This is a genomic window from Acidovorax sp. 99 (genome assembly GCF_003096455.1).
Lineage (GTDB): Bacteria > Pseudomonadota > Gammaproteobacteria > Burkholderiales > Burkholderiaceae_C > Acidovorax > Acidovorax delafieldii.
In genome coordinates this window covers 4,714,380-4,770,309 of sequence record NZ_QEKU01000001.1, presented here as the reverse complement: position 1 = coordinate 4,770,309, position 55,930 = coordinate 4,714,380, and the positions used below count along the sequence as shown (strand labels likewise).

General features: G+C 66.2%; 53 protein-coding genes and 1 pseudogene (2 of these 54 only partly in view). 20 read left to right on the top strand and 34 right to left on the bottom strand.

Translation table 11 applies throughout. The features are described 5' to 3' along the window. The 8 genes from C8C95_RS21940 to gabT form a co-directional block, all read right to left on the bottom strand. Window positions 1-1,000, bottom strand: the 5' portion of a protein-coding gene (locus C8C95_RS21940) for an NAD-dependent succinate-semialdehyde dehydrogenase (protein WP_116749985.1). It extends 491 nt beyond the left edge of the window; the window shows 1,000 of its 1,491 coding nt (coding positions 1-1,000); the start codon lies at window positions 998-1,000; its stop codon lies beyond the left edge, outside the window. A 46-nt stretch (window positions 1,001-1,046) separates the two neighbouring features. Further along, window positions 1,047-2,735, bottom strand: a complete 1,689-nt coding sequence (locus C8C95_RS21935) for a methyl-accepting chemotaxis protein (protein ID WP_116749984.1) — start codon at window positions 2,733-2,735, stop codon at window positions 1,047-1,049. Continuing rightward, complete coding sequence (locus C8C95_RS21930; protein WP_243415751.1) at window positions 2,732-3,856, bottom strand: ABC transporter substrate-binding protein; 1,125 nt, start codon at window positions 3,854-3,856, stop codon at window positions 2,732-2,734. Before C8C95_RS21930 ends, C8C95_RS21935 begins: the two co-directional genes overlap by 4 nt. A 2-nt stretch (window positions 3,857-3,858) precedes the next feature. Continuing rightward, on the bottom strand, window positions 3,859-4,677 hold the full coding sequence (locus tag C8C95_RS21925; RefSeq protein ID WP_116749982.1) for an ABC transporter permease: 819 nt from the start codon (window positions 4,675-4,677) through the stop codon (window positions 3,859-3,861). 31 nt (window positions 4,678-4,708) lie between these two features. Next, entirely contained in the window at window positions 4,709-5,953 is a 1,245-nt protein-coding gene (locus C8C95_RS21920; protein WP_116750417.1) for an ABC transporter permease, read from the bottom strand. Between the two features lie 101 nt (window positions 5,954-6,054). Continuing rightward, window positions 6,055-7,089, bottom strand: a complete 1,035-nt coding sequence (locus C8C95_RS21915) for an ABC transporter substrate-binding protein (RefSeq protein WP_056063211.1) — start codon at window positions 7,087-7,089, stop codon at window positions 6,055-6,057. Between the two features lie 52 nt (window positions 7,090-7,141). Next, entirely contained in the window at window positions 7,142-8,251 is a 1,110-nt protein-coding gene (locus C8C95_RS21910) for an ABC transporter ATP-binding protein (protein WP_116750416.1), read from the bottom strand. A 30-nt stretch (window positions 8,252-8,281) separates the two neighbouring features. Beyond that, complete coding sequence (gene gabT, locus C8C95_RS21905) at window positions 8,282-9,574, bottom strand: 4-aminobutyrate--2-oxoglutarate transaminase (RefSeq protein ID WP_116750415.1); 1,293 nt, start codon at window positions 9,572-9,574, stop codon at window positions 8,282-8,284. 202 nt (window positions 9,575-9,776) lie between these two features. On the opposite strand from gabT, the gene C8C95_RS21900 reads away from it, so the two are divergent. Further along, the gene (locus tag C8C95_RS21900; protein ID WP_056065047.1) at window positions 9,777-11,213 is read left to right on the top strand and encodes a PLP-dependent aminotransferase family protein; all 1,437 of its coding nucleotides are present in this window, start codon (window positions 9,777-9,779) and stop codon (window positions 11,211-11,213) included. 230 nt (window positions 11,214-11,443) lie between these two features. On the opposite strand, the gene C8C95_RS21895 is transcribed toward C8C95_RS21900, so the two are convergent. From C8C95_RS21895 to C8C95_RS21850, 9 genes are all read right to left on the bottom strand, one after another. Continuing rightward, window positions 11,444-12,118: a GntR family transcriptional regulator gene (locus tag C8C95_RS21895; protein ID WP_056744569.1), complete on the bottom strand. Its 675-nt coding sequence runs from the start codon at window positions 12,116-12,118 to the stop codon at window positions 11,444-11,446. A 67-nt stretch (window positions 12,119-12,185) separates the two neighbouring features. After that, window positions 12,186-13,211 carry a TRAP transporter substrate-binding protein gene (locus tag C8C95_RS21890; protein ID WP_116749981.1) on the bottom strand — a complete coding sequence of 342 codons (1,026 nt, stop codon included), beginning with the start codon at window positions 13,209-13,211 and terminating at the stop codon, window positions 12,186-12,188. A 57-nt stretch (window positions 13,212-13,268) separates the two neighbouring features. After that, entirely contained in the window at window positions 13,269-14,534 is a 1,266-nt protein-coding gene (locus C8C95_RS21885; RefSeq protein WP_116749980.1) for a TRAP transporter large permease, read from the bottom strand. A gap of 37 nt (window positions 14,535-14,571) precedes the next feature. Beyond that, window positions 14,572-15,207 (bottom strand): TRAP transporter small permease, encoded by a 636-nt coding sequence (locus C8C95_RS21880; protein ID WP_116749979.1) that lies wholly within the window; start codon window positions 15,205-15,207, stop codon window positions 14,572-14,574. A 146-nt stretch (window positions 15,208-15,353) separates the two neighbouring features. Continuing rightward, window positions 15,354-16,721: an FAD/NAD(P)-binding oxidoreductase gene (locus tag C8C95_RS21870; protein WP_243415750.1), complete on the bottom strand. Its 1,368-nt coding sequence runs from the start codon at window positions 16,719-16,721 to the stop codon at window positions 15,354-15,356. Further along, window positions 16,718-16,978 (bottom strand): 2Fe-2S iron-sulfur cluster-binding protein, encoded by a 261-nt coding sequence (locus C8C95_RS21865; protein WP_207780658.1) that lies wholly within the window; start codon window positions 16,976-16,978, stop codon window positions 16,718-16,720. Before C8C95_RS21865 ends, C8C95_RS21870 begins: the two co-directional genes overlap by 4 nt. Before the next feature lie 23 nt (window positions 16,979-17,001). Next, window positions 17,002-18,117, bottom strand: a complete 1,116-nt coding sequence (locus C8C95_RS21860) for an FAD-dependent oxidoreductase (protein ID WP_116750411.1) — start codon at window positions 18,115-18,117, stop codon at window positions 17,002-17,004. A 25-nt stretch (window positions 18,118-18,142) separates the two neighbouring features. Beyond that, entirely contained in the window at window positions 18,143-19,078 is a 936-nt protein-coding gene (locus C8C95_RS21855) for a 4-hydroxyproline epimerase (protein WP_116749978.1), read from the bottom strand. A 37-nt stretch (window positions 19,079-19,115) separates the two neighbouring features. Beyond that, window positions 19,116-20,033, bottom strand: coding sequence for a dihydrodipicolinate synthase family protein (locus tag C8C95_RS21850; RefSeq protein ID WP_055398099.1), 918 nt, complete (start codon window positions 20,031-20,033; stop codon window positions 19,116-19,118). 255 nt (window positions 20,034-20,288) lie between these two features. Between C8C95_RS21850 and alaS the strand changes: the two genes are divergently transcribed. Both alaS and C8C95_RS21840 read left to right on the top strand, forming a co-directional pair. After that, a complete protein-coding gene (gene alaS / locus C8C95_RS21845) occupies window positions 20,289-22,916 on the top strand; it encodes an alanine--tRNA ligase (protein WP_116749977.1) in 2,628 nt (875 codons plus the stop codon). A gap of 100 nt (window positions 22,917-23,016) precedes the next feature. After that, window positions 23,017-25,998, top strand: coding sequence for an HD domain-containing phosphohydrolase (locus C8C95_RS21840; RefSeq protein WP_116749976.1), 2,982 nt, complete (start codon window positions 23,017-23,019; stop codon window positions 25,996-25,998). A 112-nt stretch (window positions 25,999-26,110) separates the two neighbouring features. Here the strand turns inward: C8C95_RS21840 and C8C95_RS21835 are convergent, their stop codons facing one another. The 5 genes from C8C95_RS21835 to C8C95_RS21815 form a co-directional block, all read right to left on the bottom strand. Continuing rightward, window positions 26,111-27,166: a GGDEF domain-containing protein gene (locus C8C95_RS21835; protein ID WP_116749975.1), complete on the bottom strand. Its 1,056-nt coding sequence runs from the start codon at window positions 27,164-27,166 to the stop codon at window positions 26,111-26,113. A 39-nt stretch (window positions 27,167-27,205) separates the two neighbouring features. Next, window positions 27,206-27,979, bottom strand: a complete 774-nt coding sequence (gene trmB / locus C8C95_RS21830) for a tRNA (guanosine(46)-N7)-methyltransferase TrmB (protein WP_110958553.1) — start codon at window positions 27,977-27,979, stop codon at window positions 27,206-27,208. Then, window positions 27,976-28,932 (bottom strand): tRNA glutamyl-Q(34) synthetase GluQRS, encoded by a 957-nt coding sequence (gene gluQRS, locus C8C95_RS21825; protein ID WP_116750410.1) that lies wholly within the window; start codon window positions 28,930-28,932, stop codon window positions 27,976-27,978. The genes trmB and gluQRS overlap by 4 nt, the downstream gene beginning before the upstream one ends. A 65-nt stretch (window positions 28,933-28,997) precedes the next feature. Further along, entirely contained in the window at window positions 28,998-30,140 is a 1,143-nt protein-coding gene (locus C8C95_RS21820; RefSeq protein WP_116749974.1) for an FAD-dependent oxidoreductase, read from the bottom strand. Between the two features lie 97 nt (window positions 30,141-30,237). Further along, on the bottom strand, window positions 30,238-31,176 hold the full coding sequence (locus C8C95_RS21815; protein ID WP_056744595.1) for a LysR family transcriptional regulator: 939 nt from the start codon (window positions 31,174-31,176) through the stop codon (window positions 30,238-30,240). 104 nt (window positions 31,177-31,280) lie between these two features. Here C8C95_RS21815 and C8C95_RS21810 point away from each other — a divergent pair, with 104 nt between their 5' ends. The 5 genes from C8C95_RS21810 (at window position 31,281) to C8C95_RS21790 (ending at window position 34,498) form a co-directional block, all read left to right on the top strand. Continuing rightward, window positions 31,281-31,982: a pirin family protein gene (locus tag C8C95_RS21810; protein WP_056063164.1), complete on the top strand. Its 702-nt coding sequence runs from the start codon at window positions 31,281-31,283 to the stop codon at window positions 31,980-31,982. A gap of 40 nt (window positions 31,983-32,022) precedes the next feature. Beyond that, window positions 32,023-32,436, top strand: coding sequence for a DoxX family protein (locus C8C95_RS21805; RefSeq protein ID WP_116750409.1), 414 nt, complete (start codon window positions 32,023-32,025; stop codon window positions 32,434-32,436). Between the two features lie 143 nt (window positions 32,437-32,579). Continuing rightward, a complete protein-coding gene (locus tag C8C95_RS21800) occupies window positions 32,580-33,134 on the top strand; it encodes a flavodoxin family protein (RefSeq protein WP_108497527.1) in 555 nt (184 codons plus the stop codon). Window positions 33,135-33,194: 60 nt separating this feature from the next. Then, entirely contained in the window at window positions 33,195-33,602 is a 408-nt protein-coding gene (locus C8C95_RS21795) for an OsmC family protein (RefSeq protein WP_015013939.1), read from the top strand. Further along, window positions 33,599-34,498, top strand: a complete 900-nt coding sequence (locus C8C95_RS21790) for a pirin family protein (RefSeq protein ID WP_116749973.1) — start codon at window positions 33,599-33,601, stop codon at window positions 34,496-34,498. The genes C8C95_RS21795 and C8C95_RS21790 overlap by 4 nt, the downstream gene beginning before the upstream one ends. A 63-nt stretch (window positions 34,499-34,561) precedes the next feature. On the opposite strand, the gene C8C95_RS21785 is transcribed toward C8C95_RS21790, so the two are convergent. The 4 genes from C8C95_RS21785 to C8C95_RS21770 all read right to left on the bottom strand — a co-directional run bounded on the left by C8C95_RS21785 (window position 34,562) and on the right by C8C95_RS21770 (window position 38,850). After that, complete coding sequence (locus C8C95_RS21785; RefSeq protein ID WP_116750408.1) at window positions 34,562-35,344, bottom strand: sulfurtransferase; 783 nt, start codon at window positions 35,342-35,344, stop codon at window positions 34,562-34,564. Window positions 35,345-35,431: 87 nt separating this feature from the next. Continuing rightward, on the bottom strand, window positions 35,432-36,286 hold the full coding sequence (locus C8C95_RS21780) for a MinD/ParA family protein (RefSeq protein ID WP_015013942.1): 855 nt from the start codon (window positions 36,284-36,286) through the stop codon (window positions 35,432-35,434). A 10-nt stretch (window positions 36,287-36,296) separates the two neighbouring features. Continuing rightward, window positions 36,297-37,070, bottom strand: a complete 774-nt coding sequence (locus C8C95_RS21775; RefSeq protein WP_116750407.1) for a GGDEF domain-containing protein — start codon at window positions 37,068-37,070, stop codon at window positions 36,297-36,299. 91 nt (window positions 37,071-37,161) lie between these two features. Beyond that, window positions 37,162-38,850 (bottom strand): SulP family inorganic anion transporter, encoded by a 1,689-nt coding sequence (locus C8C95_RS21770; RefSeq protein ID WP_116749972.1) that lies wholly within the window; start codon window positions 38,848-38,850, stop codon window positions 37,162-37,164. 145 nt (window positions 38,851-38,995) lie between these two features. Here C8C95_RS21770 and C8C95_RS21765 point away from each other — a divergent pair, with 145 nt between their 5' ends. The 4 genes from C8C95_RS21765 to C8C95_RS21750 all read left to right on the top strand — a co-directional run bounded on the left by C8C95_RS21765 (window position 38,996) and on the right by C8C95_RS21750 (window position 42,027). Next, a complete protein-coding gene (locus C8C95_RS21765; protein WP_056063145.1) occupies window positions 38,996-39,487 on the top strand; it encodes a BON domain-containing protein in 492 nt (163 codons plus the stop codon). A 100-nt stretch (window positions 39,488-39,587) separates the two neighbouring features. After that, window positions 39,588-40,826: a PLP-dependent transferase gene (locus C8C95_RS21760; RefSeq protein WP_116749971.1), complete on the top strand. Its 1,239-nt coding sequence runs from the start codon at window positions 39,588-39,590 to the stop codon at window positions 40,824-40,826. Window positions 40,827-40,930: 104 nt separating this feature from the next. Continuing rightward, window positions 40,931-41,800: a DUF2189 domain-containing protein gene (locus tag C8C95_RS21755; RefSeq protein ID WP_243415749.1), complete on the top strand. Its 870-nt coding sequence runs from the start codon at window positions 40,931-40,933 to the stop codon at window positions 41,798-41,800. Window positions 41,801-41,847: 47 nt separating this feature from the next. Next, window positions 41,848-42,027: a hypothetical protein gene (locus C8C95_RS21750; RefSeq protein WP_116749970.1), complete on the top strand. Its 180-nt coding sequence runs from the start codon at window positions 41,848-41,850 to the stop codon at window positions 42,025-42,027. A gap of 181 nt (window positions 42,028-42,208) precedes the next feature. Here C8C95_RS21750 and C8C95_RS21745 read toward each other — a convergent pair whose 3' ends face one another. Next, window positions 42,209-42,889 (bottom strand): arylesterase, encoded by a 681-nt coding sequence (locus C8C95_RS21745; protein WP_116749969.1) that lies wholly within the window; start codon window positions 42,887-42,889, stop codon window positions 42,209-42,211. 15 nt (window positions 42,890-42,904) lie between these two features. On the opposite strand from C8C95_RS21745, the gene C8C95_RS21740 reads away from it, so the two are divergent. From C8C95_RS21740 to C8C95_RS21725, 4 genes are all read left to right on the top strand, one after another. Continuing rightward, window positions 42,905-43,606, top strand: coding sequence for an ABC transporter ATP-binding protein (locus C8C95_RS21740; protein ID WP_116749968.1), 702 nt, complete (start codon window positions 42,905-42,907; stop codon window positions 43,604-43,606). A 117-nt stretch (window positions 43,607-43,723) separates the two neighbouring features. After that, window positions 43,724-44,470 carry a 23S rRNA (guanosine(2251)-2'-O)-methyltransferase RlmB gene (gene rlmB, locus C8C95_RS21735; protein ID WP_056063133.1) on the top strand — a complete coding sequence of 249 codons (747 nt, stop codon included), beginning with the start codon at window positions 43,724-43,726 and terminating at the stop codon, window positions 44,468-44,470. A 34-nt stretch (window positions 44,471-44,504) separates the two neighbouring features. Beyond that, window positions 44,505-45,230 carry an NAD-dependent deacylase gene (locus tag C8C95_RS21730; RefSeq protein WP_116749967.1) on the top strand — a complete coding sequence of 242 codons (726 nt, stop codon included), beginning with the start codon at window positions 44,505-44,507 and terminating at the stop codon, window positions 45,228-45,230. 186 nt (window positions 45,231-45,416) lie between these two features. Next, complete coding sequence (locus tag C8C95_RS21725) at window positions 45,417-46,583, top strand: ABC transporter substrate-binding protein (protein WP_116749966.1); 1,167 nt, start codon at window positions 45,417-45,419, stop codon at window positions 46,581-46,583. A gap of 104 nt (window positions 46,584-46,687) precedes the next feature. Here the strand turns inward: C8C95_RS21725 and C8C95_RS21720 are convergent, their stop codons facing one another. The 3 genes from C8C95_RS21720 to C8C95_RS21710 form a co-directional block, all read right to left on the bottom strand. Continuing rightward, window positions 46,688-47,644 carry an aldo/keto reductase gene (locus C8C95_RS21720; protein WP_116749965.1) on the bottom strand — a complete coding sequence of 319 codons (957 nt, stop codon included), beginning with the start codon at window positions 47,642-47,644 and terminating at the stop codon, window positions 46,688-46,690. A gap of 77 nt (window positions 47,645-47,721) precedes the next feature. Then, the gene (locus C8C95_RS21715) at window positions 47,722-48,336 is read right to left on the bottom strand and encodes a chromate transporter (protein WP_116749964.1); all 615 of its coding nucleotides are present in this window, start codon (window positions 48,334-48,336) and stop codon (window positions 47,722-47,724) included. Further along, a complete protein-coding gene (locus tag C8C95_RS21710) occupies window positions 48,333-48,929 on the bottom strand; it encodes a chromate transporter (RefSeq protein ID WP_015013955.1) in 597 nt (198 codons plus the stop codon). The genes C8C95_RS21715 and C8C95_RS21710 overlap by 4 nt, the downstream gene beginning before the upstream one ends. Window positions 48,930-49,178: 249 nt before the next feature. On the opposite strand from C8C95_RS21710, the gene C8C95_RS21705 reads away from it, so the two are divergent. Further along, window positions 49,179-50,024, top strand: a complete 846-nt coding sequence (locus C8C95_RS21705; RefSeq protein WP_116749963.1) for a fumarylacetoacetate hydrolase family protein — start codon at window positions 49,179-49,181, stop codon at window positions 50,022-50,024. 118 nt (window positions 50,025-50,142) lie between these two features. On the opposite strand, the gene C8C95_RS21700 is transcribed toward C8C95_RS21705, so the two are convergent. Further along, complete coding sequence (locus C8C95_RS21700; RefSeq protein WP_060987522.1) at window positions 50,143-50,427, bottom strand: DUF6150 family protein; 285 nt, start codon at window positions 50,425-50,427, stop codon at window positions 50,143-50,145. A 237-nt stretch (window positions 50,428-50,664) separates the two neighbouring features. Here C8C95_RS21700 and C8C95_RS21695 point away from each other — a divergent pair, with 237 nt between their 5' ends. Continuing rightward, the gene (locus tag C8C95_RS21695) at window positions 50,665-51,372 is read left to right on the top strand and encodes a VIT family protein (protein WP_116749962.1); all 708 of its coding nucleotides are present in this window, start codon (window positions 50,665-50,667) and stop codon (window positions 51,370-51,372) included. Window positions 51,373-51,517: 145 nt separating this feature from the next. On the opposite strand, the gene C8C95_RS21690 is transcribed toward C8C95_RS21695, so the two are convergent. From C8C95_RS21690 to C8C95_RS21680, 3 genes are all read right to left on the bottom strand, one after another. Next, the gene (locus tag C8C95_RS21690) at window positions 51,518-52,900 is read right to left on the bottom strand and encodes a HipA domain-containing protein (RefSeq protein ID WP_116749961.1); all 1,383 of its coding nucleotides are present in this window, start codon (window positions 52,898-52,900) and stop codon (window positions 51,518-51,520) included. A gap of 39 nt (window positions 52,901-52,939) precedes the next feature. Beyond that, window positions 52,940-53,242: a helix-turn-helix transcriptional regulator gene (locus C8C95_RS21685; RefSeq protein ID WP_116749960.1), complete on the bottom strand. Its 303-nt coding sequence runs from the start codon at window positions 53,240-53,242 to the stop codon at window positions 52,940-52,942. Window positions 53,243-53,310: 68 nt separating this feature from the next. Continuing rightward, window positions 53,311-54,270 carry a LysR substrate-binding domain-containing protein gene (locus C8C95_RS21680; RefSeq protein WP_116749959.1) on the bottom strand — a complete coding sequence of 320 codons (960 nt, stop codon included), beginning with the start codon at window positions 54,268-54,270 and terminating at the stop codon, window positions 53,311-53,313. A 93-nt stretch (window positions 54,271-54,363) separates the two neighbouring features. On the opposite strand from C8C95_RS21680, the gene C8C95_RS21675 reads away from it, so the two are divergent. After that, window positions 54,364-55,728: a D-serine ammonia-lyase gene (locus C8C95_RS21675; RefSeq protein ID WP_116749958.1), complete on the top strand. Its 1,365-nt coding sequence runs from the start codon at window positions 54,364-54,366 to the stop codon at window positions 55,726-55,728. A 56-nt stretch (window positions 55,729-55,784) separates the two neighbouring features. Beyond that, a pseudogene (locus tag C8C95_RS21670) lies at window positions 55,785-55,930 on the top strand (tripartite tricarboxylate transporter substrate binding protein); it runs 842 nt beyond the window's last position.

The window sequence follows — 55,930 nt, the reverse complement described above, 5'->3', positions numbered from 1 at the left end:
CGGCTTCAAAGCCATTGCCCACCTTGGCCGTCTTGACCTTGGCGGCGAACTTGGCCACGAACTCGTCGTACACGCCTTCCTGCACATAAAAGCGGTTGGTGCAGACGCAGGTCTGGCCCGCGTTGCGGTATTTGCTGGCGAATGCGCCTTCCACAGCGCTGTCGATGTCGGCGTCGTCAAACACCAGGAAGGGCGCATTGCCACCCAGCTCCAGCGACATCTTCTTGACCGTGGGGGCCGACTGCGCCATCAGGATGCGGCCCACTTCGGTGCTGCCCGTGAAGCTGATGTGGCGCACCACGTCGCTTGCGCACAGCACCTTGCCGATGGCAATGGAGTTGTCGCTGTCGGCGGGCAGGATGTTGAACACGCCGGCAGGGATGCCCGCACGCAGGGCCAGCTCTGCGGCGGCCAGGGCGGTGAGCGGTGTCAACTCGGCCGGCTTGATGACCACGGGGCAGCCCGCAGCCAGCGCAGGCGCGACCTTGCGGGTGATCATGGCCAGCGGGAAGTTCCATGGCGTGATGGCCGCGCACACGCCGATGGGTTGCTTGAGCACCAGCAGGCGGCGGTTGTTGTCAAACTGGGGCAGGGTCTCGCCGTTGATGCGCTTGGCCTCTTCGGCAAACCATTCCACAAAGCTCGCGCCGTAGGCGACCTCGCCCTTGGCTTCTGGCAGGGGCTTGCCCTGTTCGGCGGTCATGATGCGGCCCAGGTCGTCCTGGTTGGCCATGAGCAGGTCAAACCACTTGCGCAGGATGATGCTGCGCTCCTTGGCGGTCTTGGTCTTCCAAGGGCCCCAGGCGGCGTTGGCGGCGGCAATGGCGGCCTCGGCATCCTGCGGGCCCAGATTGGCCACGTCGGCCAGCTTCAGGCCCGTGGCTGGGTCGTTCACGTCAAAGCGGCTGCTGCCCGCCACCCATTGGCCGTTGATGAGGCCGTCAGTCTTGAGCAGCGTGGGGTCGTTGAGCAAAGCGAGGGGGGAAGTCTTCATGTCCATGGGGGTCTCCGGATGCAGGTGAAATAAGGGCAGAAAGAGGGCGAATTCAGTGCCAAAGTGCGGGCAGTGCGGCGCGTGGATGCGGGGCGACGAACAGGCTATCACGGGCAGTACGGGCGAGTGTCGCCTGCGTTGCAGGGGCCTTGGGCAACTGAAAAATGCTAACCAGCTCGGCCAGACGCGCTGCCTGGCCTTGCAGGCTCTGGGTGGCGGCTGTGCCTTGTTCCGCCAGGGCCGCGTTTTGCAGGGTGGTTTCGTCCAACCGTGCCATGGTGCCGCTGATCTCGCGGATGCCTTCGTACTGGCGCGTCATCGCGTGGTGCATGTCGCCGATCATGGCGCTGATGTCGTGCACCTGCGAGACGATGGCGTGCACCGAAGCCCCTGCCTGCTGCACATGCTGGTGGCCTTGTGCCACCTTGTCCACGTTCTGGTGGATGAGCCGCTTGATCTCCCGGGCTGCCTCGGCGCTGCGCTGGGCCAGAGAGCGCACTTCGGTGGCCACCACCGCAAAGCCCCGGCCTTGCTCGCCAGCACGCGCCGCTTCCACGGCAGCGTTCAGCGCGAGGATGTTGGTCTGGAACGCAATACCGTCAATCACTGCCGTGATGTCGCTGATGGTCTTGGACGAAGTGGAGATGTCCTCCATGGTGGCCACCATCTGCTGCACGGCATGTCCGCTGTCTGCCGCTGCGCCAGAGGCCCCGTCTGCGAGGCGGTGGGCTTGCTCTGCCTTGACTGTGCTGTCTCGCACCGAATCGGTCAAGACCGCTACGGCCGCGGCGGTCTGCTGCAGATGGCTGGCCTGCTCTTCCGTGCGCTGGCTCAGGTGGAGGTTGCCGGTGGCCAACTCTGCTGAGCCGGTGGCAATGCTCTCGCTGCTGTTGCGCACATCGCCGACCAGGGCCGCCAGGTGGCCGCGCATGGTGTCCATGGCCGCCATGACACTGCCCGGCAGGGGGGGCGCCGACCCGGCCGAAGTTGCCGCGCTCAGGTCGCCCTGGGCGATGACCAGCGCCATGTGCGCCACATCAACCGGCTCACCCCCCAATTGCCGCGTGATGGAGCGGATGACCATCGCGGCCAGGCCCGTGCCCAGCAGCAGCGCCAAGGTGCAACTGCCCGCGAGCAGGGCCATGGAGAACACATAGGTGGCCCGACCTTTGGCCGCCAACGCATTCGCTGCGTCGGTGGTGAACTGCCATTGCTGTTCCACCGCCGCTGCACTGGCCGCAAACAACCGCTGCGACCGGCCGGTGAACAGACGCCGCGCTTCTTCTGCCCGGGCGGGGTCGGAGAGCGACTCCCGCGATACGGCACGCAGCTTGTCCCAGTAGCCCATGGCCGTTTGCGTCACGTCGGTCACCGCCATCCACAAGGCACGGTCTTCCTCACCCGTCAGGCGCTTCTCGTGTTCAGCGAGACTGCTGCGCAGCTGGGCATGGGCTTCGTCAATGCCCTTTTCCAGAAGATCCATCTCGGCGGCGGAGACGGTCATGAGGTGTTGTGCCTGCAATATCCGGATGGCGGCCAGCTTTTCCTGCCAGGACTTGACGGCCTGCAGCGATGGCGTGGTATTGCGTGTGTAGTGGTCCAGCGTTTCATGGAGCACCAGGATGCGCTGCGCTGCCACCAGGCCCACACCCGCCAGCAGGGCCAGCAGCAAGCCCAGCGTGCACATCAGGCGCACCCAGACCTTCATGGCGGCGATCGATTGCAATGTTTTGCGGATCATGGTGCGCCTGCTGCCCAGCGGCGCTCTACCGACGCACCGTGCGTGCGCCAGAAACTGGCGTCAAAAGCCAGCGATCTGCGCAGGTTGGAGGGGGCGGAGGGCAGGTCGCTGGGGGCCATCGACAAGTCGACCAACGGTGTGTGCGATGAGCCACCTCCTACCGGTTCTGCAGACCGGGGGCGATTTTCTTCATAGCGCAGGATGGCCCCCATGTGGGTGGGGCCGTAGGGAATCGCCTGCGAGAAAGCGAGCTGCGCAGCCTCCGAGGTGGCAAAGCGAATGAAGTCCAGCGCCATCGCCTGCCGTGGCGTGCCCCGCACAATGGCCCAATAGTCCATCTCGTAGATCGCATCCATCCAGACGATGGACAGGCGCGAGGACTGGGTGGCTGCATTGGCGGCAGCCACGCGGCCATTGAAGGCCGTTGTCATACCGACCGTGCCGTCGAGCAGGTTCTGCGGCCCTTGTGCACCCGACTCCCACCACACGATGTGGGGCTTGAGTTGTTCAAGCTTCTTGAGCGCGCGTGCCACGCCGGCTTCACTGTTCAGTTGGGCGTACACATCGCGGCGGTGCACGCCGTCGGCCAGCAGTGCGATCTCCAGGTTGTAGCGCAGGCCTTTGCGCATGCCGCGCTTGCCGGGAAAGCGTTTGGTGTCCCAGAAGTCGGCCCAGCTCCTGGGTGCTTCCTTGCCAAACCGCTGGCTGTCGAAGGCCAGCACCGTAGACCACACGAAGGCCCCGAGTCCGCAGTCTTGCACCGTGCCGGGCAGCAGCATGCTGGCGTGGGGCACGCTCGTGCGGTCAATGCGCTCGAAGTGTCCTGCGGCGCAGCCATTTGCCAGGTCGGCGGATTCCACCTCCACCACATCCCATTCAGGCTTGCCGCGCTGGACCATGGCGCCCACCTGGGCCAGGTCGCCCGTGTATTCAACGCCTTGCACCTTGGCGCCCTTGGCGTTGGGGGTGGCTTCAAAAGGCCCATAGAAGGCCAGTTGCTGGGCTTTGGCATTGGCGCCGCCAAAATTGGCCACCGTCAGCGTCTGACCGAGCGCGGGGCTTGCGGCCAAGGCCAGGCCACACGACACCCCAAGGGCGTACTTCACAAAAGCGTGGCGCATGCTCAGCCCCTGCGCGTGCGCAGCCACTCCAGCGCCAGCAAGAGGCTGGTGGTGAAGAGGATGAGCAGTGTGGCCACGGCGGCAATGGTGGGCGAAATGTTCTCGCGGATGCCATTGAACATCTGGCGCGGCAGCGTGGACTGGTCGGCCCCGGCCAGGAAGAGGGTGACCACCACTTCGTCAAAGGAGGTGGCAAACGCAAACAGCGCGCCGGAGATCACGCCCGGCGCAATCACCGGCAGCGTGACGCGGAAGAAAGTGTTGAGCGGTGTCTCACCCAAGCTCAGCGAGGCGCGCACCAGGTTGTGGTTGAAGCCCGCCAGCGTGGCCAGCACGGTGGTCAGCACAAAAGGTGCGCCCAGGGCTGCGTGCACGATGATGAGGCCGAAGTAGCTGTCGGCCAGGCCCAGCGGCGCGAAGTACAGGTAGGTGGCCACGCCCACCACGATGATGGGCACCACCATGGGGGCAATCAGGATGGCCATGAGCAGTCCCTTGAACCGGAAGTCCGCCCGCGACAGGCCCACGGCGGCCAGGGTGCCCAGCACAGTGGCAATCAGCGTGGCTGCGGGCGCCACGATGAAGCTGTTGCGCGTGGCACGGGCCCATTCGGCCGACTCGAAGAGGTTGCGGTACCACTTGAGCGACCAGCCGTGGATGGGGTAGGCGAGGAACGAGCTTTCGGAGAACGACAGCGGCACCATCACCAGGATGGGGGCCAGCAGGAACACCAGCACGGACACGCACAGCGCGCGCACGGCCCACCAGCCGAGCTTGTCGGCCAACGTGGCGTACAGGGGGAATTGGGGCAGGCGAAACATGGTCAGCGACTTTCAGCTTTGGAGGGAGTGATCAGCCCAGACTCAATTCGGCTTTGCCAATGCGCCGGTACACGCCATACAGCAGCAGCGTGGCAGCCAGCAGCAGGGCACCCAGTGCGCAGGCCATGCCCCAGTTCACTTCCACATTGGTGTAGCGGGCGATGTAGTAGCTCAGCATCTGGTCATCGGCCCCGCCCAGCAGTGCGGGCGTGACGTAGTAGCCAATGGCCAGGATGAACACCAGCAGGGCACCCGCGCCAATGCCGGGGTAGGTTTGCGGCACATACACCCGAAAGAACGCGGCAATGGGCGAGCTGCCCAGCGACACCGCCGCACGCAGGTAGGTGGGCGGCACGCTCTTCATCACGCTGTACAGCGGCAGGATCATGAACGGCAGCAGGATGTGCACCATGGCAATCACCACGCCCGTGCGGTTGAACAGCAGCGCCAGCGGCTGTTCGATCAGGCCCAGGCCCATCAGGCCCCGGTTGACCAGGCCTTCGGATTGCAGCAGCACGATCCAAGCGGCCACACGCACCAGGATCGAGGTCCAGAAAGGCACCAGCACCAGGATCATCAGCACGTTGGCCGAACGCGCAGGCAATGAGGCCAGCCACCAGGCCAGCGGGTAGCCCACCAGCAGGCACACCAGTGTGACCACCAGGCTGATGTGGAACGTGCGCAGCAGGATGCCGCCGAAGGCGCGCTGCTCCTCGGGCATGCGCTCGACCTGGCCCAGGGCGTCGCGCTGCAGGTCCACCGATGCAAGCAGGTAGTCGGGCGTCCAGCGGGCGCCGTTCTTGGCTATGGCACGCCAGAAGGGTGCCTCGCCCCAGCGGGGGTCGGCGCCCAGCAGGCGTTCCCTGATGGCGTCGGCAGAACCTTCAAAAGGCAGGTCGCGGTAGGCCCCCATCACCATGGAGCGTGCGCCCGGCACCTCGGAGTTGAGCCGGCGCGCCAGGGCGCCAGCGTCCGAACGGTCGGGCAGGCGGGCGAGATCGCCCACCAGCGCGGCATAGGCCGCCGCCGGTGGTGCGTCGCGCCGGTCCCAGCCGTCCAGGGCACGCATGGTGCCCGGCAGCGCGTTGGCCACTTCGGGGTTCTCCACCGCGCGCTGCAGCAGCGCGGCAATGGGCACCAGCAGCGTGAGCAGCAGAAACACCAGCAAGGGCAGCGTGAGGCTGAACGCCCGCCATTTGCGCCGCACTTCGGCGCGGGCCAGGGCTTTGCGCAGCGCGCCGGGGGCGTGGCTGTCCTGTGCGCGGTGCGGGGCCATATCAGGGGCGTTCATGGCGATCACGCCGGAGTGGGCTTGCATGGTGGTGTGCTCTGTCTGCTGCTGGTGTGGGCTCATGGCTCAGGCGGTCGGGCGCAGGCTTACTGCGTGGCCCAGGCGGCAAAGCGCTTTTCCAGCGCCTCGCCCTGGTCGGCCCAGAAGCCCACGCTGAACTGCAGGGCCTCCTTGGCGTTGGTGGCCGAGGTGGGCAGGTCGTCCAGCACCTTCTTGTCCAGCGACGCCAGGGCCTTGGTGTTGGCCGGGCCATAGGCAATGTTCTGTGCATAGGCGGCTTGCTGTGGGGTCTGCATCGTGAAGGCGATGAACTTCACAGCAGCATCCTTGTTGGGTGTGCCCTTGGGGATGGCCCAGTAGTCCAGGTCGTAGATGCCGCCGGGCCAGTAGATCTTGAGGTTGCGGCCTTCGCGGTTGGCGGCGTCGATGCGGCCGTTGAACACCGTGGTCAGGGTCACATCGCCTGCGACCAGGAACTGCGGCGCCTGGGCACCGGCCTCCCACCACTGGATGTTGGGCTTGAGTTCGGTCAGCTTCTTGAACGCGCGGTCGGCGCCGTCCTTGGTGGCCAGCACCTTGTACACGTCGGCGGGCTTCACGCCATCGGCCAGCAGCGCAAATTCGAGGTTGTAGCGCGCGCCTTTGCGCATGCCGCGCTTGCCAGGGATCTTCTTGGTGTCCCAAAAGTCAGCCCAGCTGGTGGGTGGGGTCTTGAGCTTGTCGCCGTTGTAGGCCATGACGGTGGACCACACGAAGATGCCCACGGCGCACTCGTTCACCGCAGCGGGCAGCAGGTCGGCCTTGGGCACGATCTTGCTGTAGTCCAGCTTTTCGTACAGGCCTTCATCGCAGCCGCGCGCGGCGTCGGGCGATTCGACCTCGACCACGTCCCAGGTCACCTTCTTGGCCTCGACCATGGCCTTGACCTTGGCCTGCTCGCCGTTGTACTCCACGGCCACGATCTTGTTGCCGGCCTTTTCGTAGGGCTCGTAGAAGGCCTTCTTTTGTGCATTGGCGTTGGCACCGCCGAAGTTGACGACGGTGAGTTGCTGCTGCGCCAGGCTGGGCAGGGCCAGGCAGGCAGACAGGGCAGCGCAGGCGATCAGGCTCTTGTTTTTCATGGTGCGGTTTCCTAGGGGTTGAGGGAAGGGGACGGGGAACAAAAAAAACGGTTCAGTGAACGGTGGGCGCGGCGTAGATGCGCACGGACTCCGTGGGGAACTCCAGCAGCACCGCATCGCCAGGTTCGGGGTGCGGGTTGGCGTCGGCGCGGGTCAGCGGCAGCTTGACGGTGGCTTGCGCCTGGCCGGCGCCGATGTCGCACATCAGGCGCAGGTGGTCGCCGTAATAGATGGCACGGGCCACCGTGGCGCGCAGGGCGGGGGCCTGGGGCGTGGCGCTGGCGGCATGCAGCGCAATGCGCTCGGGGCGGATGCAGGCTTCGGCCGGGGCGCCGGGTGCCAGGTGGTTCACATTGAGGCCGGGCAGGCGCTGGCCGTCAGGCAATTGCAGAGCCCACGCCGTACCACTGCCTTGCAGCGTACCGGTGATGACCGTGCTGTCGCCCACAAAACCCGCCACAAAGCGGTTGGACGGGGTCTCGTACAGTGACTCCACATCGGCCAACTGCTGAATGACACCTTCGTTGAACACCGCCACGCGGTCGCTCATGGTCAGGGCTTCGCCCTGGTCATGGGTCACGTACACAAAGGTCACACCCAGCTGGCGGTGCAGCTCTTTCAGCTCGATCTGCATGTGCTCGCGCAGCTGTTTGTCCAGCGCGCCCAGGGGCTCGTCCATCAGCACCAGCTGGGGGTTGAACACCAGGGCGCGGGCCAGCGCCACGCGCTGCTGCTGGCCGCCCGACAGGCGTGCGGGCAGGCGGTCGGCCATGCCCGACAGGCGCACCATGTCCAGCGCCTTCTTCACGCGTTCGGCCTGCTCGGCCTTGGGCACCTTGCGCACGGTGAGCGGGTAAGCCACGTTCTGCCCGACGGTGAGGTGGGGGAACAGCGCGTAGTTCTGGAACACCATGCCAAAGTTGCGCTTGTGCGGCGGCGTGCGCGTGATCTGCTTGCCATCGAGCAGGATGTCGCCCGCGGTGGGCGACTCGAAGCCGGCCAGCATCATCAGCGTGGTGGTCTTGCCAGAGCCCGAAGGCCCCAGCAGGCTCAGGAACTCGCCGCGCTGGATGTCCAGGTCCAGCGCACGCACCACAAGCTGTTCGCCGTCGTAGGTTTTTTGCACGCCGCTGAAGCGGACCAGGGGTTCTGCGTGGTTCATGGTGGTGGGGGCAATCAAGGGAGAAGGGATTCAGCCCACAGCTGCGAAGCTGTCGGCCAGGATGGCCAGGCCTTCGTGCAGCAGTTCGTCCGATGCAGTCAGGGGCACCAGGATGCGGATCACGTTGCCGTAGGTGCCGCAGGACAGCAGGATGAGCCCGCGCCGCGCGGCTTCGGCCACGACCTTTTTGGTCAGTGCGGCGTCGGGGCGGTGTACATCGCCGTTTTCAAACAGCTCGATCGCCACCATGGCACCCAGGCCGCGCACGTCGCCGATGGCGGGTACTTTGGCGGCCATTGCTTTCAGGGCACTGACCAGCAGCGCGCCCATGTCCTGGCTGCGGGCCAGCAGGTTTTCCTGCTCGAACGCATCGATCACCGCCAGGGCTGCCGCGCAGGCCACCGGGCTGCCCGCATAGGTGCCGCCCAGGCCGCCAGCAGCAGGCGCGTCGATGACGTCAGCGCGGCCCACCACGCCCGACAGGGGGAAGCCGCCCGCCAGCGACTTGGCGGTAGTGATGAGGTCGGGGGCCACCGGCCATTGTTCGCAGGCGAACCACGTGCCCGTGCGGCCCGCGCCGGTCTGCACTTCGTCGGCAATCAGCAGGATGCCGTACCGGTCTGCGAGGGCCTTGAGGCCGGTGATGAACTCGGGCGGGGCCACATAGAAGCCGCCTTCGCCCTGCACGGGCTCGACGATGAAGGCGGCCACGCGCTCGGGCTCGATGTCGTTCTTGAAGATCAGCTCCACCGAATGCAGGGCCTGCTCCACGCTCACGCCATGCAGTGCGTTGGGGAACAGCGCGTGGTAGGTCTCACCCGGGAACGGACCAAAACCCACCTTGTACGGAACGACCTTGCCGGTGAGGCCCAGCGTGAGGTTGGTACGGCCGTGGTAGCCGCCCGTGAAGGCGATCACGCCAGGGCGCTTGGTGTAGGCGCGGGCGATCTTGATGGCGTTTTCCACGGCCTCGGCGCCGGTGGTGAGCAGCAGGCTCTTTTTGGCAAACGCACCGGGGGCCAGCGTGTTCAGGCGCTCGCACACTTCCACGTAGGGTTCGTACGCCACCACCTGAAAGCAGGTGTGGGTGTACAGGTCCAGCTGGGCCTTGACGGCGGCGATCACGCCAGCGTGCAGGTGGCCGGTGTTGAGCACCGCGATGCCACCGGCAAAGTCGATGAAGCGGCGGCCCTCCACATCCCACAGCTCGGCGTTGCGTGCCTTGTGGATGAAGAGTTCATGGGCCTGGCCCACGCCCCGGGCCACGGCGGCCTGGCGGCGGGTGAGGAGGGCGGCGTTGGTGAAATGGCGGTCTTGCTGCATGGTGTGGGCGGTGGCTGTGAAGGACAAAAAGGGGAATGAAAACCAGGAATGGGGCGAATTCTGGAATCCACGCCACGGCCCGTCCATGTACAGCGCAGCGCTGTTTGGCGCGCACTGTGCAGGTCTAGAATCCTGTACAGGCAATCCCTGATTTGGTGTGCGCCAACCCAGTGCACAATTCGCCCCCTTTTTTGCTCCCCTGATGCTCACTCTCAGCCCCGACCTCCAGACACCTCTGGTCAGCCAGATCGTCGATGGTCTGCGGGGGCTCATCGCCGGGCAGGTGCTCAAACCCGGCAGCAAACTCCCGTCCATCCGCGCTTTTGCCGCTGCGCACGGCGTGAGCGTGTTCACCGTGGTCGAGGCCTACGACCGCCTGGTGGCGCAGGGCTGGCTGGTGTCGCGGGCCAATGCAGGCTTTTTTGTGAAGCGGCGGGGCGACGAGGGCGCTGCGCCCGGCACTGGTGCGCCCGAGCGGGCCGTGCCCCGTTTTGATGCGCGCTGGTACCTCAAACAAATTTTTGAAAACCGCAACCTGCCCATGAAACCGGGCTGCGGCTGGCTGCCGCACGACTGGCTGTTTGGCGATGCGGTCAAACGCAGCATGCGCCAGCTGTCGTCCGATGGGCCCGAGCTGGACGGCTATGGCCTGCCGCACGGCCACATGGCGCTGCGCATGGTGGTGGCCGAGTCGCTGGCCGAACACCATCTGGCGGTGGACGCCGACCAGGTGCTGCTCACGCAGGGCTCCAGCCAGGCGCTGGACCTGGTGGCGCGTCGCCTCGTCAAGCCTGGCGATGTGGTGCTGGTGGACGACCCCGGCTACCCCAACCTCCTGTTCATGTTGCGCTTTGCGGGAGCGCAAGTGGTGGGTGTGCCGCGCACCGCCACCGGCTACGACCTGCCCGCACTGGAGGCTCTGCTGGCCGAGCGCCAGCCCACGGTGTTCTTCACGCAGCCGCGCCTGCAAAGCCCCACCTGCTCGGTGGCATCGGTGGCGCACCTGCACCGGCTGCTGCAATTGGCCGAGCAGCACAACTTCATGCTGGTGGAGAACGACATCTACGCCGACATGGACCCCGGTGTGCGTCCGTCGCTGGCCAGCCTGGACCAGCTCAACCGCGTGATCTACCTGGGCAGCTTCTCCAAGACGATTTCGCCCAACCTGCGCACCGGCTTTCTGGCGGCGCGGCGTGACCTGCTCGACGAGCTGGTGCAGCTCAAGATGATCTCGGGCCTGACCTCGTCAGAGATCACCGAGCGCATCACGTTTGGTGTGGTGACGGATGGGCGTTGGCGCAAGCACCTCAAGTCGCTGCGCGAACGCCTGGCCGAGGCGCACCGCACGGTGGGGCGGCGCTTGCTGAACCTGGGGTTCGAGCTGTTCCACGAGCCCGAGGCGGGCATGTACCTGTGGGCCCGGCACCCCGACCTGCCCGACAGTGCCGAGCTGTCGAAAGAGGCCACCGGTGCGGGCATCATGCTCGGGCCGGGTCAGCTGTTTCTGGTGGAGCCCCGGCCTACGGGCTGGCTGCGGTTTAACGTGGCGTTCAGCCAGGACGAGCGGATGTGGCGCTTTCTGGAGCAGCGCATCGAGATGGGCCAGCAGGTGGCGGAACAGGGCAGTTCCCTGGCCTGAGTACGCGGTTTGAAGCGTTTTGGGGCGGATGCGCTAGTGCAATATGCCTGGATTGCTATCAAATAGATAGTGATTGACGCAGCTGCCCGTGGCCCGGGGGGCTGCTCCATAGGGACCCTCTGCACGAATCACCGCGTCGTGTGCATCAGCGGGCTCGGGCGGTCTGCTGCGTTGCAACCCCTCCCGATCCGCTGCGCTCACTTGGCCAGCGAGATTCGTGCAGAGGGTCCCTAGCGGTCGATGATGCGCCGCGCAAAGCGCTCCAGGTACTCCATCAGCTGCTCCGCGCCCGCCACGGCCTGGGCCTCGTCGCCACTGGCAATGCCCTGCGCCAGTTGCATGTGCGCGCGGGCACCCTCTGACACCTCGCCTTCGTGCTGGTAGGCGTACCAGAAGCGGCGGCACTGCACGATGAGCGGTTGCACGCATTTGACGGCCGAGTGGTTCTGGCTGGCCTGGTGGGTGACGAGGTCCAGCTCATGGTCGGCCAGCATGTAGTCGTCGAGGTGGCCGCGCGCTGCGGCCTGCACCATGTTTTCCGCACAGCGCACGATGGCCTGGCGCTGCGGCGCGGTGGCGCGGCGTGCGGCGTTGGAGGCCAGCAGGCGCTCCAGCACGCGGCGGGTCTGGATCACGTCCAGGTGGTCGGCCAGGTCGATGTGCGACACCAGCAGCCCGCGCCGGGGCTGCTGCACGATGAGCCCGATGGACACCATGCGCAGCAGCGCCTCGCGCACCGGTGTGCGGCCCAGGCCGGTGCTCTCGGCGATCTCGGCCTCCACCACGGGGCTGCCGGGCTGCAGCTGCAGCGTGGAGATCATGGTTTCGATGGCGTCGTAGGCCACGTCCGCCGCGCGCCGCTTGGGCGCGGGGTCTTGCTGGGGGGAGGGGCGGCGGAGTGTCATCGGGCGTGAAGGACGTTGCGGGAGGCCGCATCTTATGGGATGCGGCCCCGGTGACCCTTGCGGACTGTCAGAGGCTTGCGCCCGCCTTGCGCAGCTCGGCAATCTGCGGCGCCTTGGGCAGCCACAGCTTGTCGAACTCCTGGATGATGCCGTCAGGGTTGAACGACGATGCCGTCTTGAAGGCGATGGATGTGCCCTTGAACTTCTCGATCAGCCCGGCCTCGGTGGTCACGATGTCATTGATCTGCGCATCCAGCGACTGGGCCACCAGCTTGCGGATGATGTCCTTGTCCTTGGCATCCAGCCCTTGCCAGATGCGGCCGGAGACCAGCGGCGCGAACGGCATGAACAGGGCGTTCATCTGCAGCAGGGCCTTGGCCACCTTGTCGAAGCGCTGGTTCCAGGAGAACTCGATGTCCGCCTCCAGCCCATCCACCTGGCCGTTGCTCATCGCGTCAAACACCTGGGGCGTGGGGATGGGCGTGGGGGCGGCGCCGAGCATTTGATAAAAGTCGCGGTACACGGGCGTGGGGTTGATGCGCAGCTTCATGCCCTTGATGTCGGTGGGCACGGTGATGTCCTTGGTGGAAAACACCGCGCGCATGCCGGTGATGCCCCAGCCCAGGCCAATGGTGCCCGTCTCGCGCGGCAGCGCCTCCAGCAGCTTGGTGGCGGCGGGGTGCTTGACCAGTTTGGCCACTGCGGGGGTAGATCGCACGAGGTACGGTGCGTTGATGGCCGCGATGCTGGCCACGCGCGAGCCCAGCTCGGCGGCCTGGATCCAGCCCATGTCGAGCGCGCCGGACTGCAGCTGCTGCATCATCGCCGCCTCGTTGCCCAGCTGGCCCGAGTGGAAGACCGTGACGCTCAGGCGGCCATCGGTTTCCTTCTGCAGCGCCTCGCCAAATTGCACGGCAGCACGGTTCCACGAGTGGCCTGCGGGCGTGATCAGGCCCAGGCGAAACTCCTTGGCGTCGGCGGCACGCACCAGGGCCGGAAAGCCCAGCCCCGTGACGGTGGCAGCGGCCACGGCGTGGCGCTGGATGAAATGGCGGCGGGTGACAGCGGGGGTGTGGGCGGGCTGGGTCGTCATGGTGAACTCCGTGTGAAAGAACTTTGGGAGGGGACGGGGGATTTGCTGGGCGGCGGTCTACTTGAGCAAACCGAGCGACAGGCTGGGGAACAGCGACAACATCACCAGCGCCACGCAGCTGATGATGAAAAACGGCAGCGTGACGATGAACATCTTTCCGGGCTTGGCCCCGGTGACGGCCGACGCGACAAAGAAGCTCAGGCCCACGGGCGGAGTCATCAGCCCCAGCACCAGGTTGACGACGATCACCACACCAAAGTGGCGCGGGTCGATGTGATAGACCTCGGTGGCAATCGGCAGCAGGATGGGGGCGGTCATGATGAGACCGGGGATGCCGTCGATCACCGTGCCGATGACCAGTAGGATCACGTTGGTGAGCAGCAAAAAGGTGACCGGATCGTGTGCCACGGTCTGCACCCAGGCGGCCACCATCTGCGGCACCTTGCCGTAGATCAGCAGCCACGAGAACACGGCCGCTGCCGCCACCAGAAACAACACGATGGCGGAGTAAATGGCCGAGCGCAACAGGATGGCGGGCATGGCGCTGAACCGGAACTCCTTGGTCACATAGCGACCCACCAGCGCCGATACCAGCGCGCCCACGGCGGCCGATTCGGTGGGGTTGGCCAGGCCACTCAGGATGGAGCCCACGATGATGATGGGGATCAGCAGTGTGGGGCTGGCCTGCACCACGGTGCGCGCGCGCTGGGCCAGCGTGCGCTTTTCGCTGCGCGGGTAGTTGTAGACAAAGCCCATGAGCGCGATCACGACAAAGAACAGCACGGTGAGCAGCACGCCGGGCAGGATGCCTGCAATCAGCATGTCGCCCACGGCCACCTGGGCCAGCACGCTGTAGACCACAAACATCACCGAGGGCGGAATGATGGGCCCCAGCATGCCGCCGTACACCGTGAGGCCGGCCGCAAAGGTCTTGTCGTAGCCCTGCTTTTCCATCTCGGGCACCATGACCTGCGACATGATGGCCACCTGCGCGGTGGCCGAGCCAATGATGGATGACACCAGCATGTTGGCCAGGATGTTCACGTAGGCCAGCCCCCCTTTGACGGAGCCGATGAAGGCCATGGACAGGTCCACCAGCCGCCGCGTGATGCCGCCGCTGTTCATGATCTCGCCGATCAGGATGAACAGCGGGATGGCGATGAGGCCATAACTGTCCACCCCGTCGAACATCTGCATGGGGAAGGACTGGAACAGCACCGGGCTGCCGATGCTGAGGATGTACACCGCGCCCGACAGGCACAGGCATACGCCGATGGGCACACCCACCATCAAGGCGGCGAGGAAGAACAGGGTGGTGATCATGGTCGGGCTCTGGTGGGTTTTGCGGGCGCAGGAGCGTTCAGTTCACGGCGTCGGCGTTGACTACGTCGAAGCCCGCGTGCTGCACACGCTCTGCGGCGCCCATGTCTTCGAGCAGGTTGGCCAGTGCATGCACGCTGAAGGTGGCCGAGAAGATCGGCAGGATGAGTTGCAGCACCCAGGTGGGCCAGTTCAGCGTCTGGGTGCGCTCGGTGTAGATGAAGTTGAAGCTCTCGGCCGCAAACTCCTTGGCGTCAAAGCCGTAGCGCGCAATGCCGAGGGGGTCCATCCACACCCAGCACATCACCAGCATGGCCAGGCCAAACAGCAGCACGCCGGACGTGGCCACCACCTTGAATGCCTTGGCGCCCCGCGCGCCGAGGTGGTCGGTCAGCATGGTCACGGCAAAGTCCATGCGCAGCCGCGTCATGACCGAGGCGCCCACAAAGGTCAGCCAGACCACCGTGTAGACCGCCGCCTCGTCCACCCAGTAGATGGGCATGCCGGTGTAGCGCGTGACCACGTTGAGCAGGATCAGCAGCACCAGCAACGTCATGAGGGCGGTGAGCAGATGCCGCTCCATGCGCAGAACCTGCGTGGACAGCGCCAGCACCCAGCGGACGGGAGCGTGCGGCGCCGGAGAGTACGGGGCGGGTGGACTGTTGGGTGTGGGCATGATGGGGTTCCTGGGGAGGAGGGCGCGGCGATGAAAGAAAAGCTTTGTGCTTTTAATATCTAACAAATATATTTAAAAGCAAGATGGATGCCTGCTAGGTGGGGTAAGCCCTGAAAGGAGAGACGGGGAAAACGGCTGCGCGCCTGTCAGCCCGAGGGAGTTGCGGGCTCGCGCTGAGCGCTGGTGGTGGGCGCGGGCGTGCAGGCGGCCAGCGTGCCAATGCGTGTGGGCGCCAGCAGATGCCGTGGGGGCGCAGGCGTCCAGCCAAACAGGTGCTGTGCGGCAGCGCCGCAAATGCGGCCCTGGCACGCGCCCATGCCGCAGCGGGTGTGGAGCTTGGCATCGATCCAGCCGTTGCGATCGGCCAGTGCAGCGTAGGGCACGTCTTCGCAGCGGCACACCAGGGTGCCGGGCTGCGCCAGGGTTTTGAGTGCTTCGTTCAGTGGAAAAGAAGCCTGCAACGCCTGCGCAAAGCCCTCCCAGCGCGCCAGCTGGGGGCGCAGCGCCTGGGCCTGTTGCACCTGTCCCGCTGCCACATGTCCTGCCATGGCGCCCTGAACCAGTGCACGTTCGCTGCCGCCAAAGCCGGTAGCTTCACCCGCGGCGAATACACCGGGCGCGCTGGTGCGCATGTGGGCATCGACAGCCAGGCCCTGGCCACCGCTCAACGGCCCGCCCAATGCGCAGCCCAGCATCTGCCCCAGGTGGGTGTTGGGCACCAGCCCGAACCCGCAGGCCACGCGGTCGCAGGCCATGGTTTCTTCGGCGTGTTGGCCTTTGCGCAGCCTCACTGTTTGCACCTGCGTGGTGCCTTGGACTTCCAGCACATGGCTGCTGGCGCGCAACTGCGGGTGAAGCAGCGTGAGGGCTTGCAACGCCTTGGCAGGCCAGCGCGGCAGCTGCGCTGCAAAGCCAGCGAGCGCGCTCCACGGCGCCTGCTCCGCCACGCGCACCACGGTGGCACCCGCTTTGTTGGCGGTGGCGGCAGCGGCCAGCAGCAGAGGGCCTGTGCCTGCAATGACGATGCGCTGGCCGCGCACGTCAAGCCCTGCCTTGATGAGAGCCTGCAAGGCGCCTGCACCCGTCACACCGGGCAACGTCCAGCCCGGAAAGGGCAGCAACAGCTCGCGGGCTCCGGTGCACAGCACGATGCGGTGGCTGTGCTGCGTCCAGCCCCGGTCTGCGTCTTCCAGCAGCAGGGCCGGGGCCTTGTCGCCGGGTTGCGGGTCACCCAGGCCCACCACGCGGGTGCCAGGCAGCAGGCGGATGTTGGTGTGCCGGGCCAGCGCCGCGCGGTGCTGTTGCGCCAGGGCGGGCAAGACCACCTGGGGGCCATCGCGCCAGATTTGCCCACCGGGCTGTGGGTTGTCGTCCACGAGGGTGATCGCTGCCCCGCTGGGTGCGGCAGCGAGGGCGGCCGCCAGACCTGCAGGGCCAGCGCCGATGATGAGGATGTCGCAGCGCTCGTGCGCCGAGTGTTGCTCGGTCATGGGTGGGGTCACGGGCTGGTTCATGGCGTGGCGCTCCCGGGTGCTGTGCCGACATCGGTATGAATCGACATGCCCTCGGTGCAGACCGTCTGGCACGCCAGGCGTGTGCGGCCGTGGATGCGGACCCTGCATTCGTGGCACACCCCCATGCCACACAGCGGTGCCCGCGCCGCGCCGGTGACCGAGGTGCGTGTGGTGCCGGGTGTTTGCTGCGCCAGCGCGGCGGCGACGCTGGTCCCTGCGGGCACCTGGAGGGGCGTGCCATTCACCACGATGTGCACCAGGGCGGGTGTTCTGGATGGGGTCATGGTGTGCTCAGGCCCGCAAAGCGGGCAGGTGCATAGGGCGTGGGGTCGATCGCCGGGGTGCCCCCTGCGATCTGGGCCGCCAGCAACTGCGCGGTGGCCGGGGCGGTGGTCACCCCCAGTCCTTCATGTCCCACGGCCAGCCACAGGTGCGGGTGTTCGGGGTGCGCGCCAATCAGCGGCAGGCTGTCTGGCGTGGCGGCGCGAAAGCCGGTCCAGGTGCGGATGGCGTTGAGGTTGGCCAGGCCTGGCAGGTAGTCGAGTGCCCGTTGCAGCATGCGCGCCATCACGGCGTTGTTGACGGCGGGGTCGGTGGTGTCGAACTCGCGTGACGAGCCGATCAGCAACTGCCCTGTGGGCCGGGGCTGCACGTTGAAGGCTACCGAGGTACCGTCGCTGTGGTGCGCGCTGGTGATGTAGCCCAGCTCCACCAACTGGTGGTGCACGGTGCCCGGGTAGCGGTCGGTGATGACGAGGTGGCCCTTTTTGGGGCGCAGCGGCAGGCCGGGGCACAGCTGCGGGGCGTGGATGCCGCTGGCCAGCACGATGGCGCCTGCGCTGCGCTGGCTTCCGTCGCGCAGGGTGACGGTGTGGCCTTCGATCTGCATCGCTTCAGCCTGCTCCAACACAAGGCGTCCGTGGGCTGCGGCCTGGTCCAGCAGCCACTGGGCTGCGCGCGGGGCGTAGACCACGCTGTCCCCCTGCACCTTGAGCGCGCCCGCCAGACCGGGGCGCAGTGCGGGTTCTGCGCGGGACAGGGCGGCCGCGTCGAGCATGTCGCAGGCGATTCCGTGTGCTTGCAGGGTGCTGCGTTTGTCATGGGCCGCCTGCAGCTCTGCATCGTTGGCGGCCAGCCAGAGCGTGCCGCAGGGCGTGAACGCACAGCCCGCATCCATGTGGGGTGCCCAGGTGTGCCAGAGGTCCAGCGATGTCTGGCTCAGCGCCAGCTCGGCAGGGTTGTCATCCATCACCACCAGATGGCCCATGCCCGCCGCCGTGGCGCCGCCGAGGCGCGCATCGATGACACGTACCGACAGCCCGGCCAACACCAGCGCATGGGCGCAGGCGGCACCCACGATGCCAGCGCCAATCACAAGGACATCGGTGTGTTGCATGGGGCGCACGTGCAGCAGGGCCGGGTTATAGCCGGATGCCCCAGCCAAAGGGGTCCTTGTCTTCAATCAGCAAAGTAGCGTCGGCGCTCATGTGCGCGCGGCCCCGCAAGGTGGGGATGACCTTGCCATCGTCCTGCAGTGTGTAGCTGGCCTCGAACTGGCTTCCGATGATGCTGGCCTGGCGCCAGAGGGCGCCCGGTGCCAGCTTGCCGTCGGCCGCCAGGCAGGCCACCTTGGCGCTGGTGCCCGTGCCACAGGGCGAGCGGTCATAGGCCTTGCCGGGACACAGAACATAGTTACGGCTGTCGGCTTGGTCGTCGTCGGCAAACAGCTCGATGTGGTCAATCTCGCCGCCGTTGTCGCCCCGAATGCCCTGGTCTTTGAGGGCCTGTTGAACGGCGCAGCTGTAGGCCATCAACGCCTCCAGGTTGTCGCTGGCTACACGCTGGCCGTGGTCAGAGATCAGGAAGAACCAGTTGCCGCCCCAGGCCACATCGCCCACCACGCGGCCATAGCCGGGCACGTCTACCGCCAGCTGATGATGCAGCCGGTAGGCCGGCACGTTGCGCACGCTGACAGAGCCATCGGTGTGCAGGGTGGTGGTGACGGTGCCCACCGGGGTTTCGATGCGGTGCTCGCCAGGGGTGATGCGGCCCAGGTAGGCGAGCGATGCGATCAGCCCGATGGTGCCGTGGCCACACATGCCCAGGTAGCCGCTGTTGTTGAAGAAGATCACGCCCGCTGCGTTGGCCGGGTCTTGCGGCGCGCAGAGCAGCGCCCCCACCACCACATCGCTGCCACGCGGTTCCAGCACGGTGGCGGCCCGCCAGGCATCGTGGCGCTCGGCCAGCAGCGCACGCCGTTCGGCCATGGTGCCAGTGCCCAGGTCCGGAAAGCCGTCGATGACAAGCCGGGTCGGCTCGCCGCCCGTGTGGGAGTCGATCACGTGGATGCGTTGCATGGTGCTGTGGTGGTGGTGGAGTAGGGCGCTCAGTGTCTCAGGCGACAGACTGGTATTTTGTAGGGCGCGTGGCCAGGGCCTTGCGCACCACACTCTCGACAAATGCGCGTTCGTCGCCCACCAGGGGCAGGCGGGGGCGGCGCATGTGTTCGGTGCCCACACCCACCAGCGCATCGATGAGCTTGAGGTTCTGCACGAGCTTGTTGGACACATCCAGGTGCAGCATGGGCGTCATCCACTGGTAGAGCGGCAGCGCCTCGGCAAATTTGCCCGCTTTCATCAGGTCGTACAGCGCCACGGTTTCGCGCGGGAAGGCGCAGCCCACGCCGGCCAGCAGGCCGTCGCATCCCAGGGCCAGGCCTTCGTAAGCCAGGTCGTCCACGCCCAGGAAGAGCTGGTAGCGGTCGCCCACAGTGTTGCGCAGGTCGGTGATGCGGCGGATGTCGCCGGTGCTTTCCTTGATGGCGGCGATCCACTCGCAGTCGGCCAGCTCCACCATATGCTCGGGCTTCAGGTCCACGCGGTAGGCCACAGGGTTGTTGTAGACCATCAAGGGGCGCTGGGCGGCGCCCGCCATGGCGCGCACATTGGCCATGGCCTCGCGGGCATCGGCCACGTAGATCACCGAGGGCATGACCATGTAGCCGGCGACGCCGAGCTTGTTGCCGCCGTCGATGTAGCGCAGGGCCTCGCGGGTGCTGGTTTCGGACACGTTGGCGAGTACGGGTACGCGGCCGTCAGCGGCTTCGAGGGCGATCTTGGCAACCTGGAGCTTTTCTTCCAGCGTGAGGGTGCTGGCTTCGCCGAGAGAACCGCAGGTGACCAGCCCGTGGATGCCGTTGCGGATCTGGAAGTCGATGTGGCGGGCTGTGCCCTCGGCGTCGATGGACTCGTCGGCGTGGAACTTGGTGGTGATGGCAGGGAAGATGCCTTGCCAGCGGGGTTGTGGGTTCACGAGGGACTCCTTGGATCGGTGGTCGGGTTGAAGTTATTAATATATTAACAAGATATTTAAAGCGCGCAAGCGGATTTTTCCGCATTCGTTGGCGCATGGAGTGGAGGCGTCTGTCCCCGCCCTGTCGCCCTCCCGCCACGGACCGCCAGACTGCAAACCTATAATGAAAGGTTGGTCCCCATAGGGGCAGCGACAGGCAGCGCGCAGGCGCGGGTCCTGCGGCCTGCCTGCTGCGTGCAACCACTCCACAACACCATGAGCACTCCCACTTTTTCTGTCGCTGACATCCGCAAGTCCTTCCTGGACTTCTTCGTCTCCAAGGGCCACACCGTGGTGCCGTCGAGCCCTCTGGTGCCTGGCAACGACCCCACGCTGATGTTCACCAACTCGGGCATGGTGCAGTTCAAGGACGTGTTCCTGGGCACCGACAAGCGCTCATACAACCGGGCGGTGTCGGTTCAGGCCTGCCTGCGTGCGGGTGGCAAGCACAACGACCTGGAAAACGTGGGCTACACCGCGCGCCACCACACCTTCTTTGAAATGCTGGGCAACTGGTCGTTTGGCGACTACTTCAAGCGCGAATCGCTCAAGTGGGCCTGGGAGCTGCTGACCGAGGTCTACAAGCTGCCGCCAGAGCGCCTGCTGGCCACGGTCTACCAGGAAGACGACGAGGCCTACGACATCTGGACCAAGGAAATCGGCCTGCCACCCGAGCGCGTGATCCGCATCGGCGACAACAAGGGCGGCCGCTACAAGTCCGACAACTTCTGGATGATGGCCGACACCGGCCCCTGCGGCCCCTGCAGCGAAATCTTCTATGACCACGGCCCGCACATTGCGGGTGGCCCTCCCGGCAGCCCCGATGAAGACGGCGACCGCTTCATCGAGATCTGGAACAACGTGTTCATGCAGTTCAACATGGACGAGACGGGTGCCGTGACCCCGCTGCCCGCACCCTGCGTAGACACCGGCATGGGCCTGGAGCGCCTTGCGGCCATCCTGCAGCACGTGCACAGCAACTACGAGATCGACCTGTTCGACGCGCTCATCAAGGCCGCCGGCCGCGAGACCGGCGTGACGGACCTCAACAACAAAAGCCTGCGCGTGATCGCCGACCACATTCGCGCCACCGCGTTTTTGGTGAGCGACGGTGTGATCCCCAGCAACGAAGGCCGTGGCTATGTGCAGCGCCGCATCGTGCGACGTGCCATCCGCCACGGGTACAAGCTGGGCAAGAAGACCCCGTTCTTCCACAAGCTGGTGGCCGACCTGGTGCGCCTGATGGGTGACGCCTACCCATCCCTGCGCGAGCAGGAGCAGCGCATCACCGAGGTGCTCAAGGTGGAAGAAGAGCGCTTCTTCGAAACGCTGGCCAACGGCATGGAAATTCTGGACACGGCCCTGGACGGCGGCGCCAAGGTGCTGCCTGGCGATGTGGCGTTCAAGCTGCACGATACCTATGGCTTCCCGCTCGACCTGACCAACGACGTGTGCCGCGAGCGCGACGTTGAAGTGGACGAGGCAGGCTTCAAGACCGCCATGGAAAAGCAGAAGGCCCAGGCCCGCGCTGCTGGCAAGTTCAAGATGGACAAGGCGCTGGAGTACAGCGGTGCCGCCAACCAGTTCACGGGCTACGAACACCTCGCAGAGACTGCAAAAATCGTAGCAATCTATGTGGACGGTGCTAGCGCTGCAGCACTGAAAGCCGGCCAAAACGGCGTGGTGGTGCTGGACACGACCCCGTTCTACGCCGAAAGCGGCGGCCAGGTGGGTGACGAAGGCGTCATCACCAGCGGCTCGGCCCGTTTTGCGGTGGGTGACACGCTCAAGATCAAGGCCGATGTGTTTGGCCACCACGGCACGCTCGAACAGGGCACGCTGAACGTGGGTGACACGGTGCAGGCCCAGGTGAACACCGCCGTGCGCGCAGCCACCATGCGCAACCACTCGGTCACACACATCATGCACAAGGCCCTGCGCGAAGTGCTGGGCAGCCACGTGCAGCAAAAGGGCAGCCTGGTCAATGCCGACCGCACGCGCTTCGACTTCACACACAACGGCGCCGTGACGGCGGCTGAAATCCGCGAGATCGAACGCCGTGTGAACGAAGAAATCCTGGCCAACCAGCCCACGCAAGCGCGCGTGATGGACATCGAGTCGGCCCAGAAGACCGGCGCCATGATGCTGTTTGGCGAGAAGTACGGCGAAACCGTGCGCGTGCTCGACATCGGCACCAGCCGCGAACTGTGTGGCGGCACGCACGTGCAGCGCACGGGCGACATCGGCCTGTTCAAGGTGGTGGGCGAAGGTGGCGTGGCTGCTGGCATCCGCCGCATTGAGGCCGTGACCGGCGCCAACGCACTGGCGTACTTGCAGAACCTGGAAGACACCGTGAACCAGGCCGCCAGCACCCTCAAGGCGCCGGTGGCCGAGCTCAACGGCCGCATCAGCCAGGCGCTGGACAACGCCCGCGCGCTCGAAAAGGAAGTGGCTGCCTTGAAGGGCAAGCTGGCCTCGAGCCAGGGTGACGAACTGGTGAGCCAGGCGGTGGAGGTGAAGGGCCTCAAAGTGCTGGCTGCTGCGCTGCCGGGTGCCGACGCCAAGACCCTGCGCGACACCATGGACAAGCTCAAGGACAAGCTCAAGACCGCTGCCATCGTGCTGGCCGCCGTGGATGGCGACAAGGTGCAGATCGCTGCGGGCGTCACCGCCGACAGCGTGGGCAAGCTCAAGGCGGGCGAACTGGTCAACTTTGTCGCCCAGCAAGTCGGCGGCAAGGGCGGCGGCAAGCCCGACATGGCAATGGCTGGCGGCACGGACGCGTCCAAGCTGCCCGCAGCACTGGCTTCGGTGACAGGCTGGGTCACGCAGCAACTGGGCTGATGTACCGGTCACCACGGCGGCACCCGCCGCTGTGGTGTGGCAGCCATGGCTGCCAAAAAGAGGGTGACGGAACGCCAGCTTTCACCCTAAAGTGCAGCGCATGGACACCCTGCGCGACAGCCCCCAAGACCCGCCGCCGTCCGCTGTGCTTCGCGGTACGGGCGCTGCTTCGGTGGGTCAAGGCGGCCACCTGCCATGGTGGCGCCGCATCACCATCCCCTTTGAGGTCCTGATCGCCACCGTGGTGGTCACCGCCATGCTGTTGTTGACAGCGTTGCTGGTGTACCAGGTCAGCACCAGCGCGCGCCAGGCCATCATTGCGGCGTCGGACGAGAGTGCGCAGCGCATCAGCCAGCTCATTGCCGAACGGGTGCATCGCATCGTGGACCCGGCCGATGCCACCATCCGCCTGCTGGCGTTCGACCCGGTGGCCTCTGCGTCCACCCTGCCAGCGCGGCTGCGGCGCCTGCCTGTACTGGCCCGGCTGCTGGAGCAGAACCCGCTGCTGTCGGCGGTGTTCATCGGTTACCCGGACGGGCAGTTTTTGCTGGTGCGACCGGTGCGAAACGAAGCCTTGCGGGTGCGGCTGGATGCACCGCCCAAAACGGCGTATCTGGTGCAGTCCATGGCGCGCGAGCGCGGCTTGGCGGGCATGGTGGGGCGCTGGAGTTATTACGACGCGGACCTGCGGCTGATCGATTCGGCAGTGCGCCCGGAATACCGCTACGACCCCCGCACCCGCCCCTGGTACGCCGAAGCGCTGGAGCAGAACACCCAGATCCTCACGGCACCCTATGTGTTCTTCACCACGCAGGAGGTGGGCATCACGCTGAGCCAGCCCAGCGAGGACGGGCGTGCGGTGATTGGCCTGGACGTGGCCCTGACCGACCTGGGGCATGAGATCAGTGGCCTGCGCCTGATGCCCCGCACCGAGATCGCGGTGGTGGACAAGGACCGCCGCGTGCTGGCCTATCCCGACATGTCACGCGTGCTGCTGCGTGATGGCAACACGCCGGGCCTGCGGCTGCGTGCGCTGGACGACCTGGGCGTGCCCAGCCTGCATGCGCTGCAGGCGCTCGGCCTGAAAGATGGCGAGTCGCGCCGCCTGCAGGCCGATGGCGAGGAATGGCTGGGCCGTTCGCTGCCGCTGGCATCAATGCGCTGGCAGGGGCTGCAGATCCTGATGGCGATTCCTACCAAAGAGCTGCTGGCCGAGGTGAACAACAACCTGCGCCAGCAGGTGTGGCTGTCGGTATCGCTCATCGGCCTGATGCTGCCGTTGGGCTGGCTGGCCGGCCGACGCGTGGGGCGCAGTCTGTTCGGGCTGGCGTTGCAGGCCCGGGCGCTGGCGCGGTTTGATTTCCGGCGGCCCGAACGGCGGGTGTCGCCGGTGCGCGAGGTGCGCGACCTGGGGCAAGTGATGGACCGCATGTCCGACACCATCCAGGAGTTCTTGCACATCACCCACCACATCAGCGCCGAGTCGCGCACCGACCTGATGCTGTCGAGTGTGCTGTACGAGCTGGTGCGCGCCACCAGTTGCACCGGCGGTGCGGTGTACCTGGTGGACCCGCAACGCACCGGCTTGCTGCGCGCGGCCCGCCATTGCGAAGACCCGGAGCAGCAGTCGCGCTACCCCGAGCACCTGGCCATGGTGCATTTCATCAACCATACCGAGCCCCAACCTGGCGACCAGCACGAAGACGACGACGACACCGAGCCCGCGCGTGTGCTGCGGGTGCAGCTGCGCACCCGTGACGGGCAGCCCCTGGGTCTGCTGGTGCTGCGCTACATCGCGGACCAGACGCAGGACGACGCGCATTTCCGGGCGTTTGTCGAGAAGTTGTCGGGCACGCTGTCGGTGGCCATCGAGACGCGCAGCCTGATCGAAGGCCAGAAGAAGCTGCTCGATGCTGTCATCCGCCTGCTGGCCGACGCGATCGACGCCAAGAGCCCCTACACCGGTGGCCATTGCGAGCGCGTGCCGGAGCTGGCCGAGGCGCTCATGGACCGCATGTGTGCGGCCAAGGACGGTCCGTTTGCCCAGGTGGCCATGACCGATGCCGAGCGCTACGAATTCCGCCTGGGGGCCTGGTTGCATGACTGCGGCAAGGTCACCAGCCCCGAGCACATCATCGACAAGGCCACCAAGCTGGAGACGCTCTACAACCGCATTCACGAGGTGCGCATGCGCTTTGAGGTGTTGTGGCGGGACGCTGAGCTGGACTACTGGAAGCAGCATGTGTCCGGCGTGGACCCGGTGCGCTTGCAGCGTGAGCTGCTGCAGCGGCGCGAACAACTGCAGGAAGACTTTGCCTTTGTAGCCCGCTGCAACGTGGGGGGCGAATTCATGGCCGAGGCGGACATTGCCCGCCTCAAGGCCATTGGCCGCCAGATATGGCAACGGCATTTTGACGACCGCCTGGGCCTGTCGGCCGCCGAGATGCTGCGACTTTCCAGCGTGCCGGTGCGCCCCTTGCCCGCCAACGAGCCGCTGCTGGCCGACCGGCCCGAGCACATCGTGCCCTGGGGCACACGCAAGCCGCCGGTGGAGGCGGGCAACCCCGCCAATCGCTGGGGCTTTGACATGGTGTTGCCGCCATACGAGGCGCACCTGGGCGAACTGCACAACCTGTCCATCCAGCGGGGTACGCTCACTGCCGAAGACCGCTTCAAGATCAACGACCACATCGTGCAGACCATCATCATGCTCAGCGGTCTGCCGTTTCCGCCGCACCTGGCGCGCGTGCCGTCGATTGCCGGGTCCCACCACGAAAAGCTGGACGGCACCGGCTACCCCCGGCGCCTGAAGGCGCCAGAGCTGACGCTGGCCGACCGGGTGATGACCCTGGCCGATATTTTTGAGGCGCTGACTGCGGCCGACCGGCCCTACAAGCCACCCAAGACCTTGTCCGAGTCGCTCAAGATCATGACCCACATGGTGCGCGAGCGGCACATCGATGCCGAGGTGTTCCGCTTCTTCCTGACCAGCGGCGTGTGGCGCGACTACGCCGAGCGCTTTCTGACACCTGCGCAGCGCGACGAGGTCAATGTGGAGGCCATTCTGGCGTCGCTGGGCTGAGAGGTGAAGGGCGCCCTACGGTGGACGATGGGGCAATGCGTTCTTGCGAGGGCCAGCCTTGTCGCAGCGGACAGCGGGCCATATGGCCATGGGGCCATGGGCCCCGGTCCGGTCAGAACAGCTCGACGTCGTCGTTGGCGACCTTGGTCGCCAGTTGACCGCTGGCCACCAGATCGTCGTAGAAGCAGACCTGGTTGCGGCCGTGTTCCTTGGCGTAGTAAAGCGCCTGGTCGGCCTGGCCCAGAATCTCTACGGGCGAGCCGCGCGTGGTGCTCACAAAACCCAGGCTCACCGTGACCTGGCCCACCTGCGGGAAGTGGTACTCCTGCACGGCCAGCCGGAAGCGGTTGAACACCTTGTGGGCGGTGCTCAGTGTGGTGGAGCGCAGCAGCACCACAAACTCCTCGCCGCCAAAGCGGAAGATGCGGTCATGGCTGCGGAAAGAGCTGCGCAGGATGTTGGCGATCAGGATCAGCACCTCGTCGCCATACAAGTGGCCGAACCGGTCGTTGACCTGCTTGAAGTGGTCGATGTCCACCACCGCCAGCCATTGCTGCAGGGGCTCGTTGTCGCTGGCCACTGCGGTTTCCTCGGCCGCAAAGGACTCGGTAACGGCGCCCTTACGGCTGGCCAGCCCGCTCATGGTGTAGCGGGAGAACTGCTCGTCAAACGTCTTGCGGTTGAACAGGCCGGTGAGCGCATCGCGCTCGCTGTAGTCGAGCAGGCTCTGGTAGTTCTGGTACACCTGAAACACGCCCATGAGCACGTCAAGCTTGTGGGCCGAGAACGGGCGCGACTGGGTGATCTCCAGGCAGGTGCTGACCTTGTCGTGCATCCACACCGGCAGCCACAGCACATGGCGGCCCCGGCGGGGCGAGGCCAGGGCGCGCTCGCCCCGGTTGTCCACGCAGTCCCGCAGGGCGGGGTACTGGTCCAGCGGCTCCCGGCGGGGGTCGGCTGCGGCTTCGGAGTCGGTGGACACCAGCTGGCCGTTGTCCACCCAAGTGCGGGGGCGCACATGGGGCACGCCGCCCTCCGTGAACAGTTCCAGGGCCCGCACCTCGATGATGCTGCTGAGTTTTTGCAGCGTGGACAGCACCGACACTTCCAGCCGCAGGTGGTCGCGGTGGCCAGTCATCTCCACCAGGTTTTGCAGGATGGGTTTCATAGGCGGTGTGCTGCGGGCCGATCGGGGCATGTCGTTGGGTCAGTTACGGCGCACAAACACCACGTCCCACACCCCATGGCCCAGTCGCAGGCCTCGGTTTTCGAACTTGGTCAGCGGGCGGTAGTCGGGTTGCGGTGCAAAGCCGTCTGCGGTGTTTTGCAGCAGGGGCTCGGCGCTCAGCACCTGCAGCATCTGCTCTGCGTAGGGTTGCCAGTCGGTGGCGCAATGCAGGTAGCCGCCGGGCTTGAGGCGTGCAGCCAGCTTGGCCACCAGCGGGGGCTGGATCAGGCGGCGCTTGTTGTGCTTTTTCTTGTGCCAGGGGTCGGGGAAGAAGATGTGCACGCCGTCGAGGACGCCGGGCGGCAGCATGTGGTCGATCACCTCCACGGCGTCGTGCTGCAAGATGCGGATGTTGGTCAGCCCTTGTTCGCCAATGCGCTTGAGCAGGGCGCCCACGCCGGGTTCATGCACCTCGCAGCACAGAAAGTTGTCGTCAGGCCGCACGCGGGCAATATGGGCCGTGGCCTCGCCCATGCCAAAACCGATCTCCAGCACCAGCGGCGCGCTGCGGCCAAAGGCGGCGGTGGCGTCCAGCGGGGCAGCGGTGTAGGGCAGCACAAAACGCGGGCCGAAGTCTTCAAAGGCCTTGGCCTGGCCCGTGGTGGTGCGGCCGGCGCGGCGCACAAAGCTCTTGATAGTTTTGGGGTAGGTCACACCGGCGGGGGCAGATCCCGGTGCGGTGGGCGCTGCGGGGACGGTGGAGGCTGCGGGCGCAGCACTGGCGGGGGCGGAGGCTGTGGTCAATTCGGTCACGGTGGGCCATTGTAGTTTCGTCGCCACGCCGCGACCCACTGTGCCAGTGCGTCGGCTATGCAAATGTTGTGCAGATTTGCCACAGCGGGCAAGCCCAGGGCCAGCGCGGCGTGCGACAAGGCCCGTAAAGGGTTGTCCAGGTTCAGCGCCTGCGCGCCGTTTTGTTTGGAGAGCTTTTCGCCGTTGTCACCGCACACCAGGGGGGTGTGCAGATAGCGCGGCGTGGGCAGCCCCAGCGCCTGCTGAAGCAGGATCTGGCGCGGGGTGTTGTCGGCCAGGTCTTCCCCCCGGACCACGTCGGTGATGCCCTGGTCGGCATCGTCCACCACCACGGCCAGCTGGTAAGCCCACAACCCGTCTGCGCGGCGCAGCACAAAGTCGCCTACGGTGTTAGCCACCTGTTGCTGCTGGCGTCCCAGGCGGCGGTCGCGCCACTGCAGAATTCCGTCTGCTACTGAATAGATAGCGCTCCAGGCATGATCCACTAGCGCAATCGGCTGTTTTGGCTTGAAGTCTGTGGCATTGAAGCGCCAGGAGCGCCCCGTGCGGCCGTGCAGCCCCTGGCGGCAGGTGCCGGGGTAAGGCAGCGCGGCATGCCTCTCGCGGGCATGGCCCTGGGCGGCATGGGCGTCTTCGATGTCCTTGCGTGAGCAAGCGCAGGGGTAGGCATCGCCCTGCGCCACCAGCTGGTCCAGGGCGCGCTGGTACAGACTGCTGCGCGCAGACTGCCACTGGGGCGGGGCATCGGGGTGCAGGCCACAGGTAGCCAGTTGCTGCAGGATGAAGGTGTCCGCCCCTGGCACGCAGCGGGGCTGGTCCACATCCTCGATGCGCACCAGCCACCGGCCGTTGTGTGCACGTGCATCCAGCCAGCTGGCCAGCGCGGCCACCAGAGAGCCCGCATGCAGCGGGCCCGTGGGGGAGGGGGCAAACCGCCCCACATAGCGCCCCACATTGCGCTCCTCTGGGCGTGCTGTGGGGCTGCCCTCGTTGTGCGGCGTTGCTCCTACGCCCCCCGTCATGCCACGGCAAGTGCCAGTTCCAGGCCCGACACAAAGGCATCTTCCAGCCGGTGCCCCAGGCACCAGTCTCCGCACGCACCCAGCCCGGCCTTGGCATCCCACAGGTGGCTCTTGCCCAGCGGGTGGGTGGTTTGCGCGTAGCGCCAGCGGCGGGTGTCGGCATGCGCAGGCTCGGCCCGGATGCCAGTGACCTCGGCAAATGCCTTGAGCAGCTTGGCCTGCACGCGGGCTTCGTCGTCTTCGAGGTGTTCTGCCGACCAGGCGGGGCTGGCCTGCACCGTCCAGCGCTCCACCACATTGCGCCCCGGCTTGGACGACTCGCGCGCCAGCCATGCAATGCGGTGGTGGGTGCTGCGCGCAGCGTTCCATTGCGGGCCCAGTGTGGTCAGGCCCGGGCGCACGGCCTGGGGGTAGGCCAGCATCAGGGTCCAGCAGGGGGCAATGGCGACCTTGGACATGGCGTCGGCCAGCGGGGAGTCGAGTCCGGAGCCGGAAATCAGGGCCTGCGCAGGCACGGAGGGCTGGGCCAGCAGCACGGCATCGAAGCCTGCGTACACATGTTGCTCGCCGCCTGCGCCTTCGGTGCGCAATTGCCAGCCGGGTGCGTTCACGGCGTCGGGTTCGATGCGGGTGACGCGGGTGTGGGTGATGAGCTGGCCTGCTTGAACCAGGGGGTCGGCCCAGGTGGTGACCAGCGACTGCATGCCCGGGCTGGCCACCCAATGGGCCTCGCGGTGGGGCAGGCCCACGGCGGCTACGCGGCCTGCAGCGTCCAGCACCTGGACCGAATTGGCGCTCCAGCGCTTGCAGATGCCGGGCACGGTGTCGATGGCGCGGGCAAAACGCGGGTCGCGCACGGTGAAATATTGGGCGCCGGCATCAAAGTTGCCAAAGGGGCTGTCGATGGTGGCGGTGCGGCCACCGGCCTGGTGGGATTTTTCGAACACCGTCACCCGGTGGCCGGCCTGGACCAGGGTGCGGGCGCAGGCAATGCCCGCCATGCCTGCGCCGATGATGGCGAAGTGGCGCTGCGGTTTGCCGGAGGGGGTGATGGGGGTGGCGGGCGCTGCGGAGGCCGCAGGGATCAGGGCGCTGGTGCGTCGGAGCCGTTTGGCGGGGAGAGGATCAGGTTTGCTCATGGGAGGCCTTTCGGTGACGGTCGGCAAAAGAAATGCGATGCAGAACCAACAGGAACCACTCTACACGCGGTGCCGGCCTGTGCGCACTTGATCAGGGTCACAAATGATGGTGGTTTTCCAGCAGAGCGCGGCGTGTGGCGGGACTTTGCAGCTGGTTCAGCCACCACTGCAGCGCGCGGCCGGGTGCGGTGAAGCCAGGACCACCCCAGGCGTAGTGCACGCGCACGTTGCGTTCGGGCCGGGCCACGCGGCGCGCCACCAGGCGCCCGGCTTCCAGGTAAGGGCGCACCATGGGTTCGGGCAGAAAGCCTCCGCCCAGGCCGCGCAACTGCACGCGCACCTTGGCCTGCATGGTGTCCACCGTCAGCACGTCCTGCCCGCCCAGCAGGCCCATGGTAGCGCCGCCACGCGTGGCCGAATCGGCCACGGCCACGGCGCGGTGCTCCAGCAGCGTGGCGTCGGAGATGGGCTCGGGCGCGGTGGCCAGTGGGTGATGGGGCGCCACCACGTAGATGAAGAGCACATCGCCCAGCAGCCCTTGCTGCAGGCCGGCCACGTTGTTGCTGGCCACCGAAACGCCAATGGCCAGGTCTGCGCGGCCGGAGGTCAGCGCCTCCAGCGTGCCGGTCATGATGCCGTCGCGCAGCTTGAGGCGTGTGGGGGGCTTCATGGCGTAGAACGCGTCCACCAGCTCCAGCAGGGTGTGGGGCGAGATGATGCCGTCCACCGACAGTGTGAGCTGCGGCTCCCAGCCCGTGGCCACGCGGCGTACGCGGTGGGCCACGGCGTCGATGTCCTGCAGCAGGCGCGCGCCTTCGCGCAGCAGCTCTACCCCGGCCTCGGTGGGGCGGGCCTGGCGGGCGCTGCGGTCGAACAGCAGCACGTCCAGTGCGTCTTCGATCTGGCGCACGCGGTAGGTGAGGGCGCTGGGCACCAGGCCCAGCTGCCGTGCTGCGGCGGCAAAGCTGCCGGCCTCGGCAATCACCTGCAGCATGGTCAGTGCATCGGGGGTGAGGACATCGCGGGCGTTTTGCATGGTGACACCATGTTAATTCAGATTATTTGAACATTTCCATCAATCCGTCTGTGCCCGCAGCGGGTGTGGCAGTCCTACAGTCGAGTCTTGAAAGGAGCACTCACATGCTGACTGTTCGTAAATCGCAAGACCGGGGCCACGCCGACCATGGCTGGCTCAATTCCTTCCACAGCTTCTCGTTCGCCGGGTACTACGACCCTGCCCACATGGGCTTTGGCAACCTGCGCGTCATCAACGAAGACCGCATTGCGCCGGGCACCGGGTTTGGCACCCATGGCCACCGCGACATGGAAATCATCAGCTACGTGCTGTCGGGCGAACTGGCCCACAAGGACAGCATGGGCAACGTCAAGGGCATCCCGCCCGGTGACGTGCAGCGCATGAGCGCAGGCACCGGCGTCCAGCACAGCGAGTTCAACCACGCTGCTGGCCAGACCACGCATTTTCTGCAGATATGGATCGAGCCCAACGTACGCGGCATCCCGCCCAGCTACGAGCAAAAGACCTTTGCCGAGGCTGAAAAGCGCGGCGCCCTGCGCCTGGTGGCATCGCCCGACGGCGCCCAGGGCTCGGTGAAGATCCATGCTGACGCAGCCTTGTATGCGGGCTTGCTGGATGGTGACGAGTCCGCCACCCTGGCGCTGAACCCCGCCCGCAAGACCTATGTGCACCTGGTGCGTGGCGCGCTGAGCGCCAACGGCCAGGCCCTGTCGGGCGGCGACGCGCTGCTGATGGAAAAGGAAACCACCTTGTCGTTGACCGATGGCCACGACGCCGAGGTGCTGGTGTTTGACCTGGCCGCCTGATCTTTACCTCGTCACCACTTTCACTCAGGAGTTCTTCACCATGTTCACATCCCTGCAAAACCCTCTGGCCCTGGCATCGCGCCTGCTGCTGGCCGCCCTGTTCCTGCCTGCGGGCATCAGCAAACTGACCGGCTTTGCCGGCACCGTGGGCTACATCACCTCGGTGGGCCTGCCCATGCCCACGGTGGCGGCAGCGGTTGCGGCGGCGGTCGAAGTGCTGGGCAGCCTGGCGCTGATCTTTGGCGTGGGCACCCGGTTTGCCGCACTGGCGTTGGCCTTCTTCACGCTGGTGGCCAGCTTCTTCTTTCATGCCTACTGGAACCTGCCCGCTGACAAGCAAATGATGCAGCAGCTCATGTTCTTCAAGAACGTGGGCGTGACCGGCGGCCTGCTGGCCCTGGCAGTGTTTGGCGCCGGCGCCTGGAGCCTGGACGCACGCCGCTCGGACCGCTGATCCGGTTGGCATGGAAAGGGCCTGCAACCCGCAGGGGTGCAGGTTCTGGCATTCAATCTCGTCGTTGGTTGTCGTTCTGTTGGTAGTTCTTTTGGTTCTTTCCCCTGGTCTCGTTCCCTCATCGTTTCAACAGGAGTTATCTCATGGCACACATCGCAGTTGTTTACCACTCGGGTTATGGTCACACGCAGCGCCTGGCGCAGTCTGTGGCGGAAGGTGCAGGCGCCCAGCTGGTCGCCATTGATGCGGAGGGCAACCTGCCCGAAGGCGGCTGGGAAACGCTGGCCGCTGCCAGTGCCATCATCTTTGGCTCGCCGACCTACATGGCGGGCCCCAGCTGGCAGTTCAAGAAATTTGCCGACGCCTCGTCCAAGCCCTGGTTCAGCCAGGCCTGGAAGGACAAGCTGTTCGCTGGCTTTACCAACAGCGCTAGCACCAACGGCGACAAGCAGATCACGCTGGACTACATGTTCCACCTGGCCATGCAGCACGGTGGCATCTGGGTGGGCAACGGCATGATGCCCGCCAACTCCAAGGCGGCCACGCGCAACGATGTGAACTGGATCGGCTCGTTCAGCGGCGCCATGTCCCAGTCGCCGTCGGACGCCTCGGCCGCCGAGATGTTCCCTGGCGACCTGGAGACGGGCAAGCAGTTTGGCCAGCGTGTGGCCGACGTGGCCCGACGCCTCTCTCGTTAAGGCGCAGCCGCCTTTTTGGCGCTACAGTGGCGCGCCCCAGCACAACCAGGAGAACACCCCATGGCAGTTGAATTGCGGCGCGTCCCCGGCGCGCCCATGGCCCAGACCGTGCACATCCGTGCGCACGACCTTGTGGCCGATGGCAGTGTGGAAGAGGGCGGCACCGACAGCGGCCCGAGCCCGCACGATCTGTATGACGCTGCCCTGGGGGCCTGCAAGGCGCTCACGGTGTTGTGGTATGCGCGCCGCAAGGGCCTGCCGGTGGACGATGTGCAGACCGTGGTCGAGCGCGACGCCTCGGCCGAGCGTGCGGGCGTCTACCGTCTCGCAACCCGGCTGCAGGTCAGCGGTGACCTCACCGATGCCCAGATCGCCGAGCTGGAAACCGTGGCGCAGAAATGCCCGGTTCACAAGCTGATGACCACGGTGACGACCGAGATCAGCACCGTGGTGGAGCGTGCGGCATGAGCGATACCCCCAGCACTTCTTTTCTGCCCCTCACGGGCCATGCCAAGGACCTGGGCGGCGGTTTCACTGTGCGTCGCCTGCTGCCCGCAGTGCAGCGCAAGGCCGTAGGGCCCTTCCTGTTTTTCGACCACTTCGGTCCGGTGACCGTGGCACCGGGCGACAGCCACGACGTGCGGCCCCATCCGCACATCGGTTTGGCGACGGTGACCTACCTGTTCTCGGGCGCCATCATGCACCGCGACAGCCTGGGCTATGTGCAGCAGATCGAACCAGGCGCCATCAACTGGATGACGGCCGGGCGGGGCATCGTGCACTCCGAGCGCCGCCCGGAGAGCCTGGCGAACCAGGCTTATGTGAACCATGGCATCCAGCTTTGGGCTGCGTTGCCGGCCGCCCACGAGGAAGCCGACCCCTCGTTTGTACACACGCCTGCGGCGGCCATTCCGGAGCTGCTGGTGGATGGCGCCACCGTGCGGGTGTTGATTGGCGAGGCCTTTGGTCAGACCTCGCCGGTGGCCACGTATTCGCGCACCTTGTACCTGGACATTCAGTTGTCTGCCGGCGCCACGATAGAGATTCCGGCGCTGGTGCCCGAGCTGGCGGTGTACACCGTGGATGCACCCGTGTCGCTGAACGGCGATGAGGTGCCTGCGCACATTCTGGCTGTGGCGGAACCCGGCCAGCCCCTGCGTTTGACGGCGGGTGAGAGTGCCGTGCGCCTGATGGTGATTGGCGGCGAGCCGCTGGATGCGCCACGCCACATGTGGTGGAACTTTGTCTCCAGCCGCAAGGACCGTATCGTGCAGGCCGCCAGCGACTGGGAGGCCCAGGCCATGGGCCAGGTGCCGGGCGAGGTGGAGTGGATACCCCTGCCGGAACACCGCTTCAAGGCGTGATCAAAGCGTGATATGTGGATAAAAATGGGCTGTAGCGCTAGTACATAAAGCGCTGGCAGCTCATTATTTGATAGCGACTTCTGTAGCGGCTGCAGCCGCTGTAGGCGTGTCGATGGCGAGCCCGGTGTCCAGCACGCGGCGCTCGTCAAACACAAAACACCCGCCGTGGTAGTGTGCGCCGTCTGTCAGCTCAAAGTACTTCAGGATGCCACCCTCCAGCTGGTAGACATGGGGCAGGCCTTCCTCGCGCATGAGGATGGCGGCTTTTTCGCAGCGGATGCCGCCGGTGCAGAAGCTCACCACCGTCTTGTCCTGCAGTTCGCTTTTGTGCGCGCGCAGTGCAGGGGGAAACTCGGTGAACTTGTCGATGCGCCAGTCGATGGCGTTGTCGAACGTGCCTGCGTCCACCTCGAAGGCGTTGCGGGTATCGAGCGTGACCACTTCGCGGCCGTCGTCGTCATGGCCTTGGTCCAGCCAGCGGCGCAGTGTGGCCGGGTCTACCGAAGGCGCACGGCCTGCGGCGGGGCGGATGGTGGGGTGGTCCATGCGGATGATCTCGCGCTTGACCTTGACCAGCATCTTGCGAAACGGCACCGTGGCCGACCAGCTCTCCTTGGGCTCCAGGTCGGCAAAGCGTTCGTCGGTACGCAGCTGAGCCACAAAACCCCGCACAGCTTCGGCCGGACCCGCCAGAAAGAAGTTGATGCCCTCTTCGGCCAGCAGGATGGTGCCCTTGAGATGGGCGGCCACTGCACGCTCATGCAGCACATCGCGCAGCGCGGCGGCATCGGGCAGCGGCACGAACCTGTAGCAGGAGATGTTGAGGACGGTGTCGGTAGTGTTCACGGCAGTAAAAATGCACAAAGGCCCGCTGGCGGGCCTGTGGGTCACGGTGGCCGGGCTGCGCCTCATGCGCCGCCCGGCGTATCCGAGTCAGGCAGCAGGCGACAGCAGTGTGGACTCGATCTTGTTGGCCAGCTGGGCAATGGCCAGTGCCGCCGGGCAGCCGGGGGTCTGCAGCAGCAGCAGCTGGCGGCGCATCACGGCGTCGCGCACCGAGGGGTCGGCCGGGATGTCGCCCATGTGGATCAGCCGCATGGGGCGACCGGATTCGGTACTCACAAAGCGGTCGAGCACCTGCTGCAGCTGGCTGGTGATGGCGCGGCCATCGCCCGGACGCGCCGCCTGGTTGATGACCATGCGCACATGCTGGCGTTTTTGCTGCATGGCCAGCACCTTGATGGCAGCGTAGGCGTCGGTGAGCGAAGTGGGCTCGGGCGTGGCCACGATCAGCACCTCGGAGGCCAGGGACACCGAGAACAGCACCACGTCGGAGATACCGGCGCCGGTATCGAGCAGCACCACGTCGTAGCGCGGCGTGAGCGCCTGGATCACGTTCAGGAACTGGTTGCGCACTTCGGGCGTGAGGCGTGAATACTCCACCATGCCCGAGCCGGCCAGCAGCACGTCAAAGCCACCGGGCGCGGCGATCACGGCGTCGTCCAGCGCGGCCTTGCCGGTGAACACGTCGTGCAGGGTGATCTTGGGGTGCAGGTTCAGCACCACGTCCAGGTTGGCCAGGCCCAGGTCGGCGTCGAGCACCAGCACGCGCTGGCCTCGGCGGGTGAGGGCGGCGGCCAGGTTGGCCGATACGAAAGTCTTGCCCACACCACCTTTGCCGCTGGTCACCGCAATGATGCGGGCGCCAGAAGCGGCCGAGGCCAGGGGGGCGGCAGGGCCTGCAGGGGCTGCAGGTGTGGTGGGTTGGGGGGACAGCGCGTCGCTCATCATCTAACTTTCAGTAGGCGCTGCCTGTTGGGTTGGGGTCCAGTGGAGGCAGGTCGCCCCAACCCGAGGGGGTGTAGAGCGGGCCAAACAACAGGCTTTTCTCTTCGGCACTGACGGTGCTGTCGGGTTGTTCCTCGATGCTGACGCGGTTGCGGCCCGACGCCTTGGCCTGGTAGAGCTGGTGGTCGGCCCGGTCGGTCCACAGCAGGGTGGTGGAGCGGATCCACTGCATGGCGAACGCGCCACCGATGCTCACGGTGACGTTCAGCTCCACCGTGGGAGAAATGCGGATGGGCGTGTTGGCCACCGCGCGCCGGATGCGTTCTGCCACCACGCGGCCAAAGGCAGCCTGACAGGCGGGCAGCACCACGGCAAATTCTTCACCGCCGTAGCGGGCCAAGGTGTCCATGGGGCGCACGCAAGCACTGAGCGTGCGGGCCACTGACTGCAACACCACGTCACCAGCCAGGTGGCCGTGGGTGTCGTTCACCTTTTTGAAATGGTCGAGGTCCAGCATCAGCAGCAGTGCTGCCTCGCCTGAGCGTGTGACGCGGTCGATCTCGCGCTCGAGCACCGCGCGGAAATGTCTGCGGTTGGCCAGGCCAGTGAGCGGGTCTTTGAGCGACAGCTCGCACAGGCCATCGATGAGACCCTGCAGGTACTGAGAAGGCACCTCGCGGTGCAGTGCTGCCTCGCTGCCGCCGGCCTGAGCCACCAGAGCGTGAGCAGTATCCAGGCGAAGGTCGCGCAGATCTACCAGATGAGAGGCCGCAGAGTCAGACACAAATTGGAACAATGAGAGTTAGGCAAGTGTACCAGCGCGCCAGCAAGAACAGGGCCAACGCAAGGCCGGCGCAGCGTAGGTAAAACCCGGCTCACGCCCGCGCCACGGGCTGGGGAAGCTGCTGCAGCGCCACCAGCGCCTCGGCATCGGTGCGGTACATGGCCAGCCCGGGGCCCAGCTTCAGCAACCCCGCCTGCCGCAAGACCTGCTCTGCTGGCAGCTTCAGTCCGCTCAGATGCAATGTCCCACCCCGCAGTTCCATTTGCGCCAGCAACTGGGCGAAGGTTTCCACGCCGGTCACATCGATGCGGTTGATGGGCTGCGCCAGCAGACACAGGTGCAGCACCTCGGGGTGGGCGGCCAAGTGTTCGGTCACGCGCCGCTCCAGAGCGCTGGCAGAGGCAAAGTCCAGCTCCGCATCCATGCGCAACGCCAGGAGCCGGGGTGCCAGTGGCGGCAAGTGCCACAGGTGCCGGTCGCGCAGGCTTCCATCAGGGTGCAGGCCCACTTCAATGATGCGCGGGTGCAGTCGCTGGTAGAGAAAGTGGCTCAGATTCATCAGCAAGCCCACCAGCACGCCCCAGTACATGCGCGGCGCCGTGGCCAGGGTCAGGGCAAAGGTGACGCCGCCGATCACTGCCTCTACCCGCGACACCCGCCACAGCCTCATCAGGGTGCCCGGTTTGATGAGGCTGGTGACGGCCGTGACCACGACCGCCGCCAGCACCGACTGCGGCACGTGGTACAGCGCGGGCGTCAGCCACAGCAGCACAACCAGCACCAGGCTGATCGCAAACAGTGTGGCCCAGCCCGTCTTGGCACCGGCGTAGAGGTTGATGGCCGAGCGTGAAAACGACGCACTCGTGGCAAAACTGCCGCACAGGCCACTGCTGATCTTGGCCAGGCCCTGGCCAATCAGGTCCTGGTTTTCGTTCCACTGCTCCTTGGAGCGCTGGCTTTCCACCTTGGCGCTCGATGCCGTCTCCAGAAAGCTCACCAGCGTCACCACCAGCACGGGCATGACCAATGCACTGAAGCTGGACCAGGGCAGGGCGCCGGGCCAATAGGGCGCTGGCAAGCCGGATGGCAAGGCGCCCACCACTGCGCCACCTGCATCGGCATAACCCAGGGCCCAGCTCAGAGCACCCGCAGCACCCACCACCACGATGGCCGCCGGGAACTGGGGCAACACGCGGCGCGCCAGCATCAGCAAAGCGAGGCTTCCCAGGCCGAAGCCCGCTGCAGTCAGGTCGAACAGCCCCAGTGATGGCGTAGACAGCAGGGCGCCCCAGTCGGCAGCCCGCAACCCGGTCAGTGCACCCAACTGCGACCCCAGGATCAGCAAGGCCGCCGCCTGCGTAAAACCATTGAGTACGGGTGAGGTCACGAGGTTGAGCAACCAGCCAAAGCGCGCCATGCCCATCACCATCTGCAGTAGACCCGACAGCAGGGCCATCCATGCCGCCAGGGCCACCCACTGCGCACTGCCTGGCTCGGCCAGGCCGGTGAGCGAGGCGCCGATCAGCAAACTGGTGAGCGCCGTGGGCCCCACCCCCAGCCGGGTGGATGAACTGAACAGCACGGCGACCAACGCCGGAATCAGCGATGCGTAAATGCCCGTGACCAGCGGCATGCCCGCCAGCGCCGCATAGGCCACACCCTGCGGCACCAGCATCAGCCCCACCGTCATGCCCGCCCAGAACTCCCCTTTGAGCAGTTGTCGGTCAGGGCGGGGCCATTTCAAAAAAGGAAGCCAACGGGCGAGCGAAGACACGGTCATGCCCCGATTGTCACCCGCTCCGCAGGGAGTGCGGCCGATGCGCGTCTGGCGTTGCCGTCCTACAAGCACTTCGGCGATGTCCGACCCGCAAGCCGCGGCCCGCTGCCTACAGTGAGGCCATGTTTCAACCGCAAGGAGTCATTGCATGAACCCCAAGAATCTGATCGACCGTCCCGCCCATCGCGTTGCGAGCATTCTGGCCGTGAGTGCCCTGGCCTTGGGCCTGGCCGCCTGCAACAAGACCGAAGAGCCCACCGTGGGCCAGCGCCTGGACTCTGCCGTCGAAAAGACCGAACAAGCCGCAGCTGACGCACGTGTGAAGGCCGAGGGCGCGATGCAGAACGCAGAGACCAAGATGGAGCAGGGCGCGGCCAATGCGGAAGCCACGGCCAAGCAGGCAGCCAACTCCGCCAAGGGCGTCATCGACGATGCCACCATCACCGCCCAGGTGAGCGCGGGCCTGGCCAAGGACCCCGACCTGAGTGCCGTCAAGATCAATGTAGACACTGTCAACGGCAAGGTCACGCTGAACGGGCCCGCACCCTCCACGGTGGCCCGTGACCGCGCCGAGACCATCGCCAAGGGCGTGAGTGGCGTGACCTCGGTGAACAACCAGCTGGTCGTAACGGCTGGTTAATGCCAACCTGCAGGGCTTGGGGTGCATGCACCCCAAGCCCTGCGGTGTGATCGCCAAGCGATCTGAGCGCCGCCCGGGTCACTCCGGGCGGCGCGCTACCATGGCTGGCATGAAAGACCACGACATTGATCTTGCCACCCATATCGTCCACCACGACTACCAGCCTCCGGCCGGGTTTGTAGCTCCCCAACCGGGGGTTTTTAAGGCCTCTACCGTCATCTTTCCCAGCGTTGCGGCCATGCGCTCGCGCGAGTGGAAAGACAAAAGCGGATACACCTACGGGCTGCACGGCACGCCCACGACCTTCATCCTCGAAGAGCGCCTGTGTGCGCTGGAGGGCGGTCTGCAGTGTGTGCTGGTGCCCAGTGGCTTGGCGGCCATTGCCAACGTGGGGTTGGCGCTCCTCAAGCCCGGCGATGAGGTGCTGATCCCCGACAACGCCTACGGACCCGGCAAGGATCTGGCCAATGGTGAACTCGCCCGGTTCGGGATCACCCATGTGTTTTACGACCCGTTGGATCCGGCCGACCTGGTTGCCCGCATCACGCCGGCCACCCGTCTGGTCTGGCTGGAGGCGCCGGGCTCTGTCAGCATGGAGTTTCCGGACCTGTGCGAGCAGGTGCGCATTTGCCGCGATAGGGGCGTGACAACCGCGCTGGACAACACCTGGGGCGCGGGCCTGGCGTTTGCGCCCTTTGACCTGACGGGCGACGGCAGCCTGGGGGTGGACATCTCGGCCCATGCGCTCACCAAGTATCCGAGCGGTGGAGGTGATGTGCTCATGGGCAGCGTGATCACGCGCGACCCGGGCCTGCACATGAAGATCAAGCTGACGCACATGCGGCTGGGACTGGGCGTGGGGGCCAACGACGCCGAGGCCGTGCTGCGTGCGCTGCCCAGCATCGGACTGCGCTATCGCGCCCACGATGACGCTGCCCGCCACCTGGCGCGGTGGTGTCAGCAGCAACCCGCCATTGCGCAAGTGCTGCACCCCGCGCTGGAAGGCGCGCCCGGCCATGCACACTGGAAGGGCCTGTGTGGCGCTGCTCACGGCGGGCAGGGGCTGGCAGCTGGCCTGTTCAGCGTGATGATCGACGCCCGGTACACCCAACAGCAAGTGGATGCCTTCTGCGACGGCTTGCGCTTGTTCAAGCTGGGCTACAGCTGGGGCGGCCCCATGAGCCTGGTTGTCCCTTACAACATTGCCAGCATGCGCAGTCGGCCGCCCGCCCATTTGAAGCCGGGCACGCTGGTGCGGTTTTCGATCGGCCTGGAGGCTGTGGAGGATCTGCGGCGCGACCTGCAACAGGCGATGGAACGCGCCTTCACCCAGGGCTGAGCGGCCTCGGCAAGGGTCCGGCGCTGCCCACTGCCGCTGGATTTCGTGTGGGATACGGGCTTTCCTCAGTGGCGCCGCCGAACGGGCGGGCTTAGTGTGGCGGCATGAACGCGACATCCTCCAAGCCTGCGCCGGACACCCTTGGCACACCAGACACCTCCGAGGCCCGGCAGGCGGAGGCCATTGCCGACCGCGTGAAGGCCCAGACCGCGCAGCCCGTGCAGCTGCAGCCGTTGCGCGTGGCTGACCCCTTCCGGTGGCTGCGGCGCGGCCTGGACGATGTGCGCGCCGCGCCGGGCATTGCCTTGTTCTATGGCGTGTGCTTCTGGGTCATGGCGGGGGTGCTGGGCTGGGTGTTCCGCACGCGGCCTGAATACACCATGTCGCTCGCCAGTGGCTGTCTGCTGGTGGGGCCATTTCTGGCCATGGGGCTGTATGACACCAGCCGTCGGCGCGAGGCGGGCCTGAAGCCGCAGCTGAGCGAATCCCTTACCTGCTGGGACAGCCACATGGGCAGCATGGGCATGCTGGTGCTGGTGCTGGTGGTGCTGGAGCTGCTTTGGGGCAGGGCCTCGCTGGTGGTGTTTGCCGTGTTCTTCAACACCGGCATGCCCTCGACCACCGGCGTGCTGCAGGCGGTGTTCAACCCGCAGAACTGGAGCTTTGTGGCGGTGTACACGGTGGTGGGCGGTGTGTTTGCGGCGCTGGTGTTTTCCACCTCCGTGGTGTCCATCCCCATGATTCTGGACCGCGACACCGACGCGCTGACTGCGGGCATCACCAGCATGCGTGTGGTGATTGAAAACCCGGGCGTGATGCTGCTGTGGGGGGCATTGATCACCCTCATCGTGGCCGTCTCGCTGTGGTTCTGGGGGGTGGGCCTGGTGCTGGCGGGGCCTGTGCTGGGCTTTGCCAGCTGGCATGCGTACCGAGCTGCCGTCATTCCGCTGCAGCGCACCCCGGCAGGGGCCTGAAAACCCCGTCCTGTTACAGTGAGTCTCAACTTCAGGAAGCAACTACCTTGGCAACACCCAACTACGGATACGAAAAACGCCAGCGCGAACTCGCCAAAAAACAGAAAAAGGAAGAGAAGCTGAGGGCCAAAACACAGCGCAGGCCGAACGATCCGCAAGGGGATGACCAGCCCGCTGACGACCAGTCAGCGGGCGCTGCAGGCCATCCCGAGCAGCCTGCAGGCTGAGTGACCTGGCTGCGTCACAGGGGTCCGCTGCACCAATCGCCGCGCTTTGTGCATCTGCGGTCTCTGGCGGTCTGCAGCGTTGCAGATACTCGCAATAGCTACGGCTATTGCTGCGTTTTGCGCCTGGCAGCCCCTCCCGATCCGCAGCGCACACTGACCGCTCGATGCGTGCAGCGAATCCCTAACGCAGCAGCTTTTTGAGCTCTGGCCACACGTTGGCCAGCATTTGCGGATGCGCTTCGGCGCGAGGGTGAATGCGGTCGGGCTGGAACAGGCGGGTCGGGTCTGGTCCGTCAGCCACACCCTTCAAGAAAAATGGCACCACAGCCGCCTTGTGGGCCTGCGCCACGGTGGTGAACAGGCCCGCAAACTTGTTCGCGTAGTCGGTGCCATAGTTGGGTGGCACCTGCATACCCACCAGCAAGACCTTGGCCCCGGCCTTTTGCGCCGCCTGGGTCATCCAGGCCAGGTTCTCTTCGGTGTTCTTGAGCGGCAGGCCGCGCAGGGCATCGTTGCCCCCCAGTTCAATCACCACATGGCTGGGCTTGTGCTGCGCGAGCAGTGCAGCCAGGCGCGAGCGGCCGCCCGAGGTGGTCTCGCCGCTCACGCTGGCATTGACCACGGTGGCTGCGAGCTTGTCTTGCGCCAGTTGTTTTTCCAGCAGTGCCACCCAGCCCGTGCCCCGCGCCAGGCCGTATTCGGCGCTGAGCGAATCCCCCAGCACCAGAATCACCGAAGGGCGTCCGGCAGTCCCTGCCTTGGTGGCGGCCTGCGCAAAGGCCGTGGGCGCACAAAGCCCCACCACCAGGCCGATAGATGCGCTCAGGATAAAGTGGCGCCGTTGCTGCAGATTGCGAATCAAAGTAAAGAGCCTTTCATGTCCGAACCCTCCCCGCTGCCCAAGACACCGCCCGCCAGCCCCATCATTGCCGTGGAGCATGTGTTCAAGTCGGTGACGGATTCCACCGGAACCCTCGACATTCTGCGGGATATCGATTTCCGCCTGGCTGCCAGGGAAACGGCGGCCATCGTCGGCGCCTCGGGCTCGGGCAAGAGCACGCTGCTGTCCATCATCGCGGGGCTCGATACTCCCACGCGCGGAACGGTGCGGCTGGACGGCCACGACTTGTTTGCCATCGATGAAGATGCGCGGGCTGCATTGCGGGCCCAGAAGGTGGGTTTTGTGTTCCAGAGCTTCCAGCTCATGGGCAACCTCACAGCGCTGGAGAACGTCATGCTGCCGCTGGAGCTGGCCGACCGCCGCGATGCACGCAAAGCCGCCACCGAGATGCTGGCGCGCGTGGGGCTGGGGCAGCGCCTGTCGCACTACCCCAAGGTGCTGTCGGGCGGCGAGCAGCAGCGCGTGGCCCTTGCCCGGGCGTTTGTGGTGCAGCCTGCCGTGCTACTGGCCGATGAGCCCACGGGCAGCCTGGACTTTGCGACGGGCGAAACCATCATGAAGCTCATGTTCGAGCTCAACCGCGAGTTGGGCACAACGCTGGTGCTGGTGACCCACGACCGCGCGATCGCCGCGCAGTGCGAGCGGCGCATCACGATCGATGCAGGGCGCGTGGTGTGAGTGGTGGGCGGGGTTTTTGAGTGTTTTGGGCCGCAGGCGCTAGTGAAACATGTGCAAGTAGCTATGAATTTGATAGTGGTCTGAGGGAGTGGGCTGCGCCCAGCGGATAATCCCCCCATGTCCAGCCCCAAAGTTCTCTTCGGCTTTCACGCCGTGGGCGTGCGTCTGAAGACCGCGCCGCAATCCATCATCGAGATTTACTACGAAGCCACGCGCCGCGATGCGCGCATGCGCCAGTTTCTCGACCGTGCCCGCGAGGCCGGTGCCCGCCTCATCGAAGCCGACAGCGTGCGCATTGCCAAGCTGGCGGGCAGCCATGGCCACCAGGGTGTGGCCGCGCGCGTGGAGCCCGTGGCGCAGGTCACCTCGCTCGATGAGCTGCTGGAAAACCTCGAAGCCGCAGGCATCGAGCAGCCCCTGCTGCTGGTGCTGGACGGCGTGACCGACCCGCACAACCTGGGTGCCTGCCTGCGTGTGGCCGACGGCGCTGGTGCCCATGCCGTCATCGCCCCCAAGGACCACGCCGTGGGCATCAACGCCACCGTGGCCAAGGTGGCCAGCGGTGCGGCCGAGACCATGCCGTATTTCATGGTCACCAACCTCTCGCGCACCCTGAACGAACTCAAGGAGCGCAACATCTGGTGCATCGGCACCAGCGACGATGCGCCCAAGACCATTTACCAGGTGGACCTGAAAGGCCCCGTGGCCCTGGTGCTGGGCGCCGAGGGCGACGGCATGCGCCAGCTCACGCGCAAGACCTGCGATGAGCTGGTCAGCATCCCCATGAAGGGCGCGGTCGAGAGCCTGAACGTGTCCGTGGCCAGCGGCGTGTGCCTGTACGAGGCGCTGCGCCAGAGGACTTGATCCTCGGCCCGCTGGCTCCACCGAGGAGGGCACCATGCTGGACACCGTGAAAGCCTGGGTCCGGCAAAGCCAGCGCATCGCCGTGCTGACGGGCGCAGGGGTCAGCGCCGAATCTGGCGTGCCCACCTTCCGCGATGTGCAGACGGGCTACTGGGCGCAGTTCCGCCCCGAAGACATGGCGACCGAGGCAGGTTTTCGCGCTCACCCACAGCGGGTGTGGGACTGGTACCAGTACCGGCGCGACCTGCTGGCTGGCGTGTCGCCCAACGCAGGGCATCTGGCGCTGGCCGACTTTCAGCGCCGCCACCCCGACTGCATCACCCTCATCACCCAGAACGTGGACGGGCTGCACCAGCGCGCGGGCAGCACCGGCGTGCTGTGCCTGCACGGCGACATTTTTCAGGACCGCTGGCTCGACACCCCGCGCAACTGCTGCTTCATCGACCACGCAGTGGCCGGCCACCCGCCGTATTGCGACCGCTGCGGCAACCTGCTGCGCCCGGGCGTGGTGTGGTTTGGCGAGCCTTTGCCGCTGGCGACGTTGGAGGCCGCCGAACAGGCGGCCAACCAGTGCGACCTGATGCTGGTGGTGGGCACGGCCGGTGCGGTGTACCCCGCAGCGGGTCTTGCCCACCAGGCTCGGGCCGCCGGTGCCAGGGTGGTGGTGCTCAACCCCGCGCCCAGTGCGTTGGACGATGCAGCGCACGCGGTGCTGCGTGGCACGGCGGCGACGGTGCTGCCGCAGTTGCTGGGCGATTGAGCGGGTGTGCGTGGCGCAGGCGCTCAGCCCCGGGTTGCGCGGTGCTGCAGGGGCTCACACGCTGTCGAATCCCGGTAGAAACCCTGATTTGACGTACTCCTGCCACCCTTTGTCGCACAGCTGACAGGCGGGGAGGCGCTCTGGCCGGTAGCCTGCTCCACCTTTGTTTTATCTGCCCTGCACACCATGAGCCGTCGCCACTTTCTTTTGCGTGCCACCCAGGCCGTTGCCGCCACTGGCCTGCCCGCATGGGCCCACACCGCGATGGCGGCAGAGGAGGCGTTGACTGCGCGCTCCATCACCCTGGGCTGTTCCATTGCCCTGACGGGCCCGCTCGGCCAGGCAGGCATCGAGCAGGTGGCGGGCATGAAGGCCGCGTTTGCCGAGGTGAATGCCGCCGGTGGCGTGTTGGGCCGCGAGATCCGCATGGAGGTCAAGGACGACGGCTACGTGGCTGCACGCACGCTGAAGAACGTGACCGAGATGGTGGAGGCGCAGTCGGTGTTCGCACTGATCTCGCCGCTGGGCACGGCCAACACCGCGTCCATCCTGCCACTCATCGAGTCCAAGGGCATTCCCACCGTGGGCCCGGTGACCGGCGCCACATCGCTGCGCGCAGCGGCCAACAAGCACGTGTTCTTCCTGCGCCCCAGCTACCGCGAAGAAACCCAGCGCCTGGTCAAGCAGATCGTGGAGATGGGCCTCAAGCGCATTGCGGTGGTGTACCTGGACAACCCGTTTGGCAAAGAGGTGCTCAAGGACATGTCAACTGCGCTGGACGAGATCAAGGTCGAGCGCGGCGGCGAGTTTGCACTGGCCGTGGACGGCAAGAACGGCACCGAGCTGGCCGACAAGGTGGCGGCCGAGCGCCCCGGCGCCGTGCTGCTGGCCACCACGGGCACGGCCAACACCGCGTTTGTGCAGGCCTTCCGTGCCAAGGCGCAAGGCGTGCCGCTGGCTGGCCTGTCCGTCACCGTGATCTCGTCGGAGCTGCCCAAGCTGGCGGCCTCCACGCGCGGCCTGGCGCTGGTGCAAGTGTTCCCTGATGCCAATTCGCAAAAGTCGGTGGCGGTGCGCAAGTTCCAGGCCACGATGAAGGCCACGGGCGGTGACCCGGCATTCTTGAACAGCAACAGCGCGCTGGAAGGCTGGCTCAACGCGCAGATCATGATCGAAGGCCTGAAGAACGCGGGCAAGGAGCCCACACGCGAGCGCCTGCGCGCCGGGCTGACCGCCATCCGCTCGCTGTCGTTTGGCGACTTCAACGTGGGCTTTGGCAACAAGGCGCCGTACATCGGCTCGGACGCCATCTACCTGGCGATCTACGCGGAGAACGGTCGCCGGATCAGCTGATGGGCTTATGGGCTTATGGGCTGAGGGGCGTCATTCCGTTCACCCCGCAACCCGTCAAGCCATACGCCAAGGGCCCGCGCACGCGCGGGCCCTTTTGTTTGGATTCAGCCTTGGGCACTGGCGGCGTCCAGCTGGGCCAGCGCATCACTGTCCAGTTGCAGCTGGGTGGCCTTGACCAGCTCGTGCAGCTGGGCCACTGACGTGGCGCTGGCAATGGGCGCGGTGATGCCCGGTTGCACCATCTGCCAGGCCACGGCCACCTGGCCGGGCGTGGCGTTGTAGCGTTGTGCCACGGCGTCCAGCGCCGCCAGAATGCGCAGCCCCCGGTCGTTGAGGTACTTGGCCGTGGTGTTGGCACCGCGTGTGCTCTTGGCGGCGTCGGCCACCGTGCGGTACTTGCCCGTGAGGAACCCGGCGGCCAGCGCATAAAAGTTGATCACGCCGACCTGCTGCTGCACGCACAGCGGCTGCAGCGCGTCTTCAAACACGGCGCGGTCGTACAGGTTGAACAGCGGCTGCAGGCTTTCGTAGCGCGGCAAGCCCAGGCGTTCGCTGGTCTGCAGGGCCTCCTGCAAGCGCGCGGCGCTGTAGTTGGAGGCGCCAATGGCACGCACCTTGCCGGCCCGGATCAGGTCGGCATACGCGCCCAGCGTGTCGGCCAGCGGCACGGTGGTGTCGTCGTCGTGTGACTGGTACAGGTCGATGTGGTCGGTTTGCAGGCGCTGTAGCGATGCCTCCACCGCCTGGCGGATGTAGGCGGGGCGCAGGCCCACCTTGCCATCCCCCATGTCCTTGCCCACCTTGGTGGCCAGCACGATGTGGTGGCGCTTTCCGCTGCGCTTGAGCCAGCGGCCGATCACCGATTCGGATTCGCCCCCGGTGTGCCCCGGTGCCCAGCGCGAGTACACATCGGCGGTGTCGATGAAGTTGAAGCCCGCGTCCACCCACGCGTCGAGCAGTGCGAACGAGGTGGCTTCATCGGCCGTCCAGCCAAACACATTGCCGCCAAAACACAGGGGCGAGACCTGCAGGCCCGATCGGCCCAGGGAGCGGAGTTGCATGGATGTGCCTTTCAAAAAAGAGAAAGAAATCGTGCCCGTTGCCGGGGTTGCGCAGCACCCCCCGGTCTCTCAAACCCTCAGACCAGCCCCAGCGCACCCAGCAGTGCACCGGCGCCCAGCATCCACAGCAGGTGCAGCTTGGTGCGCCACACCAGCACCGTGGCCGTGGCGGTCAGCAGCCACAGGGGCCAGTCGGTGGTCCATTCGCCATGGGCGCGGGCCAGCACCCAGGACGTGGCGACCAGCAGGCCGATCACGACCGGGGCCATGCCCTGCTTGAAGGCGCGCACGCCGCGCCGCTCGCGGTTGCGGTGGCCCCAGCGCGTGGCCGTCCAGGTCAGCAGGCTGCTGGGCAGCATCACGCCCAGCATGCACACCGCCATGCCCAGGGCGCCCAGTAGCCAGCCGGCCACGCCAGGGCCGCCGGCGTTGATGCCGACGTTCCAGCCCAGCAGGGCAATGAACAACACGTTCGGGCCCGGGGCCGCCTGGGCGATGGCGATGGAGGCGTTGAACTGCGGGTCGGTCAGCCACGCCTGGCGTTCGACCAGGAACCGGTGCATGTCGGGCGCGGTGGCAATGGCGCCGCCCACGGCCAGCAGCGACAGCGACAGGTAGTACAGGAAGAGGTTGAACCAGTCGCCGATGCTCAGGGCCATCAGCGGTGCGGTGAGGGGGGCGGCAGTGCTCATGGCGCGAGCTTTCTCCAGGTCAGCAGGCAGGCGGCCCCGCCGATTACCGGCAGGATCCAGAACAGCGGCCAGCGCAGCCAAGCCATGGCGATGATGGTCAGCGCCGTGATGGCCAGGCACAGGGGGCGACCCAGTGGGTGGTTGCGGATGGAGACAAACAGCTTGATGCCCACCCCGGCAATCAGGCCCGCCGCCACAGCTCCCATGCCACGCAACGCGCCGGCCACGGCTGGTTGGGCCGAGAACTGCGCGTACACCACCGCCAGTGCCAGCACCAGCATGAGCGGAAAGGTCAGCATGCCCGCCAGCGCCGCAAACGCGCCGCGCAGGCCAAAGTAGCGGTCCCCAATCATGATGCTGAGGTTGACCACGTTGGGGCCCGGCATGATCTGCGCCACGGCCCAGTCTTCGACGAACTCCTCGTTGGTCATCCAGCGCTTTTTCTCCACCAGCTCGCGCTGCACCACCGCCAGCACCCCCCCAAAGCCCTGCAGGGCCAGCCAGGTGAAGGACCAGAACAGGTCGGTCGGGTTGCGGGGCTGCGGGCGCGCGGGCGTTTCGGGGGAAGGAGGCGAGGCGGTGGCGGGTGCCATGGGTGCAAGATGGAGTGAAAGGTGGCTGATGCGCCGGTGATTCGTGCCTCGATAGCTATCATTGTGATAGCTGCTGGGTGAAGCGGCGGCCCCCGTGATGTTACGCGCGCGCCGGGCTGTGTGCTGGCAGCGGGGCGTCGCCATCGGGCAAGTCTGGGGCGGCCAATCGTGCACACGCGCAAGGCGGCGTGCCGCTATGCTGGTGGGTGGTCTAAGAGACACATTCATCCCAAGAGACAAGGACACCCCATGAAACTCATCCGCTACGGCCAGCCTGGTGCAGAACGCCCCGGCCTGGTAGACGCCCAGGGCACGCTGCGTGACCTGTCCATGCTGTTGCCCGATATCGGCCCCGCACAGCTCAACCCCCGCACCTTGTCCGCGCTGGCCGCCATCGACGCCAGCCGCCTGCCTGCGGTGTATGGCTCGCCCCGTCTGGGCAGCCCGGTAGGCAGTGTGGGCAAGATCGTGTGTGTGGGCCTCAACTATGCCGACCACGCCAAAGAGGCGGGCATGCAGCCGCCCGCCGAGCCGGTGCTGTTCATGAAAGCCGTGACCGCGCTGAGCGGCCCCAACGACGATGTGCGCATTCCCCCCGGCGCGACCAAGACCGACTGGGAGGTGGAATTGGGCATCGTCATCGGCACCCGCGCCCGCCATGTGGCCGAGGCCGATGCATTGAGCCATGTTGCCGGATATGTGCTGGCCAACGATGTGTCCGAGCGTGCCTGGCAGATGGAGCGCGGCGGCCAGTGGGACAAGGGCAAGAGCTATGACACCTTTGCGCCCATCGGCCCCTGGCTGGTCACGGCCGACGAGGTGGCCGACCCCCACGCCATCGACCTGTGGCTGGAGGTGAACGGCCAGCGCGTGCAAAACGGCAGCACACGCAATTTCATTTTTGGTGTGCCCACCGTGGTGTCGTACATCAGCCAGTTCCTGACCCTGGAGCCGGGCGACCTCATCCTGACTGGCACCCCCGCGGGCGTGGGCCTGGGGCAAAAGCCCGCACCGCGGTTCCTCAAACCCGGCGATGTGGTGCGCCTGGGTGCCACGGGGCTGGGCGAGCAACTGCAAAAGTACGTCGGTGGTTGAGGTCTCCTACAGCGGCTCCTGACTTGGCGGGGGAGGTTGGCGGGGGGCTGTGCACCCGTCCAACCTGCATCCGCATGACCGGAGGGCTTGGTGGCCGCTTCAGGCGTGTTCGGCGTCGTCAGGCCAATTTGCCCTTGAGCGCATGCCCCAGCGTGCGCCAGCCGGCTTGCTCTGCATGCGCCACCTTGAAGATCCTGAGATCCGCCTGGCTCTCGCGTTTGACTTTGAAAATCTTGAAGCTGGCCTGGTTCTCGTAGTTCACAAAGAACCACAGCGCATCGCCCGTGGCCTGTGTGGCGTAGCCCACCTCGTGCCAGCACAGGTCGGCCTGGCTCTCATAGGCCACTTCGCACACGCGTGCATCGGCCTGGTTCTCGTATTTCACTTCCAGAATTTTGGCCACGGGCGTCCTTTGGGTTGTTGGTCTGCTAGCGCTGGGAGCCTGCAAACGGCAGCCCTTTGCAGGTTTCAGCCGAGAGGTGGGCGGCAGCGCGGCCCACCAAGATAATGCAAAACCGCTGGCATCGTGTTGGCGGCGGTGCAAGAGGATGTAAGAGCCCGCTGCGGCCACGTGTTGGTTTGGCTTGTCGGAAGTGTGCATGTATGGTGCTGGCTTGTACCTTTGACTTTGGAAGCCCCCATGCCCCATACCGCGCGCCGTGCTCATACCGAGGGCCACCGTTCTGACCGCATTGGCTGGCTACGCGCCGCGGTGCTGGGGGCCAATGACGGCATCGTCTCCACCGCCAGCCTGGTGGTAGGTGTGGCGGCCGCGCAGTCCAGCCAGTCCACCATCGTGATGACGGCGGTGGCCGGGCTGGTGGCGGGTGCCATGTCGATGGCGGCGGGCGAATATGTGTCGGTGCATTCGCAGGCCGATACCGAAAAGGCGGACCTGGACCGAGAGCGGGCCGAGCTGGCCGCTGACCCGGCGGCCGAGGCGCGCGAACTGACCGCCATCTACGTCGCCCGAGGCCTGACGCCTGAACTGGCTCAGCAGGTGTCGGCGCAACTCATGGCGCACGATGCGCTGGGCGCCCATGCGCGGGACGAGCTGCAGGTGTCCCAGGCACTCGCTGCCCGTCCGGTGCAGGCGGCCCTGACCTCGGCGGCCAGCTTTGCGGTGGGGGCCGCACTGCCGCTGGCTGTTGCTGTGGTGTCGCCTGCCAGCAGCCTGCTGTATGCGGTGGCAGGTTCTGCACTGGTGTTTTTGGCATTGCTCGGGGCCTTGGCTGCACACACAGGCGGCGCGGGGATGGCTGTGGGTGCCTGGCGTGTGACCTTTTGGGGCGCACTGGCCATGGCTATCACGGCGGGGGTGGGCGCGTGGTTTGGGGCGCCGGTGTAAGGGCGCCGGAAAAGGCCACCAATGATCCAAAGCCTCAGCGCAAGCACCTTCCGCACTGGGCACGAGTATTTGAACCAGATATCGGAGCCAAATCGGTGTTTAGCGCTAGTGAAATATGCGCTGACAGCTATAAAATTGTGAGCAATCAGCCCCCGCCTGCCGTACCCGGACGGGTGCCCTGGCTGATGCGGACGGCACCGGACAGCCGCTGCTGCACGGTGGTGCGCACTGCAGGTGGCGCATCGTGCAGCAGCAAGGGCCAGTCGGCCTGGGCCTGTTTGACCACATCGCGCAGCAGCGCCAGGTGCCGGGGCACCCGCAGCAGCCCGGCGGATTTCATCAGGCCTTCCATGTCGTCCCAGGTCAGTGCCCGCAGGGTTTTGTCGATGGCGCGGTTCACCGCATATTGCTGGTCGGGCACGCCTTCAAAAAAAGCGGCCACGCACACCGGGTCGTACACCGGGGCCAGTTGGGGCACGCGGCCGTCGGGGTAGACCAGGGCCCAGTTCTTCAGGTGCGCGTCGGTGTTGCCCATCAGGATGAACGCGACCATGCGCGCCAGAAACTCGCGCGTGTCCTGCACGGGTTGGCGGCTCAGTCGGTTGAGCACGCGCAGCATGGTGGCCCAGTCCTGCAGCACGCCCCTGCCATGGGTTTTGCCGTACTTTTGGCGCGGCGTGTAGCCCAGTACCTGGTTGAACTCCTCCATGTGCACGCGTGCGCCGCCGGGCAGGTGGTCAAACCGCTGTACGGCCAATATTTCGTTGAAGGGCACGGCGTCGGGCAGGTCGGCCTCGGCGCGGGTGATGACTTGCACATCGGCGCAATGCAGGCCCAGCGCCTTGCACAGCTGGTAGCCCGTGTACTCGTTGGCCACCAGATCGGGGTGGGCGGTGGTGGGCAGCTTCAGGATGACGCTGCCCGCCGCGCCCCGGCGGTGCACGGTGTAGCGGCGGCCGTCCTGCACCGCGCTGAACTTGGTCACCACGCCCGGCAGCGAGGCGGCGTCTTCCACCGGGAACTCGACAAACCCCGGTTCCAGCACATCCAGCCCCTGGGTGGTGTGCCAGTAGCGCACCACGTCCGGGATGCCGTCTTGCGCGGGCACGGGCTCCACCTCCAGCGCGCCCATCAGGTCATGGCCTGCAGCGGCCAGCAGCTCGAACTCGTCGTCGGGGCTGCAGCCCCGCTCGCGCGCCAGCCGCTCGCGGTTGTGGCCCTCGGGCAGCAGGTTCTGAAAGTACACGGGCCAGCGCCCATCGGTGCGCACCAGCCGCGCATCGCGTGCTGATGCCAGGATTTGCTGCGTGGCGGCCTCGTCCGCACCCTGGTAGCTGAGCGACAGGGTGGGGCGCTGCGGGTTGCGGATGTAGCTCTCGTCGAAGGACACACGCAGGATGTCGCCGTACTGCGAGATGTAGCCAATCGCTTCACGACGGCTTGCTGTCGTACCTGACTCGCTCGCGCTGCCGTCCGCCTGCGGGGGGCGGTGCAGGTACAGGCGCAGGTAGCGGATGGAAGTGCTCATGGGGCTTGGGTCAGGCAGTGCGCTCGGGTGTCGCCAGGGTCAGCGGCGCAGGCTGTCTACGACCGAGGGGGGCGCATCCATCCCTTCGGGCTGGCCCAGAAACTTGCCGCCGGACTGAATGAACGCCTCCAGGCTGGGACGCAGGCTGCTGGGCACGGCAATGATGTCCATGCCCAGCACCCGCGCTATTTCGGCCAGGGTGGAATAGCGGGGGTCCAGGTCGCCGCCTTCGGTGCGCTGCACCGTCATGCGGGAGAGACCTGCACTTTCGGCCAACTGGGCCTGGGTCATCTGGTGGGCTTTGCGGGCGGCGGCGAGGGTGGGAATAAGATCGATTGACATGATGCTATTTATACTCTTTTTATAATTAAAGAGTAGAAAAACATACAAAAATCTGCGCCTGACTCGGCTTAGGGCGAATCCAATGGAGGCAATACCTCGCTGCGCTCTGCGCAAAACCGCTGCGCCTCCTCCAGCAGCCACTCCCTCACCAGCTCCATCGCCGGGCTCGGGTGGGTGGTGGTCACAAACGAATACGCCGCGCGCGATGGCACGCTGCACCCCAGCAGCGGCACCAGGCGCCCGGCCTTCACGTCCTGCAGCACCAGCGCGGCGCGGCCCATGGCAATGCCCTGGCCGGCCAGCGCTGCGCCGAGGGCCAGTTGCGACAGGTTGAACTGCTGGCCGCCCGCCCAGGGCGGTGGCGTGGCGCCCATCTGCGCATACCAGTGTTGCCATTCTTCATAGGTGTCTGCGCCTTCCCAGGCGCTGCCGTCGTGCAGCAGCCATTCGCCGTGCAGGTCCTCGGGCGTGGTGATGGGCGGGTGCCGGGCCAGAAACTCGGGGCTGGCCACGGGGATGAGCCATTCGTCCAGGAACACGGTGGCATTCAGGTCGCGGTAGCCGCCCAGGTCAAAGCGCACGGCGGCCTCCACGCCGTCGCGCACCATGCGGGTGCGGTCCAGCGTGTGGAACTCGCCAAACACGCGCAGCCCGGTGTGGGGGTGCTGGCGAAAGAAGTCGCCCAGCCGGGGGGTGAGCCAGCTCATGGCAAACGAGGGCGAGCAGCTCAGCGTGGCCGTGGCGGCTTCTGCCGGTTGACGCATCTGGGCCAGGGTGCTTTCGATGGCGTCAAAGCTCTCGCGCAGCACCACGGCCAGCCATTTGCCCTCGGGCGTGGGCACCAGCGCGCGCGGGGTGCGCAAGAAGAGGGGGCGGCGCAGCCAGTCTTCAAGCTGCTTGACCTGCTGGCTTACCGCCCCCTGGGTGATGCACAGCTCGGCCGCCGCCTTGGTAAAGCTGCCGTGGCGGGCCGCTGCATCAAAACTGCGCAGCCAGGCGAGCAAGGAGGGGGAAAGGCGAATATCCATTATTAATACTAATGTTTCGCTCAATATAAATGCTTTGTGATGGTGGCGTGACAGGCGAAGAATGAGGGCAACACTCTTCGAGACACAGATGCCATGACGACTGCCGAGACCCAACCTGCCGTGGATGCCTTGCTGGCTGCCCGTTTGCGCAATGCCCAGCCTGCTTTGTGGACCAACGCAGCCCGGGAGGTGCAGCCTGCCGCAGCGATGTCCGCATTGGGCAGGACTATTAGTCTGGATGATACGAAAGCAGCGGCGGCGCGTTTGGCGCGTTTTGCCGGGCTGCTGGCCCAGGTGTTCCCCGAGCTGGCCGCAACAGGTGGCCTGGTGGAGTCGCCCCTGCTGCCCGCTACGGCGCTGCAGCCCGCATTGGGTATGGCCGAGGGGCAAGGCCGCCTGTTCATCAAGGCCGACCACAGCCTGCCCGTCGCCGGCTCCATCAAGGCCCGGGGTGGCATGCACGAGGTGCTGGAGTTTGCCGAGGGGCTGGCGTTGCAGCATGGGCTGGTGCAGCCAGGCGGTGACTACCGCGCGATGGCCACGCCGCAGGCGCGCGAGGTGCTGGGGCGCTACCAGGTGGCGGTGGGCTCCACGGGCAACCTGGGCATGAGCATCGGTGTGGTGGCGTCGGCCCTGGGTTTCCAGGCCACGGTGCACATGTCTGCCGATGCCAAGGAGTGGAAGAAAGACCGTCTGCGAAAGCGCGGTGTGCAGGTGGTGGAACACGCGGGCGACTACGAGCGTGCCGTGGCCGCAGGGCGTGCCGAGGCGGCCAGCAATCCGATGTGCCACTTTGTGGACGACGAGCAATCGTTCTCGCTGCTGCTGGGCTACAGCGCGGCGGCGCTGCATCTACAAAAGCAGCTGACCGAGCAGGGCGTGGCGGTGGATGCCGAGCACCCGCTCATCGTCTACCTGCCTTGCGGCGTGGGTGGTGCGCCTGCGGGTATCACCTTTGGCCTGCGGCAGGTGTTGGGGCCGCATGTGCACTGCTTCTTTGCGGAGCCGGTGCAGTCGCCGTGTTTCATGGTGCAAATGATGGCCGATGCAACGCAAGGTGTGGGGCAGCACCCCTCGGTCTACGACTGGGGCCTGACCAACCGCACCGAGGCCGATGGCCTGGCCGTGCCGCGTGCATCGCTGCTGGCGGCCGAGCTGATGCGGCCGCTGCTGTCGGGCGTGTTCACTGTCGCTGACGACACCCTGTTTGCGCACCTGGTGCGGGTGCTGGACGCCTTGGGCGAGCGCATCGAGCCCTCGGCCGCCGCTGGCTTCAGCGGCCCGGCGATGTTGACCGGCACTACCGCCGGGCAGGCCTGGCTGCGCAGCACGGGCATCGACGCGGTGTTGCATCAGGCCACCCACCTGGTGTGGACCACGGGCGGCCTGCTGGTGCCCGATGTGCAGTACCAGGGCTTTGTGCAGCGCGGGCGGGCCGTGCTGGCTGCGCAGGCCTGATGGCTGAGCACTTTCTTTTCTCTTTCTTCTTTTCACTTTTTGTCTGGAGCCACGCCATGAACCGCAAGCAACTGCTTTTGTCTGCCGCCGTCTGTGCCGCCCTGGGCGGCCGTTGCATGGGCCCCGGCCATGGCGCAGGAGGCCGTCTTCCCCACCAAGCCGATCACGCTGGTGATTCCGTTCCCACCCGGTGGCGCCACCG

Coding starts and splice junctions, on each gene's coding strand:
- C8C95_RS21885 (WP_116749980.1), bottom strand. CDS start 14,534: ATGATCACCACCCTGTTCTTCCTCGCCGCCTTGATGGTGGGTGTGCCC.
- C8C95_RS21890 (WP_116749981.1), bottom strand. CDS start 13,211: ATGACGACCCAGCCCGCCCACACCCCCGCTGTCACCCGCCGCCATTTC.
- rlmB (WP_056063133.1), top strand. CDS start 43,724: ATGTCCAGCCCCAAAGTTCTCTTCGGCTTTCACGCCGTGGGCGTGCGT.
- C8C95_RS21800 (WP_108497527.1), top strand. CDS start 32,580: ATGGCACACATCGCAGTTGTTTACCACTCGGGTTATGGTCACACGCAG.
- C8C95_RS21920 (WP_116750417.1), bottom strand. CDS start 5,953: ATGGCCCCGCACCGCGCACAGGACAGCCACGCCCCCGGCGCGCTGCGC.
- alaS (WP_116749977.1), top strand. CDS start 20,289: ATGAGCACTCCCACTTTTTCTGTCGCTGACATCCGCAAGTCCTTCCTG.
- C8C95_RS21765 (WP_056063145.1), top strand. CDS start 38,996: ATGAACCCCAAGAATCTGATCGACCGTCCCGCCCATCGCGTTGCGAGC.
- C8C95_RS21935 (WP_116749984.1), bottom strand. CDS start 2,735: ATGATCCGCAAAACATTGCAATCGATCGCCGCCATGAAGGTCTGGGTG.
- C8C95_RS21780 (WP_015013942.1), bottom strand. CDS start 36,286: ATGAGCGACGCGCTGTCCCCCCAACCCACCACACCTGCAGCCCCTGCA.
- C8C95_RS21880 (WP_116749979.1), bottom strand. CDS start 15,207: ATGCCCACACCCAACAGTCCACCCGCCCCGTACTCTCCGGCGCCGCAC.
- C8C95_RS21860 (WP_116750411.1), bottom strand. CDS start 18,117: ATGCAACACACCGATGTCCTTGTGATTGGCGCTGGCATCGTGGGTGCC.
- C8C95_RS21690 (WP_116749961.1), bottom strand. CDS start 52,900: ATGAGCACTTCCATCCGCTACCTGCGCCTGTACCTGCACCGCCCCCCG.
- C8C95_RS21795 (WP_015013939.1), top strand. CDS start 33,195: ATGGCAGTTGAATTGCGGCGCGTCCCCGGCGCGCCCATGGCCCAGACC.
- C8C95_RS21855 (WP_116749978.1), bottom strand. CDS start 19,078: ATGCAACGCATCCACGTGATCGACTCCCACACGGGCGGCGAGCCGACC.
- C8C95_RS21900 (WP_056065047.1), top strand. CDS start 9,777: ATGCTCACTCTCAGCCCCGACCTCCAGACACCTCTGGTCAGCCAGATC.
- C8C95_RS21870 (WP_243415750.1), bottom strand. CDS start 16,721: ATGAACCAGCCCGTGACCCCACCCATGACCGAGCAACACTCGGCGCAC.
- C8C95_RS21925 (WP_116749982.1), bottom strand. CDS start 4,677: ATGTTTCGCCTGCCCCAATTCCCCCTGTACGCCACGTTGGCCGACAAG.
- C8C95_RS21710 (WP_015013955.1), bottom strand. CDS start 48,929: ATGGCACCCGCCACCGCCTCGCCTCCTTCCCCCGAAACGCCCGCGCGC.
- C8C95_RS21755 (WP_243415749.1), top strand. CDS start 40,931: ATGAACGCGACATCCTCCAAGCCTGCGCCGGACACCCTTGGCACACCA.
- C8C95_RS21685 (WP_116749960.1), bottom strand. CDS start 53,242: ATGTCAATCGATCTTATTCCCACCCTCGCCGCCGCCCGCAAAGCCCAC.
- C8C95_RS21725 (WP_116749966.1), top strand. CDS start 45,417: ATGAGCCGTCGCCACTTTCTTTTGCGTGCCACCCAGGCCGTTGCCGCC.
- C8C95_RS21790 (WP_116749973.1), top strand. CDS start 33,599: ATGAGCGATACCCCCAGCACTTCTTTTCTGCCCCTCACGGGCCATGCC.
- C8C95_RS21820 (WP_116749974.1), bottom strand. CDS start 30,140: ATGAGCAAACCTGATCCTCTCCCCGCCAAACGGCTCCGACGCACCAGC.
- C8C95_RS21740 (WP_116749968.1), top strand. CDS start 42,905: ATGTCCGAACCCTCCCCGCTGCCCAAGACACCGCCCGCCAGCCCCATC.
- C8C95_RS21770 (WP_116749972.1), bottom strand. CDS start 38,850: ATGACCGTGTCTTCGCTCGCCCGTTGGCTTCCTTTTTTGAAATGGCCC.
- C8C95_RS21835 (WP_116749975.1), bottom strand. CDS start 27,166: ATGAAACCCATCCTGCAAAACCTGGTGGAGATGACTGGCCACCGCGAC.
- C8C95_RS21810 (WP_056063164.1), top strand. CDS start 31,281: ATGCTGACTGTTCGTAAATCGCAAGACCGGGGCCACGCCGACCATGGC.
- gabT (WP_116750415.1), bottom strand. CDS start 9,574: ATGCAGCAAGACCGCCATTTCACCAACGCCGCCCTCCTCACCCGCCGC.
- C8C95_RS21680 (WP_116749959.1), bottom strand. CDS start 54,270: ATGGATATTCGCCTTTCCCCCTCCTTGCTCGCCTGGCTGCGCAGTTTT.
- C8C95_RS21730 (WP_116749967.1), top strand. CDS start 44,505: ATGCTGGACACCGTGAAAGCCTGGGTCCGGCAAAGCCAGCGCATCGCC.
- C8C95_RS21720 (WP_116749965.1), bottom strand. CDS start 47,644: ATGCAACTCCGCTCCCTGGGCCGATCGGGCCTGCAGGTCTCGCCCCTG.
- C8C95_RS21805 (WP_116750409.1), top strand. CDS start 32,023: ATGTTCACATCCCTGCAAAACCCTCTGGCCCTGGCATCGCGCCTGCTG.
- C8C95_RS21915 (WP_056063211.1), bottom strand. CDS start 7,089: ATGAAAAACAAGAGCCTGATCGCCTGCGCTGCCCTGTCTGCCTGCCTG.
- C8C95_RS21815 (WP_056744595.1), bottom strand. CDS start 31,176: ATGCAAAACGCCCGCGATGTCCTCACCCCCGATGCACTGACCATGCTG.
- C8C95_RS21695 (WP_116749962.1), top strand. CDS start 50,665: ATGCCCCATACCGCGCGCCGTGCTCATACCGAGGGCCACCGTTCTGAC.
- C8C95_RS21705 (WP_116749963.1), top strand. CDS start 49,179: ATGAAACTCATCCGCTACGGCCAGCCTGGTGCAGAACGCCCCGGCCTG.
- C8C95_RS21760 (WP_116749971.1), top strand. CDS start 39,588: ATGGCTGGCATGAAAGACCACGACATTGATCTTGCCACCCATATCGTC.
- C8C95_RS21930 (WP_243415751.1), bottom strand. CDS start 3,856: ATGCGCCACGCTTTTGTGAAGTACGCCCTTGGGGTGTCGTGTGGCCTG.
- C8C95_RS21675 (WP_116749958.1), top strand. CDS start 54,364: ATGACGACTGCCGAGACCCAACCTGCCGTGGATGCCTTGCTGGCTGCC.
- C8C95_RS21715 (WP_116749964.1), bottom strand. CDS start 48,336: ATGAGCACTGCCGCCCCCCTCACCGCACCGCTGATGGCCCTGAGCATC.
- C8C95_RS21840 (WP_116749976.1), top strand. CDS start 23,017: ATGGACACCCTGCGCGACAGCCCCCAAGACCCGCCGCCGTCCGCTGTG.
- C8C95_RS21895 (WP_056744569.1), bottom strand. CDS start 12,118: ATGACACTCCGCCGCCCCTCCCCCCAGCAAGACCCCGCGCCCAAGCGG.
- C8C95_RS21910 (WP_116750416.1), bottom strand. CDS start 8,251: ATGAACCACGCAGAACCCCTGGTCCGCTTCAGCGGCGTGCAAAAAACC.